This window comes from Microbacterium halotolerans, from assembly GCF_003569805.1.
In the GTDB taxonomy this organism is placed as follows: Bacteria; Actinomycetota; Actinomycetes; order Actinomycetales; family Microbacteriaceae; genus Microbacterium; species Microbacterium halotolerans.
The window spans coordinates 297126-353315 of the sequence record NZ_KZ984051.1; the positions used below are offsets into that span (position 1 = coordinate 297126).

55 protein-coding genes and 1 tRNA gene (2 of these 56 running past the window's edge) are annotated in these 56190 nt (G+C 68.4%); 20 read left to right on the forward strand and 36 right to left on the reverse strand.

Annotated features, from left to right (window positions below; all coding sequences use genetic code 11):
- Positions 1-958 carry the 5' portion of an NAD(P)-dependent oxidoreductase gene (locus DZG09_RS01310; protein ID WP_119695938.1) on the reverse strand. It extends 62 nt beyond the left edge of the window, so only the first 958 of its 1020 coding nucleotides appear in the window; it begins with the start codon at positions 956-958; its stop codon lies beyond the left edge, outside the window.
- Positions 955-1851 carry a GntR family transcriptional regulator gene (locus DZG09_RS01315; protein ID WP_162893092.1) on the reverse strand — a complete coding sequence of 299 codons (897 nt, stop codon included), beginning with the start codon at positions 1849-1851 and terminating at the stop codon, positions 955-957. Before DZG09_RS01315 ends, DZG09_RS01310 begins: the two co-directional genes overlap by 4 nt.
- Before the next feature lie 428 nt (positions 1852-2279).
- On the opposite strand from DZG09_RS01315, the gene DZG09_RS01320 reads away from it, so the two are divergent.
- Positions 2280-3320 (forward strand): LacI family DNA-binding transcriptional regulator, encoded by a 1041-nt coding sequence (locus tag DZG09_RS01320; protein WP_119695940.1) that lies wholly within the window; start codon positions 2280-2282, stop codon positions 3318-3320.
- A 68-nt stretch (positions 3321-3388) separates the two neighbouring features.
- Here the strand turns inward: DZG09_RS01320 and DZG09_RS01325 are convergent, their stop codons facing one another.
- The 6 genes from DZG09_RS01325 to DZG09_RS01350 all read right to left on the reverse strand — a co-directional run bounded on the left by DZG09_RS01325 (position 3389) and on the right by DZG09_RS01350 (position 10106).
- Complete coding sequence (locus DZG09_RS01325) at positions 3389-4486, reverse strand: 1-phosphofructokinase family hexose kinase (protein ID WP_119695941.1); 1098 nt, start codon at positions 4484-4486, stop codon at positions 3389-3391.
- A 73-nt stretch (positions 4487-4559) separates the two neighbouring features.
- Entirely contained in the window at positions 4560-5369 is an 810-nt protein-coding gene (locus DZG09_RS01330; protein ID WP_162893093.1) for a DeoR/GlpR family DNA-binding transcription regulator, read from the reverse strand.
- Complete coding sequence (locus tag DZG09_RS01335) at positions 5348-6832, reverse strand: FGGY-family carbohydrate kinase (protein WP_119695943.1); 1485 nt, start codon at positions 6830-6832, stop codon at positions 5348-5350. The genes DZG09_RS01330 and DZG09_RS01335 overlap by 22 nt, the downstream gene beginning before the upstream one ends.
- 5 nt (positions 6833-6837) lie before the next feature.
- On the reverse strand, positions 6838-7686 hold the full coding sequence (locus DZG09_RS01340; protein ID WP_119695944.1) for a carbohydrate ABC transporter permease: 849 nt from the start codon (positions 7684-7686) through the stop codon (positions 6838-6840).
- Entirely contained in the window at positions 7683-8654 is a 972-nt protein-coding gene (locus DZG09_RS01345; RefSeq protein ID WP_240423593.1) for a carbohydrate ABC transporter permease, read from the reverse strand. Before DZG09_RS01345 ends, DZG09_RS01340 begins: the two co-directional genes overlap by 4 nt.
- A 93-nt stretch (positions 8655-8747) precedes the next feature.
- A complete protein-coding gene (locus DZG09_RS01350; RefSeq protein WP_119695945.1) occupies positions 8748-10106 on the reverse strand; it encodes an ABC transporter substrate-binding protein in 1359 nt (452 codons plus the stop codon).
- 231 nt (positions 10107-10337) lie between these two features.
- Here DZG09_RS01350 and DZG09_RS01355 point away from each other — a divergent pair, with 231 nt between their 5' ends.
- From DZG09_RS01355 to DZG09_RS01370, 4 genes are read left to right on the forward strand one after another with little or no spacing between them, the layout of a single operon-like run.
- Entirely contained in the window at positions 10338-11096 is a 759-nt protein-coding gene (locus DZG09_RS01355) for a DeoR/GlpR family DNA-binding transcription regulator (protein WP_162893094.1), read from the forward strand.
- Between the two features lie 28 nt (positions 11097-11124).
- Positions 11125-11943 carry a class II fructose-bisphosphate aldolase gene (locus tag DZG09_RS01360; RefSeq protein ID WP_119695947.1) on the forward strand — a complete coding sequence of 273 codons (819 nt, stop codon included), beginning with the start codon at positions 11125-11127 and terminating at the stop codon, positions 11941-11943.
- Positions 11940-12932 (forward strand): zinc-dependent alcohol dehydrogenase family protein, encoded by a 993-nt coding sequence (locus DZG09_RS01365; protein WP_119695948.1) that lies wholly within the window; start codon positions 11940-11942, stop codon positions 12930-12932. The genes DZG09_RS01360 and DZG09_RS01365 overlap by 4 nt, the downstream gene beginning before the upstream one ends.
- The gene (locus DZG09_RS01370) at positions 12929-13621 is read left to right on the forward strand and encodes a nucleoside/nucleotide kinase family protein (RefSeq protein ID WP_119695949.1); all 693 of its coding nucleotides are present in this window, start codon (positions 12929-12931) and stop codon (positions 13619-13621) included. The genes DZG09_RS01365 and DZG09_RS01370 overlap by 4 nt, the downstream gene beginning before the upstream one ends.
- Positions 13622-13696: 75 nt before the next feature.
- Here DZG09_RS01370 and DZG09_RS16475 read toward each other — a convergent pair whose 3' ends face one another.
- The 17 genes from DZG09_RS16475 to dnaK form a co-directional block, all read right to left on the reverse strand.
- A complete protein-coding gene (locus DZG09_RS16475; RefSeq protein ID WP_162893095.1) occupies positions 13697-13870 on the reverse strand; it encodes a hypothetical protein in 174 nt (57 codons plus the stop codon).
- Positions 13871-14061: 191 nt separating this feature from the next.
- Entirely contained in the window at positions 14062-14856 is a 795-nt protein-coding gene (locus DZG09_RS01380) for an SDR family oxidoreductase (RefSeq protein ID WP_119695951.1), read from the reverse strand.
- Positions 14853-15713: a carbohydrate ABC transporter permease gene (locus DZG09_RS01385; RefSeq protein WP_162893096.1), complete on the reverse strand. Its 861-nt coding sequence runs from the start codon at positions 15711-15713 to the stop codon at positions 14853-14855. The genes DZG09_RS01380 and DZG09_RS01385 overlap by 4 nt, the downstream gene beginning before the upstream one ends.
- The gene (locus DZG09_RS01390) at positions 15710-16648 is read right to left on the reverse strand and encodes a carbohydrate ABC transporter permease (RefSeq protein ID WP_240423595.1); all 939 of its coding nucleotides are present in this window, start codon (positions 16646-16648) and stop codon (positions 15710-15712) included. The genes DZG09_RS01385 and DZG09_RS01390 overlap by 4 nt, the downstream gene beginning before the upstream one ends.
- Positions 16649-16698: 50 nt before the next feature.
- Positions 16699-17985 carry an ABC transporter substrate-binding protein gene (locus DZG09_RS01395; RefSeq protein ID WP_119695952.1) on the reverse strand — a complete coding sequence of 429 codons (1287 nt, stop codon included), beginning with the start codon at positions 17983-17985 and terminating at the stop codon, positions 16699-16701.
- 35 nt (positions 17986-18020) lie between these two features.
- A complete protein-coding gene (locus DZG09_RS01400; RefSeq protein ID WP_162893097.1) occupies positions 18021-19004 on the reverse strand; it encodes a phosphoglycerate dehydrogenase in 984 nt (327 codons plus the stop codon).
- Positions 19005-19323: 319 nt separating this feature from the next.
- Positions 19324-19980 carry a GntR family transcriptional regulator gene (locus DZG09_RS01405; protein ID WP_119695954.1) on the reverse strand — a complete coding sequence of 219 codons (657 nt, stop codon included), beginning with the start codon at positions 19978-19980 and terminating at the stop codon, positions 19324-19326.
- 106 nt (positions 19981-20086) lie between these two features.
- Entirely contained in the window at positions 20087-21718 is a 1632-nt protein-coding gene (locus DZG09_RS01410; RefSeq protein ID WP_119695955.1) for a fucose isomerase, read from the reverse strand.
- Between the two features lie 31 nt (positions 21719-21749).
- Positions 21750-22619 (reverse strand): dihydrodipicolinate synthase family protein, encoded by an 870-nt coding sequence (locus DZG09_RS01415; RefSeq protein ID WP_119695956.1) that lies wholly within the window; start codon positions 22617-22619, stop codon positions 21750-21752.
- Complete coding sequence (locus tag DZG09_RS01420; RefSeq protein ID WP_119695957.1) at positions 22616-24265, reverse strand: tripartite tricarboxylate transporter permease; 1650 nt, start codon at positions 24263-24265, stop codon at positions 22616-22618. The genes DZG09_RS01415 and DZG09_RS01420 overlap by 4 nt, the downstream gene beginning before the upstream one ends.
- Complete coding sequence (locus tag DZG09_RS01425; RefSeq protein ID WP_162893098.1) at positions 24262-24792, reverse strand: tripartite tricarboxylate transporter TctB family protein; 531 nt, start codon at positions 24790-24792, stop codon at positions 24262-24264. Before DZG09_RS01425 ends, DZG09_RS01420 begins: the two co-directional genes overlap by 4 nt.
- Positions 24789-25748, reverse strand: coding sequence for a Bug family tripartite tricarboxylate transporter substrate binding protein (locus DZG09_RS01430; RefSeq protein WP_119695959.1), 960 nt, complete (start codon positions 25746-25748; stop codon positions 24789-24791). The genes DZG09_RS01425 and DZG09_RS01430 overlap by 4 nt, the downstream gene beginning before the upstream one ends.
- A gap of 285 nt (positions 25749-26033) precedes the next feature.
- Complete coding sequence (locus DZG09_RS01440; protein ID WP_240423597.1) at positions 26034-26648, reverse strand: GntR family transcriptional regulator; 615 nt, start codon at positions 26646-26648, stop codon at positions 26034-26036.
- Positions 26649-26906: 258 nt separating this feature from the next.
- On the reverse strand, positions 26907-27338 hold the full coding sequence (locus tag DZG09_RS01445; protein WP_119695962.1) for a heat shock protein transcriptional repressor HspR: 432 nt from the start codon (positions 27336-27338) through the stop codon (positions 26907-26909).
- Positions 27339-27462: 124 nt separating this feature from the next.
- Positions 27463-28416 carry a DnaJ C-terminal domain-containing protein gene (locus DZG09_RS01450; RefSeq protein WP_119695963.1) on the reverse strand — a complete coding sequence of 318 codons (954 nt, stop codon included), beginning with the start codon at positions 28414-28416 and terminating at the stop codon, positions 27463-27465.
- A gap of 74 nt (positions 28417-28490) precedes the next feature.
- The gene (locus DZG09_RS01455) at positions 28491-29147 is read right to left on the reverse strand and encodes a nucleotide exchange factor GrpE (RefSeq protein WP_119695964.1); all 657 of its coding nucleotides are present in this window, start codon (positions 29145-29147) and stop codon (positions 28491-28493) included.
- Complete coding sequence (dnaK, locus tag DZG09_RS01460; RefSeq protein WP_119695965.1) at positions 29147-31012, reverse strand: molecular chaperone DnaK; 1866 nt, start codon at positions 31010-31012, stop codon at positions 29147-29149. The genes DZG09_RS01455 and dnaK overlap by 1 nt, the downstream gene beginning before the upstream one ends.
- 268 nt (positions 31013-31280) lie before the next feature.
- Between dnaK and DZG09_RS01465 the strand changes: the two genes are divergently transcribed.
- Positions 31281-31748 carry a hypothetical protein gene (locus DZG09_RS01465; RefSeq protein ID WP_162893099.1) on the forward strand — a complete coding sequence of 156 codons (468 nt, stop codon included), beginning with the start codon at positions 31281-31283 and terminating at the stop codon, positions 31746-31748.
- Between the two features lie 8 nt (positions 31749-31756).
- Here DZG09_RS01465 and DZG09_RS01470 read toward each other — a convergent pair whose 3' ends face one another.
- From DZG09_RS01470 to DZG09_RS01480, 3 genes are all read right to left on the reverse strand, one after another.
- Positions 31757-33034 (reverse strand): MFS transporter, encoded by a 1278-nt coding sequence (locus DZG09_RS01470; RefSeq protein ID WP_119695967.1) that lies wholly within the window; start codon positions 33032-33034, stop codon positions 31757-31759.
- 75 nt (positions 33035-33109) lie between these two features.
- Positions 33110-33550, reverse strand: coding sequence for an aconitase X swivel domain-containing protein (locus tag DZG09_RS01475; RefSeq protein ID WP_119695968.1), 441 nt, complete (start codon positions 33548-33550; stop codon positions 33110-33112).
- Entirely contained in the window at positions 33547-34830 is a 1284-nt protein-coding gene (locus DZG09_RS01480) for an aconitase X (RefSeq protein ID WP_119695969.1), read from the reverse strand. The genes DZG09_RS01475 and DZG09_RS01480 overlap by 4 nt, the downstream gene beginning before the upstream one ends.
- A gap of 614 nt (positions 34831-35444) precedes the next feature.
- Here DZG09_RS01480 and DZG09_RS01485 point away from each other — a divergent pair.
- Positions 35445-36857 carry an MFS transporter gene (locus tag DZG09_RS01485; RefSeq protein WP_240423599.1) on the forward strand — a complete coding sequence of 471 codons (1413 nt, stop codon included), beginning with the start codon at positions 35445-35447 and terminating at the stop codon, positions 36855-36857.
- Between the two features lie 27 nt (positions 36858-36884).
- On the opposite strand, the gene DZG09_RS01490 is transcribed toward DZG09_RS01485, so the two are convergent.
- Entirely contained in the window at positions 36885-37532 is a 648-nt protein-coding gene (locus DZG09_RS01490) for an ATP-binding cassette domain-containing protein (RefSeq protein ID WP_119695970.1), read from the reverse strand.
- Positions 37533-37583: 51 nt separating this feature from the next.
- On the opposite strand from DZG09_RS01490, the gene aztB reads away from it, so the two are divergent.
- The 6 genes from aztB to DZG09_RS01520 all read left to right on the forward strand — a co-directional run bounded on the left by aztB (position 37584) and on the right by DZG09_RS01520 (position 43095).
- Entirely contained in the window at positions 37584-38504 is a 921-nt protein-coding gene (gene aztB / locus DZG09_RS01495) for a zinc ABC transporter permease AztB (protein WP_119695971.1), read from the forward strand.
- Complete coding sequence (locus tag DZG09_RS01500; protein ID WP_119695972.1) at positions 38504-39694, forward strand: ABC transporter; 1191 nt, start codon at positions 38504-38506, stop codon at positions 39692-39694. Before aztB ends, DZG09_RS01500 begins: the two co-directional genes overlap by 1 nt.
- Positions 39691-40611 (forward strand): zinc ABC transporter substrate-binding protein AztC, encoded by a 921-nt coding sequence (aztC, locus tag DZG09_RS01505; protein ID WP_205529021.1) that lies wholly within the window; start codon positions 39691-39693, stop codon positions 40609-40611. Before DZG09_RS01500 ends, aztC begins: the two co-directional genes overlap by 4 nt.
- Before the next feature lie 26 nt (positions 40612-40637).
- Positions 40638-41852 carry a zinc metallochaperone AztD gene (gene aztD / locus DZG09_RS01510; RefSeq protein WP_119695973.1) on the forward strand — a complete coding sequence of 405 codons (1215 nt, stop codon included), beginning with the start codon at positions 40638-40640 and terminating at the stop codon, positions 41850-41852.
- Between the two features lie 214 nt (positions 41853-42066).
- Positions 42067-42372, forward strand: a complete 306-nt coding sequence (locus tag DZG09_RS01515) for a DUF2470 domain-containing protein (RefSeq protein WP_119695974.1) — start codon at positions 42067-42069, stop codon at positions 42370-42372.
- Positions 42373-42429: 57 nt separating this feature from the next.
- Positions 42430-43095, forward strand: a complete 666-nt coding sequence (locus DZG09_RS01520; RefSeq protein WP_119695975.1) for a biliverdin-producing heme oxygenase — start codon at positions 42430-42432, stop codon at positions 43093-43095.
- 106 nt (positions 43096-43201) lie between these two features.
- Here the strand turns inward: DZG09_RS01520 and dcd are convergent, their stop codons facing one another.
- Positions 43202-43807, reverse strand: a complete 606-nt coding sequence (dcd, locus tag DZG09_RS01525) for a dCTP deaminase (RefSeq protein ID WP_119695976.1) — start codon at positions 43805-43807, stop codon at positions 43202-43204.
- Positions 43808-43993: 186 nt separating this feature from the next.
- On the reverse strand, positions 43994-45199 hold the full coding sequence (locus tag DZG09_RS01530; RefSeq protein ID WP_119695977.1) for a hypothetical protein: 1206 nt from the start codon (positions 45197-45199) through the stop codon (positions 43994-43996).
- 47 nt (positions 45200-45246) lie between these two features.
- Between DZG09_RS01530 and DZG09_RS01535 the strand changes: the two genes are divergently transcribed.
- The gene (locus tag DZG09_RS01535; RefSeq protein ID WP_119695978.1) at positions 45247-45651 is read left to right on the forward strand and encodes a hypothetical protein; all 405 of its coding nucleotides are present in this window, start codon (positions 45247-45249) and stop codon (positions 45649-45651) included.
- A 66-nt stretch (positions 45652-45717) separates the two neighbouring features.
- Positions 45718-45791: transfer RNA gene (locus DZG09_RS01540), tRNA-Gly, on the forward strand.
- Positions 45792-45860: 69 nt separating this feature from the next.
- On the opposite strand, the gene DZG09_RS16480 is transcribed toward DZG09_RS01540, so the two are convergent.
- From DZG09_RS16480 to DZG09_RS16950, 5 genes are all read right to left on the reverse strand, one after another.
- Entirely contained in the window at positions 45861-46001 is a 141-nt protein-coding gene (locus tag DZG09_RS16480; RefSeq protein WP_162893100.1) for a hypothetical protein, read from the reverse strand.
- Between the two features lie 78 nt (positions 46002-46079).
- Entirely contained in the window at positions 46080-46865 is a 786-nt protein-coding gene (locus tag DZG09_RS01545; protein WP_420845899.1) for a heme ABC transporter ATP-binding protein, read from the reverse strand.
- Positions 46856-47935, reverse strand: coding sequence for a FecCD family ABC transporter permease (locus DZG09_RS01550; RefSeq protein WP_119695980.1), 1080 nt, complete (start codon positions 47933-47935; stop codon positions 46856-46858). The genes DZG09_RS01545 and DZG09_RS01550 overlap by 10 nt, the downstream gene beginning before the upstream one ends.
- A complete protein-coding gene (locus DZG09_RS01555) occupies positions 47932-49050 on the reverse strand; it encodes a heme/hemin ABC transporter substrate-binding protein (protein ID WP_119695981.1) in 1119 nt (372 codons plus the stop codon). Before DZG09_RS01555 ends, DZG09_RS01550 begins: the two co-directional genes overlap by 4 nt.
- Before the next feature lie 301 nt (positions 49051-49351).
- Positions 49352-49477, reverse strand: a complete 126-nt coding sequence (locus DZG09_RS16950) for a hypothetical protein (RefSeq protein ID WP_276116026.1) — start codon at positions 49475-49477, stop codon at positions 49352-49354.
- A 218-nt stretch (positions 49478-49695) separates the two neighbouring features.
- Between DZG09_RS16950 and DZG09_RS01560 the strand changes: the two genes are divergently transcribed.
- From DZG09_RS01560 to DZG09_RS01580, 5 genes are all read left to right on the forward strand, one after another.
- Positions 49696-50925, forward strand: coding sequence for a mechanosensitive ion channel (locus DZG09_RS01560; protein ID WP_240423601.1), 1230 nt, complete (start codon positions 49696-49698; stop codon positions 50923-50925).
- A gap of 114 nt (positions 50926-51039) precedes the next feature.
- Positions 51040-52080 (forward strand): Rv2578c family radical SAM protein, encoded by a 1041-nt coding sequence (locus DZG09_RS01565; RefSeq protein WP_119695983.1) that lies wholly within the window; start codon positions 51040-51042, stop codon positions 52078-52080.
- A 189-nt stretch (positions 52081-52269) separates the two neighbouring features.
- Positions 52270-53619 carry a type VII secretion integral membrane protein EccD gene (eccD, locus tag DZG09_RS01570; RefSeq protein WP_119695984.1) on the forward strand — a complete coding sequence of 450 codons (1350 nt, stop codon included), beginning with the start codon at positions 52270-52272 and terminating at the stop codon, positions 53617-53619.
- Positions 53620-53622: 3 nt separating this feature from the next.
- Positions 53623-54930, forward strand: a complete 1308-nt coding sequence (locus DZG09_RS01575) for a type VII secretion protein EccB (protein WP_119695985.1) — start codon at positions 53623-53625, stop codon at positions 54928-54930.
- Positions 54930-56190 carry the 5' portion of a S8 family serine peptidase gene (locus DZG09_RS01580; protein ID WP_162893101.1) on the forward strand. It continues 29 nt past the right edge of the window, so 1261 of the gene's 1290 nt are visible here — the first part of the coding sequence; it begins with the start codon at positions 54930-54932; the stop codon falls past the right edge of the window. The genes DZG09_RS01575 and DZG09_RS01580 overlap by 1 nt, the downstream gene beginning before the upstream one ends.

A 56190-nucleotide genomic window follows, 5' to 3' on the forward strand; every position in this document is an offset into this window, starting at 1 on the left:
CCGCGCCGCGCTGGAGAGTCTCGTAGGTCGCCCCCGCGAGATGCGGCGTCAGCACGAGGTTCGACTGCGCAACGAGCTCCCGCCATGGGCCGTCGGGCTCGTTCACGTCCAGTGCTGCTCCACCGAGATGCCCCGAGGTCAGCGCCTCGAGAAGGTCCTGCTCGTCGACGAGGGACTCACGAGCGGTGTTGATGAACAGGCTCCCCTGCCGCATCGCGCCGAACTGCTCGGCGCCCACCATGCCGCGGTTGTCCTCCGTTGCGCGAGCGTGCACGCTGACGACCTCGGAACGGGCGAACAGATCGTTCAGCTCGGCCACGACCTCGATCTCCGGCACGGAGGCCGGGTCGACGAACGGGTCGTATGCGATCACCCGGGTGCCAAGCGCACGTGCCCGCTGTGACACGAGGCGTGCGACGTTGCCGTAGCCGACGAGGCCGAGAGTGGTCGTGCTCAGCTCCCGGCCGAACCAACGGGCGCCTTCGAAAGTCGACTCGGCGAGCTGCCGCCCTGTCCTGACGCGATCGTCGACCTCCCGGAGCGAGGCGGGCACGTTGCGCAGGAGCGAGACGAGAAACCCGATCGTGAGGTCCGCGACGGCATCGGCGTTCTTGCCCGGCGTCGTCGTCACTCGAACGCCGCGGGCCTTCGCTGCCGCGATGTCGACGTTCACCGGGCCGCCACGGGCGCATCCGACCAGACGCAGCTCCGCGGCGGCATCGAGCACATCGGCGGTGATGGGAGCCGCATGCAGAGCGACGACCTCGTAACCGGCGATGAGTCGTGCCACCTGCGCCGGATCGCCCTCGAACTCACGAATCGCCGATACGTCGGTCGACGCCGCCTGCGGGCCGACCGTCTCGACGTCGGCGTCGAGCCCGCGCGCGTCGAATGCGACGCGGAACGTCTCAGCGTTCATATAGCTGTCGCCGATGATGAGGATCCGGTTCTTCGTCACGATTTCTGCTCCTTCGAGGGGTTCGCTGGGTTCGCTGAGGTCGGCTGCACGCGCCGCGGCCGACCTCGAGCCGATGCGCGTGCCGAGGGATAGTGACCGGCCGCATCCGCACCGGACATGCCGGTGGAGTCGAACCCCGTGTCGACGCTCACGCGCAGACGGTCTGTGCGCACGGAGGCGCGGGAGAAGTCGATGGGCGCGCCGTCGCTGTCGTACGCCACTGCTTCGACGACGACGATCGGATGCCCGATCTCCACTTCCAGGAGCGGTGCAAGCGTGCGATCGGCGATCGCCGCCTCGATCGTCCTGTGCATGCGAGCGATGCGCACCCCGGCGACACGGGTCACCACGTTGTACAGACTCGCTCGAGGCTCCCGCAGGTCGGGAACGAGCCCCGCGAAACGACGCGGCATGTAGTTGACCACGTGCACCGCCGTACGGGCGCCGATGGCGCGAACGCGCTCGAGGACGAAGCCGTATCCGTCCGGTTCTCCCGCATCCCCGCGGCCGACGACGGCAGCCGCCCACGATGGCAGCGGTTCGATGCCGGAGCGAAGAATCGTCGAGGTGAGGGCGCTCTTGCCGTCCTCGCTGTACTCCCCGAGCAGGCTGGGGGCGGAAGGCAGCGTCCACGCAGAGGGGCCGGGCAGGTGCGCGACAAAGGCGCCCTTGCCCTGTCTGCGCGTCACGATCCCCGCGGTCGTCAGGTGGGAGAGCGCCTCTCGCACAGTGGTTCGCGACACGTCGTAGTGCGCGCACAACGCGTGCTCGCTCGGCAGCTTATCGCCCTCATGCCATACGCCTTCGGCGATCGACCGCTCGATCGCACGCATGATCTGAAACCAGATCGGTGCGCCGGATGCACGGTCGAGCTCGGGAATCGGCAATGTCACAGCTTCGTCTCTCCATCGATACGAAACCGCCTGAGAATCTACGGACAGCGACTGTGCTGTCGGCGGCTTGTACCTATCGTGGCGGGCAACTTGTACCTGCAGTAGAGACAAGTGAGCAGAAATCCCTCGAATCTCAGATTCTCGGAGAAACCACTGATGAACTGGACATTTATGCGTTCGAGGGGCATTGACGCACCGTCATGGCCTCACAGGATTGTGCGCATCGACTGATGAACCAGACAAGTGAGGAATCCGGCGCCGTAGGTTGCGACGGCATCCAGATCGCAGAGAGCCCCAGACGACGCAGCCCGCAGACAGCAGCAAGGACGCATGCGTCGGCGAATGCGCTTCTCTCGACCGCCTGCACGACACGTTCCGGAGCGAGCGGTCCACGCGCGACACGAAGCGCCGGATAGGGTAAGCGCAATATGTCGACGATGCAGGATGTGGCCTCGCACGCGGGGGTGAGCGCGAAGACGGTGTCGCGCGTGTTCAACGCCGACCCGCACGTGCGGCCGGAGACCCGCGACCGCGTCGAGCGCGCCATGCGTGAGACCGGCTACGTGCCGAACGTGCTCGCGCGCACATTCCGGCACGGGCGGTCGCAGTCGGTCGGCGTGGCGATTCCGGATGTCGGCGACCCGTTCTTCGCCGCGATCGTGCGGGCGGTCGAGACCGTGTGCGCGCCGGCCGGCGTCACCACGCTGGTCGCCAGCATCGGCGACGATCCGGAGCGGGAGCGCGATGTGATCGAGGCTCTGCTGAAGGCGCAGCTGATGGGGCTGATCCTCGCGCCGGTCGCGCAGGACCAGTCGTGGCTTGAGCCGTGGCTGGAGCACACGCCGATCGAGTTCGTCGACCGCCCGGCGCAGGGCGTCGAGGCGGAGGAGCTGCGCGAGGACGACCTCGACGGTGCGCGACGGGCCGTCGAGCACCTGGTCTCACGCGGCCACCGGCGCATCGCGTTCCTGGCAGACAGTGTGCATCCGCCGAGCACCCAGCGCCGCCGAGACGGGTGGCGGCTCGGCCTGCGCGATGCGGGGATCGAGCCGACGGATGTCGCAGCGCACGCGACCGACGACTCCGATCATCCGCGGCACGAACTCGTCTCGATCGAGGCGACCGATCCCGAATCGGCCGCGGCGGCGATCGCGCGGATGCGGGCACTGCCCGATCCGCCGACCGCGGCGGTCACGGCGAACGCCCGCGTCACGATGAGGGCCTTCGAGTCGCTGAAGCACGGAGGGTGGGCATTCGTCGGCATCGGCGACTTCCCGATGGCGCACGCGCTGACCCCCGCGGTCACCGTGATGGCGCAGGACCCCGCCGAGCTCGGTCGCCGCGCCGCAGAGCGGGCGCTCGAGCGCTTCGAGTCCCCCGCCGAACCGGCCCGCGAACATCCGCTCATCCCGATGCACCTGACCGTGCGGGACAGCACACCCGCGCCGCGCAGGGCGTACCCGTTGTGACCGGTTATGCCCCTTGCGTCCGGTTCTGAGGCATACGCTCGATCACAACAGGTACGTTCGCGATTCGCCTACCCCGCCGGGTCGGCCAGCCGGATGTCGCCGTCGGGGTCTGCGATGACGGTGGCCTGCGGTGCCGAGGCCGGGTCGCGCAGCAGGGTTCCCGACTGAGACACGGAGAGCGCCCCGAAGCTGGCGGCGCCCGCGATAGCGGCCGCCACATCGATGCCTGCGCGCGGCGCATCCGGCTCATCCGGCTCGCGAGATGCGCACTTTTTCGACAGATCGGCGTCAATATCGGCGCATCTCGACGAAAGGTGCGCATCTCGCGAGCCTGGCGCGGCGGCGAGAGCGTGTACGAGGAAGCCGGCGAGCGAGGCATCGCCCGCGCCGGTGGAGTTGATGATCGCGGCGGGGGCGGCGCGGGCCCACCACGAGCCGTCGCGTGTGACGGCGAGTGCGCCGTCCTCGCCCATCGAGACGTACACGGTCTCGCAGCCGCGCTCGACCAACCGGAGCGCGGCGCTGCGCACCTCGCCGAGCGTGCGCAGCGGAAGACTCGTCGCCGCGGCGAGCTCGTGCGTGTTCGGCTTCACCAGCGCGACCCGTGCGAGAGAGCGCGCGAACACGCCCTCGAGCGCGCCACCGCTGGTATCGACCGCGATTCGCGCATCGGTCTCCGCAGAGAGCGCATCGATCAGACGGCACAGGTCGACAGAGCCGCCGCCCGGCGCGCCTTCTCCCTCCGCGGCGAGCGGGGGCACCGAGCCTGCCAGCACGATCCAGTCCGCGCCGATCGCCCGCACCCGGCTGACGGTCTCGGCGAGCACCGCCTCCACCTCGCCGTGCGTCAGCGGGCTCGTCGGAGCGTTCAGCTTCGTCGTCACGCCGTCGGCGGTGACCATCGTCACGTTCACGCGCGTGCGCTCACGGGCCGCGACCGGCCGCAGCCATTCCGCTTCCGCTTCACGCGCATCCGCCTCTGCCATCGGCAGCACGGCGACGGTGCGCGTGCCAGACAGCGCCACAGCGTGCGAGACGTTGACGCCCTTGCCGCTGAGTTCCCGGGTCCACGCGCTGGCGCGGTTCACGGCCCCGGGAACCACGGCGTCCGCCCGATACGTCAGGTCGATCGCCGGGGCGAGCGTCACGGTCACGATTCCGCTCATCCGGATGCCCTCTCCGCACGCTGCGCCGACGGATCATTTCGTCGAGTCGCGCAGGACGCGTCGCCTGGACCGCTCATGCCGCAGCCCCCGCCGCCTCCGGCACCACGACCCGGATATCGGCTTCGGCCGCCCGCGCTGCGAGATCGCGGGGAAGCTGCGCGACCGAGACGATGTCGTCGAAATCGGCCAGTCCCGCGGCGACTGCCAGACCCGGTTCACTGCCGCGGCCCGTCACCACGAGCACTCGCCGCTCCGCGATCTCGAGCGCCTGCTCCACCTGCTCCGCCTGCTGCGGCGTCTGCGCCAGCACCGCTCCGTCCTGGCCCATGGCACCGACCTCGATCACGGCGGTCCCGATCCGCAGCTCGGCGAGCAGTTCGTTCGTCCACGGACCGAACTGCGCGTCCCCCGAGCGCACGTCGCCGCGCACCCTCCCCCCGAGGTTGTAGACGACCGTCGCCGGCTTGATGGCGGCGAGCAGTGCGATCTCGATCGACGAGGTGATGAGCGTGCGGTCGGCGGCGTCGGGCAGCGCCTCCGCAACGGCGTGCGAGACCGGCCCCGAGGCGAGGTAGACGCTTCCTGATGCCGGCAGCAGCCCGAGCACGGCACCGACGACTCCGTCGTCATCGACCGCCGGTCTGATCTGTCCCGGCTCGACCGCCGCCGTCGGCACGATCGCGCCGCCGTGCACGCGCACAGCGTCGCCGCTGTGCTCGAGGGCGACCAGATCGCGCCGGATCGTCTCCTCCGAGACGTCGAAGCGCGCGGCCAGGTCCGACACGTGCACGCGCTGCTGCCGCGCCAGCTGGGCGAGGATGCCCTCGTGCCTCATCGCCGTTCCGCCCTGCTTCGCCGACATCAGGCGTTCTCGTTCCACCACGGAGCGAGGCTATCGTTCAGAGCGTCGAAGCGCGCGACGATACGCTGCCAGTGCCCGGCGAGTTCGACGCGGGGCACGACGGGATCTGCGAGTTCGACGAGTTCCTGCGCTTCGTCGATCGACGCGAAGTGCCCGACGCCGAGCGCCGCGACGGCGGCAGCTCCGAAAGCGCCCACCTCGTCTCCGCGCACGACGCTGACCGGCTGTCCCATCGCATCCGCCACCATCTGCACGTACAGCGGCGAGCGCGAGATGCCGCCGCCGAGCCGGATGGGTCCGCTCCAGTCGTAGCTCGTCGCCAGCGCGCGGGTGTGCCACACGTGCATGCAGACGATGCCCTCGAGCACGCCGCGGAACACGTGCCCGCGACCGTGCCCCGCGCCGATTCCTGCGAACGCCGCCGTCGGCGCATCACCCAGCGGTGATCCGAGCAGATACGGGAGCATCGCGGGGGTGTCGGCGTCGGGCTCGAGCGCCGCCGCCTCGGCGAACAGCGCATCGCGGGCGTCGTCCGCCTCGCCTCCGAATACCCGCACCGCCCATTCGAGAGCGGGCGACGCGGTCGGCGACGTCGACATCGCCACCCGCAGATCGGGCCGGATGGAGACGCGGCACTGCCAGCGGGGATCGACCTCATCGCCCGTCGTCGTCACACCGTTGGTGCTGAACGATCCGGCGATGAGCGAGAGCCGACCGGGCACGAGCGCCGCGGATCCGATCGCCGACGCCTGCACGTCGTGCAGCCCGACGACGACGGGAGTCCCCTCCGCCAGCCCGGTCGCTGCGACGGCATCCGCGGTGACGGCTCCCGCGATGTCGGCGGAGCGGCGCAGCGGCGGCAGCAGTCGCTCGGCCCACCCGAGGTCGTACGCCTCCAGCACCTCCCGGCTCCATTCACCGCGACGCATGTCGAGGAACGACGCCGTCGCGTCGGAGAGATCGGTCTCCGGCCGCCCTCCGATCAGGCGCAGCCGCAGCACGTCCTTGCACCAGATCAGATGCGCGGCGCGCTCCGTGGCATCCGGATCATTCTCCCGCATCCAGGCGAGCAGCGGTCCGGCACCGCCGAGCGGCGCCTGCTGCCCCGACACCTCGAGGATCGTCTTCGCTCTGTCGGCGACGCCGGTGATCCGCTGCCACTCGCGGAACGCGCGCCCGTCCATCGCCGTGATCGCGGGCGAGACGGGCCCGCCGTCATCGTCGACGAGGTGCAGCCCGTCTCCGTGGCCGCTGATGCCGATCGCGGCGATCCGGCTCGCATCCACCTGCGAGACGGCGTCGGCGATCGCTCCGGCCGCACTCGCCCAGAGCTCATCCTGCGTGCGCTCGGCGAACCGCGGCCGCGGGTGGTGCACGGGGCTCGATCGTCGCCCGGTCGCGACGGGGTGAAGGCGGTCGTCGTGTACGACCGCCTTCACCGTCGTCTGGCCTGCGTCGATGCCGAGGAAGAGAGGACCAGTCATATCGACTACTTGATGGCACCCATCGCGAGGCCGCGCACGAGGCGCTTCTGCGCCACCCACCCCGCGATGATCACCGGCAGCACGGCCACCGTCGCCGCGGCGCTCAGCACCGCGAGGAACTGCCCGCGACCCGAGACGAAGCTGCCCAGCGCCGGCGGGGCCGTACGGGCGACCGTGGACGTGAGCAGATTCGCCAGGAAGTACTCGTTCCAGGCGAAGATGAAGCAGATCAGCGCGGCCGCTGCGATGCCGGGTGCGACCAGCGGCAGCACGATCCGCAGCATCTCGGTGCTGAACTTGGCGCCGTCGACCTGTGCCGCCTCGATGATCTCGCGCGGCACCTCCATCAGGAACGAACGCATCATCCAGACCGCGAGCGGCAGGTTCATGCCGAGGTACAGAATCGTCAGGGCGCTGACGTTGTCGAGCATTCCGAAGTTCTGCAGCAGCAGATAGATCGGGATGATCGCCGCCGCCAGCGGCAGGAACTTCGTCGAGATGAAGAAGAACAGCGCGTCGGTGGATCTCACGATCGGCCGCACCGAGAGCCCGTAGGCGGCGGGGAACGCGAGCACCATCACGATGATCGTCGACATCACGGATGCCGAGAACGAGTTGATCAGGTACGCGGAGAACCCGGAGTCGAACACCCGCACGAAGTTGTCGAACGTGAGCTCGGTGATGAACGTCGGCGGGTTCGTCGACGCCGCGCGCTCCGGCTTGAACGCTGTGAACACCATCCACGCGACCGGGAAGAAGAACCCGAGTGTGACGACCCAGGTGACGACGGTGAGCACACCGCCGATGACGCGCTTGCGCGCGCGACCCCCAGGGGGGACGACTGCAGTGCTCATCTCAGGTCTCCTTCCACCTTGAACATCTTGAACAGCGTGCGCAGCGCGATCGTGGCCACGATGATCGTGACGATCACCGTCAGCACGCCGTACGCTGCGGCTTCCCCGATGTCGAGCCCGATGAACGCGCGCTCGTACAGCAGGTAGGCCATGGTCTTCGTGCCGCCGGTGCCCTTCGTCATGATCGCGATCGGGTCGAACACCTGCAGCATCAGGATGACGCCGAGCAGCACGGCGAGTTCGACGTACTGGCGCAGGTGCGGCAGCGTCATCGATACGAACGTGCGCAGGGGCCCGGCGCCGTCGACCGACGCTGCCTCGATCACATCCTGCGGCTGGCTCTGCAGCCCGGCCAGCAGGATCAGCATCATGAACGGCGTGTACTGCCATGCCAGCGCGATGATCACGGTGGCGACGGGGAAGCTGGTGTTCCACGCGACCGGATCGATGCCGATGAATCCGAGCGCCCAGTTCACGAACCCGGCATCGTTGTCGAGCATCGACCACTTCCAGATGAGCGCCGACGCGGCCGGCATCATCAGGAACGGCGTGATGAGCAGGGTGCGCGCAAGGCCCTGGCCGAAGAACTTCCGGTCGAGCAGCATCGCCAGCAGCATGCCGACGACGAGCGACACGATCGCGCTGACGCCGACGATGAGGACGGTCGCCCACAGCGAGCTGAAGAACTCGCCGTTCGCGAGCACCCTGGCGTAGTTGTCGAAACCCGCGAAGCCGCGGTCGCCCGGGCGCTGCAGGTTCCACGTCTGGAACGAGTAGTAGATCGTGATGAGGAACGGCACCTGCGTGATGACGATCGCGACGGCGAGCGCTGGCCACAGCAGAGCGCGGGCGAGACGGAGGTTCTTCCGCTCGCGCGGCGTCATCGGCACCTTAGGTGCCTTGCGCTTGCTGCGTGCTTTCGCTTCAGGGGCGGTCACCACGAGGCGAGTCGAATCGGCGATTGCCATTGCGGACTCCTCGGGAGGGGATGGTGGGTCGTATCCGTCGCTGTGACGGCGGGGTGCGGGCCGGGCCGTCTCCGGCCCGACCCGCGGAGGGCGCTACTTCTGCGCGTCTCCCGCGTCCTGCGCGATCTTCTGTCCTGCGGCGAGTGCGTCCTCGACGCTGGCCCGCCCGGCGAAGACCTCGGCGATCTCCTGCGAGACCTGGTTGCCGACGTCCTGGAACTCCGGAATCGTCACGTACTGGATGCCGGTCCACGGCTGCGGGTCGACGCCAGGCTGCGTCGGGTCGACTGCCGTCATGATGTCGTACGTGAGGTCGGCGAAGGCTCCCGCCTCCTCCTGGTACTCAGCGAGCTCGTACGTCGACTGGCGCGACCCCGGGGGCACGCGGCTCCAGCCGAGCTCGTTGCCGACCAGTTCGACGTACTCCTTGCTCGTGGCCCACTGCATGAACTCCCACGCGGCGTCCTTCTTCTCCGAGGACTCCGGGATCGCGAGGTTCCACGCCCACAGCCAGCCGGACTCATCCGTCTCGACCGTCGGCGCGTGTGCGTAGCCGATCTTGCCGGCGACATCGCTCAGTTCGGCTGACTCGACGGAGCCTGCCGCGCTCGTGGCGTCGTACCAGAACGCCGCGTCGCCCTGTGTGAACAGGTTCAGGCACTCGGTGAAGCCGTAGGAGACGGGGTCGGACTCACCGGCGTCCGAGACGAGGTCGGTGTAGAACTGCACGGCCTCGGTGAAGCCCTCGCCGTCGACCTGTGCGTTCCAGTCCTCGTCGTACCAGTTGCCGCCGAAGGTCTGCACGACTGTGGTCAGCGGCGCGAACAGCTCGCCCCATCCCGGCTTGCCGCGCAGGCAGATGCCCGTGGTGTCATCGTCGTCGACCTCGCGCGCCATGTCGGCGATCTCCTGCCAGGTCGGGTGCTCAGGCACCTCGAGGCCCGCCTCATCGAGGATCTCCTTGTTGTACATCAGGAACGACGACTCGGCGTAGAACGGCACGGCGTAGAGACTGTCGTCGACCGTCAGCGCATCGCGCACGGGCGGCATCAGGTCGTCGACGTCGTACTCCTCGGCCGACGAGTACTCGGTGAGGTCGGCGAGCCAGCCGTTCTCGGCCCAGATCGGCACCTCGTACGATCCGATCGTCATGATGTCGTACTGGCCACCGCCCGTCGAGATGTCGGTGGTGACCTTGTCGCGGAGGTCGTTCTCCTCCATCTGCACGAACTCGACCCTGATGTCCTCGTGCTCCTCGTGGAAGGCGTCCGCGAGCTCCTGCATGTCGACCATCTGGGGGTTGTTCACGGTCGCGAGGGTCAGCGTCGTGACGCCGTCCTCACCGCCGCCACCTCCGCCCCCGCCCGCGCCGGCGCAGCTGGCCAGCAGCGCGCCGCTTGCGAGAAGGCCGACCCCTGCGACGATGCGTCGGCGGCCTGTGTGCTGTGTCATGATGTGCCCTTTCGTCTTCGTTGACCCGATGGCACGGTCGGATGTGTGGTTCCGACCGCTGAGCGAACTAAACGATGCCCGATCGCGAGGAAAACCACAAGACCAGATGTGAGTTTGTGACGGAATCGCCACATCCGGATGTGTGTTTGTGTTGCGATTGCGGCCGCGGCGGGCCACAATTCAAGAGGGCGCCCGACATCGGGAGCCCGGCCCGCATCGCGAAGGAGCGACATGTACCCCGCCGAGCGCCAGAGCGAGATCGTCCGTCTCGCGCGCACAGGCGACGGCAGCGTGACGATCTCCTCGCTCACCGATCACCTCGACGTCACGGCGGAGACCATCCGACGCGACCTCTCCGTGCTCGAACGGCAGGGAATCCTGCACCGGCACCGCGGCGGCGCGGTGCTGCGCGAGCCCGAACCGTTCGAGGCGGCGATCGGCAGCCGCAACGAGCGCGAACGCGACGCGAAGCTGTCGATCGCCGCGCGCATCATCGAGCTGCTGCCGGACGACGGGGTCGTGATGATGGACTCCGGGTCGACGACGCACGTGCTCGCCGAGGTGTTCCCCGACAGGGATCTCACCGTCGTGACCAACAACATCCCGGCGATCTCGCTGCTGGCCGAACGGCCGCGGCTGTCGGTGTTCGCGCTGCCTGGGCGCGTCCGCCACGTCACTCACGGCGCCGTCGATCTGTGGGGTTGGCAGCGTCTCACCAAGCTGCGCGGCGACGTGGCGGTCGTCGGCGCCAACGGCGTGACGTCGCACGGCGCGACGACGACGGTGCCAGAGGAAGCGGCGCTGAAGTCGGCCCTGGTGAGGTCCGCACGTTTCAGGGTGCTGGCGGTGACGTCGTCGAAGCTCGGCCGCGAGTCGTTCTGCCGCTACGCCGATCTCGACGAGTTCGACGTCGTCGTCACCGATTCCGCCGCTCCCCCCGATATCGCCGACGAGATCAGGGCCGCAGGCCCCGAGCTGATCCTCGCCTGATTCCACACGACCACCTCAACGGAGAGACATGCCCCTCGTCACCACCGACCGCATCCTCGCTGGCCGCCGGGTCGTTCCGGCGTTCAACGTGATCCAGCTCGAGCATGCGGAGGCGATCGTCGTCGGCGCAGAGGGTGCGTCGTCACCCGTGGTGCTGCAGATCTCGGAGAACGCCGCGAAGTACCACGGGTCGCTTGCGCCCATCGCGCTCGCCAGTCGCCGCATCGCGGAGTCCGCACAGGTCGATGTCGCGCTGCACCTCGACCACGCCGAGCACGAGGCGCTCGTGAGGGAGGCGCTGCGACTCGGGTTCACGTCGGTGATGTTCGACGCGGCGACGTCGCCGTACGACGAGAACGTCTCGCGCACCGCACAGATCGTCGCAGAGGCGCACGAGCACGGGGCATGGGTCGAGGCGGAGCTCGGTGAGATCGGCGGCAAGGACGGCGCCCACGCTCCGGGCGTGCGCACCGACCCGGATGAGGCGGTCGCCTTCGTGGAGGCGACCGGAGTCGACGCGCTGGCCGTCGCCGTCGGCAGCTCCCACGCCATGACCTCGCGCGACGCCGCGCTCGATCTCGACCTGATCGCCGCGCTGCGCGAGGCCGTTCCCGTTCCGCTGGTGCTGCACGGCTCCAGCGGCGTCGCGGATGCCGACATCCGACGTGCGATCGACGCGGGCATGCGCAAGATCAACGTGTCCACGCACCTGAACTCGATCATGACCGCGGCCGTTCGCGAAGCCCTCGCCTCGGACGAGCGACTGGTCGACCCCCGAAGATATCTTGCGCCGGGGCGCGACGCCGTCGCCCGAGAGGTGACCAGACTCTGTGGGGTGATCTCATGAAGGCAGTCGTCTTCACCCAGCCAGGCGAGTTCGAGTACCAGACGATCCCCGACCCGACGCCGGGCCCGCGCGATGCGCTCATCGAGGTCGCGGCATCCGGAATCTGCGGCACCGACCTGCACATCCTGGAGGGCGAGTTCAGCGACACCTTCCCGGTGGTGCCCGGTCACGAGTTCGCCGGCACCGTGCTCGAGGTGGGCGGCGAGGTCACGCATGTGAGGCCGGGTGACCGCGTCGGGGTGAACCCGTCGAACATCTGCCACGAGTGCCGGTACTGCAAGAAGGGGCTGACGAACCTCTGCGAGGTCGCCGGCGGCTACGGCACGAGCTGGAACGGCGGCGCCGCCGAGTTCTGCGCCGTCGACCAGCGTCACCTGGTGAAGCTGCCCGACCACGTCGACGTGCGCGACGCGACCCTGATCGAACCGCTCTCGTGCGCCATCAGGGGCTATGACGTGCTGAAGACACAGATGGGCAACCGCGCGCTGATCTACGGTGCGGGCACGATGGGTCTGATGATGCTGCAGCTCGCCAAGCGCGCGGGCGTCGCGAGCGTCGAGGTCGTCGATCTCAACCCGGCCAAGCTCGAGGTGGCGCGGCAGCTCGGCTGCGACGCCGCGGTGACCAGCGCCGATGAGCTCGATCGGCCGTACGGCTGGGAGCTCGTCGTGGACGCGACGGGCAACCAGCACGCGATCCAGGACGGGCTGGGGCGCGTGGACCGCGGCGGCACGTTCCTGCAGTTCGGTGTGGCCTCGTATGACGCGCGCGCCACGATCGAGCCGTACCGGATCTTCAGGCACGAGATCACGATCACCGGGTCGATGGCGACGCTGAACTCGTACGACCGCGCCGCCGATCTGTTCGCGACAGGGGTGATTCCGCCCGAGGTGTTCATCAGCGACAGGGTGCCGCTGGCCCAGTACGGCGACGCGCTCGAGCTGTTCCGCGCGGGGCGCGGGCGCAAGGTGCAGGTGGTGCCGGCATGAGCGAGGCAGGACGGACGACGGCTGATGCCGGGGGTGCGTCAGACGCGGCTCCGGATGGCCCGGCAGCCGAGGTTGCGACGATCGATGATCTGCGCGCTCGGGTGCGCGATCTCGCGGCCACCGGCATCCGACGCATCATCGGGATCACCGGTGCGCCCGGGGCGGGGAAGTCCACGGTCGCCGAAGCGCTGGTCGCCGACGGCGTCTCGGTGCTCGTCGGGATGGACGGCTACCACTTCGCCGACCGACTGCTGCACGCGCGCGGCCTGCATGATCGCAAGGGCGCCCCGCACACCTTCGACGTCGACGGCTTCGTCTCACTGCTCGAGCGCATCAGGGCGCAGGGCCCGGATGACGGCGAGCTGTACGCGCCGTACTTCGACCGCGAGCTGGACGAGCCGATCGGCAGCTGCGTGCCGGTGCGCGCAGACGTTCCCGTCGTGATCGTGGAGGGGAACTACCTGCTGCACGATGCCGACGGCTGGGAGGGCGTGCGCGATCTGCTCGACGAGGCGTGGTTCCTCGACCCGGGCGACGACACCCGCGTCGAGCGTCTCATCGCCCGCCACGAGCGCTTCGGCCGCGGCCGCGCGGAAGCGCTGGAGCGCGCCACCGGCAGCGACGAGCTCAACGCACAGCTGATCCGCGCCACCCGCTCCCTTGCCGACCGAGTGTTCTCGGTGCGGTGAGAGCGGGACGGGCGCTGGAAGCGGCGGCGGACCGGCACATCAGCGAGAGCACCGCAGCGCCGGACACACGGCGCGTCACCGACGGTGTCGCGCGTCTGCGTCTCTCATCCGGCGCAGCCAGTACCCGCAGAACTCATGCCAGCGGAGCGAGCGCTCCCGCCGGAGCTCAGCCTGCATCGCGATCTCGTCGAGGAAGAGCTGTGTGTTCTTCGGGCCGTAGGTCGTGGCCCAGTGACCATTGCCGATCATGTCGCCTCCTCGATCGCCCGTGTCCTGCGACTGTACATCCGGCGTCTCTCGCGCGGAAGGGCACCCGTGCGACGTGCTGAGCACGGGACCCGCAGAAGCGGAGGGGCGACGATCGCACGCGAACAGCTCGAGCAGTACATCGCTGAGCATGCGGCGTAGGCACGTCGGAGGCGCCCTCATGTCGTCACCGATCAGGCGTAGGACGTGTTGGACGTCGGGGTGATGACCATCTCGTTGACGCAGACGCGAGCAGGCAGGTCGGCGATCCACCGGATCGCCTCGCCGACGTCCTCGGCGTTCAGCATGAGATCCCGCTCGGCCCGGCTCGGGGGATTCGGGCGTGTGTCCAGAATCTCGGTCGCGACCTCGCCCGGACAGAAGTGCGTTGCCCTGACGCCGTTCAGTCGTTCCTGGGCGTTGATCGTTTCGGCGAGGGCGCCCAATGCGGTCTTGCTCGTCGAGTAGGCAGCGCCAGCGGTGGGTGCGAACTTCCATCCGGCCCAGGAGGATACGAGCACTATCAGGCCGTCTCGACCGGAGCGCATCCCCGGCAGCACGGCGTGCACCGCCCGCACCGCGCCGGTCAGATTGACGTCGAGCACGCGCTCGTAGTCTTCCGGTGCGCCGTCGCTCCAGAACCGATTCGGGACATTCGTGCCGGCGCTGTAGACCAGCGTGCGCACCGCCCCATGCCGTCGGATGATCTCCTGCGCCGCCGCGACGACCAGACCTGCGTCGCCGACATCGAGAGCAAGCGCCGAAGCGCGCCCGCCGGCCTCTCGAATCGCCTGGACGGTCGACTCCAGCTCGCTCTCACGTCTGCCCGAGACGATCACGTGCTCGGCGGAAGCGGCCAACGCGATCGCGACGCCTCTTCCGATTCCCGAGCCGCCGCCGATCACCCAGGCCGCCCCTGTCGTCACAGCGGAGACCTCCCCCTCATCGTCGGAACCGGCTGCACCGTCACGGTCTTCATCCCGGATCATCCCTTCGTCGCGCCAGCGGTGAGGCCGCTGACGACGTACTTCTGCGCGATCAGCGCGATCACCATCACCGGCAGCGTGATCACGACAGCGGCCGCCATGAGACCGCCCCAGTCGACCGACGCGTAGCTGGTGAAGTTCACGATCGCCACCGGAAGCGTTCGTGTGTCCTGATTCGAGAGCACCAGCGCGAACAGGAAGTTGTTCCAGCTGAAGATGAACGCCAGGATCGTCGCCGTCGCGATTCCCGGAACGGAAAGCGGCAGCACGACCCGCAGGAACGCACCGATCCTGCTCGACCCGTCGATCTGGGCGGCTTCCTCGAGCTCCTCGGGAATGCCCTCGAAGAAGCTCGACATGATCGCCACCACCAGCGGCATCGTCACGAAGATGTGGGTGAGGATCAGAACCGTATAGGTGCCGACCAGCTGGATCTGGGAGAACAGGAAGTACCACGGCACCAGCAGGCTCACACCGGGAATGATGCGGGCCATCAGCAGGAACGTGGTGGCTCTCTTCACTCTGAACCGCGCGATACCGTACGCGGCGGGGATCCCGAGCACCAGAGCGATGAGCGTCGCCCCGGTGCCGACGACAACGCTGTTCAGGATGAAGGAGCCGAACGCCTGCGCGCCGAACACCGTGCCGAAGTTGTCGAGCGTGGGCGTGAAGTCGAACGTCTTGCTCGGGTCGACGATCTCGAGATTCGTCTTCAGGCTCGCAAGGAGCATCCAGAGCAGCGGCGCGATGAACGCGCACACGACGAGCACGATGCCGATCGCGCGTGCTGCTCCCCCGACGATCTGAACCGGGCGTCGGCGACTGCGACCGCGCGCGGAGCTTACGGTGACGGCGCTCACGAGGCGACCTCCTTCTTACGCATGATGGCGAGGACCGAGAGCACGATGACGATGAACATGAAGAACAGCATCAGCAGCGCCGACGCCCGCCCGTAGTTGGAGTACTCGAACGCGTCGCTGTAGGCGAGGATGTTCAACGTCTCGGCCTCATGGCTGGAACCGCCGCCTCGGCCTTTCGTCGCGTAGATGATGTCGAACGTCTTGAGCGCGTCGATTGCTCGAAGCAGCGCAGCCGCTGCGATGACGGGCGTCAGCAGCGGGAGGGTGATGTGCCAGAACCGCTGCCAGGCATTGGCACCGTCGACCCTCGCGGCCTCGTCCGGTTCGTTGGGAAGGGTGGAGAGCCCCGCCAGCAGAATCAGCACGATCATCGGGGTCCACTGCCACACTTCCACGAAGAGCACCGTGTTGAGCGCCATGTCCTTGTCGGACAGCCAGCCCTGACGCGGCAGCCCGATGGCATCCATGAGCACGTTCACGAATCCGATGGTCGGCTCGAACAGCAGCAGCCACATCATGCCGACCGCTACCGGTGTCGCAACGAGCGGCAAGAGGATGAGGACCCGGACGAGGCCCTGCCCGCGGAACGTCTTGCGCAGCAGCATCGCGATCGCGAGTCCGATCACGAGTTCGAGCAGCAGCGCCATGCCGGTGAAGTACGCGGTGCGCCACACCGCCGGCCAGAATCGGTTCGCATCCTGCAGCCAGTACGCGTAGTTGTCGAACCCGACGAAGTCGAATGGTCGTGTGACCGCGCCCTGCGCGTCCGTCAGCGAAAGGAAGATCGTGTACCCGATCGGAAAGGCGATCAGCAGCGTGATGAACACGACCGGGGGTGCGATCAGGATCCACTTGAGGTTCGCGTCGACCCAGTCGATCGGCTTTCGCCGATTCACCTTCGCCGTCGTGCGCGCGTAGCTCGTGTGAGACATCATTGTTCTCCTCGACGTCGGGCCCTCGGAAATTCATCCGAGGGCCCGACGCATCAGTCCTCGGAGTCCAGAAGTCCCTGGAACTCTTCGTCGGCCTGCTCCGCCGCCGACTCGACGTCTCCGCCCTCGATCGCCGTGATCGCAGGGCCGCCGACGATCTCACGGGCGGCCGCGACCTGCTCAAGAGCTGGACGGTCATGACCGACCGCGCCGTCACCGAGGTCGCGGACGATGTCTACCAACCCGGCGGGGAAACCCGATGTGGCGCTCTCATCCGCCCACGCCGACTCACGGGCGACCGGGACGGTCGCCTCGGAGAGCAGCCGCTTCGTGTTCTCCTCGTTCGACGCCCACTTGATGAACTCCCACGCGGCGTCCTTGTTCTCGGAGAACTCGTTGATCCCGACGGTCTGCGGAACGATGTTGTAGAAGTTCGAGCCGGCCGGCCCTTCAGGGAACCGCCCGAAGCCGACCGTGTCGACGACGGCCGAGTTGTCCTCATCGAGGAACGTATACGCCTGGCTGTCGGCGTCGAGGTAGAAGGCGGCGTTCCCCTGCGCGAAGATCGCGGACGCCTCGACCCACCCCATGTTCGTCGAGCCGGGAGGGCCGTAGTCGCGCAGCAGGTCACCATAGAACTCGTAGCCCGCAATCGCTTCGGGAGTGTCGATGGCGGCGTTGCCGTCCTCGTCTTGGAAGTCACCGCCGAAGCTGTAGATGAACGATGACAGCTGCGTCACCACCGGCACTCGGGCGCCCCTCATCGCGATCCCGTAGAAGCCGTTGTCCGGGTCGTTGAGCTCCGCTGCCGCGTCCTCGAGCTCGTCGAGCGTCTGCGGAACCTCGATTCCCGCCTCGTCGAGGAGGTCCGAACGGTAGTACATGATGTGACGCTCAGTCATCACGGGCACGCCGTACACGGTGCCGTCGAGCTGCACCGCGTCGCGAGCGGCCGACTGGAAGTCCTCCCAGTTCCAGTCGGCGTCCTCTTCGACGTAGTCGGTCATGTCCGCAAGCCAGCCGTTGCGCGAGAACTCGCGCATCACGTCCTGCACCTGGTAGGCCATGATGTCGAAGTCGGACGACTGTGCGTTCAGCTTCACCTTGAACGTGTCGTTGAGCTGCTCGTTGCCGTACGCCTCGATGTTGACTGTGACGCCGGTCTCGTCCTCGTACGTCGCTGCGAGTTCTTTGAGCCCCTCGACCCACGGGCTGTTCGCCGCGATGACGGTGAGCTCGTCGGAGTCGCCTTCGCCGCCGCACGCGGCGAGGCCGAGCACCAGTGCGCCGACGGCAGGGGCGACGACCGCAAGGCGCCGCTTGGGAGTGCTGATGAACATCGTTGTCCTATCTGTGTGGTGTTTCGTCGCTGGGTTCAGTTGGCGATGTTCTCGGGGCGTCTGCCCGAGAAGACATCGACGATCGCCTGGGCGGTTGCCCAGCCGATTCGCTCATAGGCTTCGAGCGTGTCGGCCGCCGCGTGCGGGGACGTGATGACGGATTCGTGTGAGAAGAGGGGGTTGCGAGAGTCCACCGGTTCCGTCTCGAACACGTCGAGCCCCGCACCCGCGATCCTTCCGGAGTCGAGGCCGCGCAGCAGCGCCGCCTCATCGACCGTTCCACCACGGCTGGTGTTGATGACGACGACGCCCGTTCGCATACTGGCGATGAGCGCGTCGTCGACCAGGTGATGGGTAGACGGCAGGTGCGGAACGTGAACGCTGACGATATCGGCCTCCGCAACGGCCGCGTGGAGAGACACCAGCTCGACGCCGAGGTCTGCCGCGATCCCGGCGTCGCCGTACGGGTCGTATGCGCGAATGGTGACGCCGAACCCGGAGAGACGGCGGGCGGTCACCTGCGCGGTCGCGCCGAATCCCAACAGACAGATCGTCTTGCCTGCGAGCTCTCTGCCGACGTAGCGATCCCATCGCCCGTCTCGCACGGCACGGTCCATCCGGGTGATGCTCCGCAGAGAGCTCAGCATCAGGCCGAGCGCGAGCTCAGCGACGGCCGCGGCGTTCCCACCGGGGACATTCACGACATCCACTCCGCGCTCACGGGCGAACTCCAGATCGATGTTGTCGAGCCCGACGCCCAGGCGAGAAAGGATGCGGAGCGAGTCCGCGCGACGCAGAGCCGCTTCGTCGAAGACCTCCACACCGACCACAGCGGCGTCGGCCGACCCGACCACGGCATTCAGCTGCTCGGCTTCCCAGGGAACGGTTGTTTCGTTCTCGATGAGAGTGAAGCCGTTGTCCAACAGCAGTCGGCGCCCTCGGCCGCACAGTTCCGCGTATCGCACCGGACCCACGATGACCGTTCGCCCCGATCCGATCGGTGCCGTCGTCCCGCTCATTCCGCTGCCTCTCTTGACAGCGCTGGAGTGGATCACGTCGCCGTCGACTAAAGGTGATTTGTTAACAATCAACATATGCCAAGTTAGCGAGGCCTGCAACTCGCAGCTCGCACCGCGGCACCGACGTGCGACCCGGTTGGCCTGCCGATCGCCGCGATCACGCGGCAGAACGCGCGTTCGCGGGCTTCACCGAGCTGAGCCGAGCCGATCTCGGCGTGCACAGCCTCCACCGCAGAAGGCGGGCGGCTTCACCGACCGAACACCGGAGGCGGCGCCGGGCACGCGACTCCGTCGAAGACCCGGTTGACCAGTCGGGCCGTCAGCCCTCCGCCGGCTCCTGTTCCCGCATGACGTCGCGGACGTGCCCCTTCGCGAGAGTGAGATGCAGGTGCAGCCGCTTCACTGCCGCATCAGCGTCGCCCGTGCGCACGACGTCGAGGAATCCCTGGTGATCGGCAGTTGCGGCCGGGATGTCGGGAGTGTCACTCAGTTCGAACAGGATCGAGAACGTCTGCTGATAGGGCCGCCATGCCTCACGCAGCCGCTTGTTCCGCGAGAGGTCGTAGAACGCCGTGTGGAAGTCCATGTCAGCGCTTGCGAACGCGTTGAAGTCGCCGACCTCACCGGCGGCGCGCATCTGGTCGACGATGACCTGAAGACCGTCCCATTCCTTAGAGCTCGCGCGGGCGATCGCAAGACGGATTGCGAGAGTCTCGAGCGCTTCCCTCAGCTCGTAGAGCTCCTCGATCCCTTCGATTCCCAGAGCACGGGCGTACAACCGCTTGCGTCGGCTCTCCAGCAGGCCCTCACTCTGCAGCTGCCGCAACGCGTCCCGGATCGGCCCACGACTGACGTCGAATCGCGTGGCGAGCGCGTCCTCGGTGAGGTGCGTCCCGTCTGCGATCGTTCCTGTGATGATGGCGACTCTCAGCTGATGCGCGATCTGCTCCCCCATAGCGAGCGGACGAAGACCCATCGAAGCCTCCCAGTCGGTATCACAGTTAACAATTCACCACTGACTTTAGTCCGTGCCGAGCGCACCCGCCAACACGCTCAGGAACGCGCGTGGCTCCGCGAACCGATCACACCGCGACGTCGCCGACCAGGTTCACCCTCACACCGAGCCGGTCGAACATCGCCGCCTTGGCCAGCAGCGCCTTGTCGGCCGTGGCCGCATCCGGTGCGTAGACGGTCTGCGCGTGGTTCGCCCTGTGGCGGGCCATGAACTGGTCGCGGGTCACGCCGTGCAGCACGACGTTCGCGATCGGCCACTCCGGGTTCGTGGCGTTCTTGCGTCGCTGGGTCTCCTCATCCGGCAGCTCGACCACCGTGCCTCGGAAGATGTCGACCTGCAGCACGCCGTCCTCGATGAACACCCGCGAGAGCACGACCTCGCCGGGCTTGGAGACGCCGTTGATCGTGGCACCGCCGGCGGGGAAGAACACGTGCCCCTGGCGCCAGCCCTCCGCCTTGTCCCAGCCGCCGAGGTGCGAGCCGGGCACAGAGCCGGAGATCTCATACACCCACACGTACTCGCCGTCGTGTTCCTCGCCCCAGCGCACGTCGTGCAGAGTGTTGTCCGGCACGAGCCCCATCGCGCGCCACACGCGGTCGGTGACCAGCGCGTCGACGGCGACGCCCTCGTCGACCTCGTTGAAGTGCGGCACGGCACGACCCGCGAACAGTTCGCGGGCGCCGTCGCGAGAGAAGGCGGGCGGGCGCTCGGTCGAGTTGAGCAGGCCTTCTGGCAGGTCGGAGGCGGGCGCGAGATCCTTCAGACCCTGCTGGTACTGGATGCCGATCGCGTCGAGGCCGAAGTCGTCGGCGATCCGAAGCGCGGCGATGTACATCCTGTACTGCTCGCGCAGCTGCCGCTCGGTGAGCTCGGTGGTCTCGTCCGTGCCGAGCCTGAAGGTCATGCCCTTCTCGATCAGCCACTGGCCGATCGCGTCGGCTTCGTCATCCGAGACCTGCTGCATCTCCGCGTACAGCGCCGACTGGCTCAGCCGCTCCTTGTAGATGCCGATCGGGTTGAGCAGCTCGTCGTCGATGATCGCGTTGTACATGCCCATGCAGCCCTCGTCGAGCACGCCGATGATGGCCTTCTCCTCGAGCAGCTGCTCGGCCAGGGCTCGTCCGAGCTCGCGCTCGTCGCCGGCAGGCAGCTCGGGAAGGGCGCGCACGTGCGAGGCGTCGTGCGTGATCGAGCCGGTCTCGATCCATTCCCGGATGCCGCTGGCGAACCACTCGTCGGTGAAGTCGACCGACCAGATGGTCGAGTGGGCGATGCCCGCCTTCGTCATGGAGCCGTTCAGCCCGAGCAGTCCGACCAACCCCGGCCAGTCGCCGGCGAAGTTCGCCACGGTGAGGATGGGGCCGCGGTGCGAGCGCAGCCCCGCGAGCACGTGGTGCGAGTACTGCCAGTTCGCGATCGCGACGATCAGCGGGGCGTCGGTCGGGATGCCTTTGAACACCTCGAGCCCCATGCGCTGGCTCGAGATGAAGCCGTGCCCGGTGGCGGGGTCGACGCCGAAGGCGCGCGTCACGCTCCAGCCGAGTTTCTCGACGGACGCGGTGACGCCGGCCTCGACGGCGCGCTGCGTCTCCCATCCTGCGGTGTTGGCGGATTCGCGCAGGTCGCCGCTCGCGATCAGGTAGGCGGTGTTCGGCGCGAGCGCGGGGCGCTCGACGGGTGCGGGGAATGCGTAGGTCATGTTCGGCTCCTCGTTGAGTGGCGGACGGGGCTCAGGCGTAGGCCTCGACGACCCGGACGATCTCGGCGACGGCCGTCTCATCCGGCTCGTCCAACGCCATACGGCTTCGGGCGTCGACGACGCCCATCCGGCGCAGAGCCTCCTTCATCCGGGGCATGTCGCCGCCGATGACCGAGACGAGGTCATCGACATCTGCCTGAGCTCGGGCGATGCGGTCCACCTCGCCCGAGTCGGCTGCCGCCGCCAGCGCGCGGAACGGCTTCGGCAGCACGGACGAGACGCCGGAGACGACACCGTCGGCGCCGCGCTCCCCCGCGGCGACGAGATCGCGGTCGGCACCGGTGTAGACGACGAAGCCTTCCGGCGTCGCCTCGCGGTAGGCCGCGATGTCGTCGAGGGTGAGCTCGCTGGCCTTGACTCCTACGACGTTCGGGAGCGCCGCGAGCCGCGCCAGCAGCTCGGGCGAGACCGCGTTCCCTGTGCGGTTCGGGAAGGCGTACACGTACAGCTGCCCGTCACCGACCGCGGCGGACAGCGCCTCGTAGTACGCATACATGCCCTCGTCAGAGGCGGGCAGGTAGTACGGCGTGACGGCGGCGAACTCGCGCGCACCGAGTTCGCGTGCCTTCTGCACGAGCCGCACGGCCTCGAAGGTGCTCGCCGCACCGACGTGCACGACCACGCGCATCGCGTCCGACAGCTCATCCAGCGCGGCCTCGACGATCTGCGCGAACTCGGCTTCGTCGACGGCGGGGAACTCGCCCGTCGTGCCCAGCACGAACGCTCCCTCGTTCCCCGACTTGGCGACGTGGCGGAAGATCGCGCGGCTGCCGTCGATGTCAAGCGAGCCGTCCTCCCGGAACGCCGTCGGAATGGCTGTGAGGATGTCGCGCCTGGTCACGTGTCTGACCCCTTCTTGTCGGTGCTGCGCCGCGATGTGCGCGGCTTGTCTTCGTTGCGGATGGTGGAGGTGAGCATGCCCGGCTCGTCGCGCATCGACTCGTGCGCCTGCTCGATCTCGGCGAACGTGTCGTCGCTCAGCACGGAGTCGGCCAACGACCCCCGCTTGTCCTTGGGCTTGCACGCATTCCGGATGGCCGGCAGCACAACGGATGCCACAGCGAGCGCGAGCAGGATCAGAGCGATCGGGCTGACGACGGAGAAGAACGGCTGGGTCGGAAGGATCTGCAGCGTGCGCGCGAGGTTCTCCTCGGCGAGCGGGCCCAGGATCAGCCCCAGCACGATCGGCCCCGCCGGGATCTCGAGGCGTTTGAGCGCGAGCCCGATCACGCCGAACACCAGCATCTGGATCACGGTGCTGACGCTGTTGGACGTGGCGTAGGTGCCGATGATGCAGAAGATGAGGATGCCGCCCCACAGGTACGGGCGAGGCAGATCGAGCAGCTTCACGATCCCCTTCATCCGGACGAGGCTGAGCACGAGGGCGAGCAGGGTCGCGACGATCATGATCGCGGTGATCGACACGACGAGATCCGGTCGATCGGTGAACAGCGTCGGGCCGGGTGCGATGCCCCAGATGATCATCGACCCGATCATCACGGCCATCACGGAGTCGCCGGGGATGCCCAGCGCCATCGTGGTCGTCAGCGATCCGCCGAGCGTGGCGCTGGATGCCGTGTCGCTCGCGGCGACGCCCTCGATCGAGCCCTTGCCGAACTCCTCCGGATGCTTCGAGACGCTGCGCGCCCTGTCCCATCCGATCAGTCCTGCGATGTCGCCGCCGGCCGCCGGGATGAGACCGACGCCGAGCCCGATGCCGCCGGAGACGGCGACCGCACGCCCCGACTGCTTGAACTCCTTGCGGTTCGGGAGCCAGCGCCCGAGCGACGAGATGGGTCGCGTCCGGTTCTGGCGGTGCGTCAGCAGCTGGTCGAGCAGCTCAGCGATGCCGAACAGCCCGATGATGACCGCGATGAAGTCGAGGCCGTCGACGAGTTCGAGCAGGCCGAAGGTGAAGCGCTCGTCGTTGGTCGCGCTGTACAGACCGACGGTTCCGAGCATCAGCCCGATCACGCCGGCGAGGATTCCCTTGAGCATCGACTTCGACGAGATGCCGATCATGATCGCGATGCCGAACACCACCAGGGCGAACAGCTCGGGCGACCGGAACCAGTCGCGCGCCAGGGTCGCCACCGGCACGGCGAGGACGGCGAACAGCACGACCGAGGCGAGGATTCCGACGGCGCTCACGATCGCGGAGAGCGTGAGCGCGAGGCCGGCCCTGCCCTGTTTCGCCATCGGGTATCCATCGAACGTCGTGGCCACCGACGCCGGTGTGCCCGGCGTGTTCACGAGGATCGCCGGAACGCGGTCGCCGAAGTTCGCCGCGACGTAGATCGTCAGCAGCACGGCGAGGCCCTGCACGGGCTCGAGGGTCATCGTGAACCCGGCGGCGAGCGCGACCGCCATTGTCGCGGTGATGCCGGGGAAGGCACCGACCAGGAAGCCGAGCGCGAGCCCGACGAGCATGTACAGCACGACGGACACTTCGAGCAGGGCGCCGAGGCCGTCGACGATGGCGTTCACAGCGGGATCCTCAGAACGATGCCGAACAGAATGTAGATGAAGGCCGTCAGGCCCACCGGATAGGCGATGAGGCCGATCCAGCGTCGGTGGCCGAACAGGAGCAGCAGCGACAGCAGGTAGAGCGCCGCGATGATCGGGAAAAGCTGGATCCGGTATCCGGCCAGGATCACCGACTGCACGCTCCACACCGCCACGAAGGCACCGGAGATCACGAGAGTCAGGACGACGCGGAGCGGACCGCCCTTTGCGACGCTCTCCAGGTCGTCGCGCCGGGGCGCGGGCCTCGCGACGGCGATGACGAGCAGCACGATCGAGACAGCGAGGCCGGCCGCGCCGAGCACGGTCGGCCAGGTGCGCGCGTCCATCGCGGCGACCGCTGACTCGTCGCGCAGCGCGATCTGCGTGGCCAGTCCGAGGTAGCCGGCCGTGAACGCGACGGCGACCACAGCCGCCGTGACCTCGAGCGCCCGTGACGGGCGAGGCCGTGTGACCTCGCCCGTCACGGCATGCTGTGCCGCCTCGCTCAACCGAGCAGCTCCGCGAAGCGGTCGAACTGCTCCTCGACGAATGCCTGGTGCTCGTCGGCGGAGCGGTAGACGACGAGGTTGCCTGCGTCGGCCTGGAACTGGGTGTACGAGTCGCTCTCGACGGCGTCCTTCACAGCGCTCTCGAGGGTGTCGTGCACCTCATCCGGCAGCCCCTCGGGTGCGTACATGCCGCCCCACCCGCCGAAGACGACGCCGTCGGTTCCGAGCGCCTCGTTCGCGGTCGGAACATCGGGAAGATCTGGGTGCGCTTCCTCATCCATGACGGCGAGGATCCGCACCGAGTCCTGCTGTGCCAGCGCCTCGCCGACGCCCGAGACCGAGGCGACGACCTCGCCGGAGGCCGCAGCGCTCACGGCGGGCGCGCCGCCGTCGTAGGGAACCGGCGTCACATCGATCCCCGCGGCATCGGCGAACCCGAGCGAAGCTGCCTCCCAGATCGATCCGGCGCCCGAGTTCGACACCGTGACTTCACCGTCCTCGGCCGCCGCGATCAGGTCATCGACGGACTCGATCCCGCTGTCGGCACCGACGGCGATGACGCCCGGCGCGTTCATGATCTGGCCGAGGAAGTCGTAGTTCTCTGGCAGCACATCGGCGTTCTGCGTCGTGTTCAGCATCGCGATCTCGACCGGAGCGAAGCCGATCGTGTACCCGTCCGGTTCCTGATCGGCGACGTACTCCATGGCCTTCGCGCCCGATGCGCCCGGCATGTTCTCCGGGATGACGCTGACGCCGAGGGTCTTCTCAAGCTCCGCGGCGAGCGCGCGCGATGAGAGGTCGCTGCCGCCGCCGGCGTCGGCCTGGATGATGAGCCGGATGTCGTCGCTCGGGTACTCGGCGGCACTCTCTTCGGAGACCGGTGTGCATGCGGCCAGCGCGGCAGCCACGAGGCCGATTCCCGCGACAGCGGCGGTGGTGCGAATGAAACGGGGCATCGTTGCTCCTCCTCGGTGCAGGGACCGACGGCTTCGCCGGCTGCACCGATCATGCCACGTTTACTGTTAACAGTCAACGGCCTCTATCCGCTCGCCCTTCGATGCCCGGGATCGGCCCCGGCTCGGTACGCAGCGGTCGATCTGCGACACCGGATCGAGCAACGACAGCGGATCGAGCAACGACAGCGGACGGTTGTGCGCCTGGGACGGGCGCTCGACGGTCGCAGGAACGACGCCGGCCCTGAGAACGAACACTGGTGCGGAGGAAACTGGCCGGGCGCGGCGTCAGCGAGCGTCGAGTTCCAGCCGCATCCGTTCCTCAGCGCGCGCAAGGTGGTCGGCCAGCTCGGCGGCGACGGGCTCGGCATCGCCTGCGCGGATCAGATCGAACAGCACGCGGTGCGAGTGCGCCGATTCGTGCAGATCCTCGTCGTGATTGATCGTGACCTCGAGCAGCGCCATGAACGTCGGCTCGTACTGCCGCCAGGTCGCCAGCAGTCGGGGATGGTCCGCCAGCTCGTAGAAGGACGAGTGGAAGTCGACGTCGGCGCGGTAGAAGTCTGCGTGATCGCGCGCGTCCGCTGCTCGTTCCATCCGCTGGACAAGCCGCTCGACGGGCTGCCATGTCTTCTCGTCACCACCCAGCGCGCGCCGCACGGCGAGCTGCTCGAGCGCGCCGCGCAGGCTGTACAGCTGCTCGATATCGTCGAGCGTGAGCCCCCGGATATAGATGCCGCGCGGACGGCGCGTCTCGACGAGCCCCTCGTAGACGAGCAGAGAGACGGCGTCGCGGACGGGCCCGCGGCTCACGCCGAACTCCTCGGCGACGCCTTCCTCTGTCAGCCGATCGCCCTGCGCGAGTTCGCCGCGCACGATCCGCCGACGGAGGATGTCCGCCACCTGCTCACCAAGTGACACCCCGCGTTCCACCGTGTCGCGCACAGCACCCCCTCACGTTTCGTTGACTGTCAACAGGGTACATCCGGAGACGGCCGGCTCTCACGACGCATCGTTCGGAGCCCGGCGCGCGCGACGCAAGGCCCCGCCCACCGGCGAGATGCGCCGACACTGCACAGGAGGGCGACCAGATCGGCGCATTTCGGCGAGAACGGTCCGGCTCGACGATCGGCGCGGGGCGCGCGGCAGCAGATCGCCGCACTACCGCCCCTGCGGCCGCCACAGCACCACGTCGGTGCGGCGGCGCACGCGGGTGCCGCTCGTCAGGGTGACGACGGCGCCCGATGCCTCAGCCGCGAACACCCGTGCGCCCGGGCGGTTCTCACGCTCGGCGCGGAGTTCGCTCCGCAGCTGCACGACGCAGCGACGCAGGTCGGTCACCTCGTCCTCGAGGTCGAGGATGCGGGCGATCGCCGGCAGGCTGATGCCGTCGTTCGACAGCTCCTGGACCTGGCGCAGCTGCCGAATGTTCCGCAGAGAATACCTGCGGGATCCGCCCTGGGTGCGGCCAGGGACGACGAGCCCGATCCGGTCGTACTGACGCAGGGTCTGCGGGTGCATCCCGGCGAGCTCGGCCGCGGGCCCGATCCGCAGAATCGGGTCGTCCTCGTCGACGTCGTCGAACTGCTGCATCCGGTGCACCTCCTCGCTGCTCTCCAGGCTACGTGCCCATCACCCCGTCAACTCTTCATTTCTGGCACATTTCCGATGCTGTGCACCCCATGAGATGTGCCAGAAATGAAGATTTGTGCCGGAGTCAGGACGACGCGCGGGCTCGGTGGAGCCACTCGTCGCGGGGGTTGTCATGCGGCTCTACGTCGCGGAAGTGCTCGAGGGCCTCGCGCTGGGCGTCGCTGAGGTGGCTTGGAACCACGATCTGCACCTCGGCGAGCAGGTCCCCCGTACCCTTCTTCGACGCGATGCCCCTGCCCTTCACTCGCAGCACGCGGCCGGACGGCGTTCCCGCGGCGACCTTCAGCCTCACAGTGTCACCGTCCAGTGTCGGCACCTCGACCGTCGCACCGAGCGTCGCCTCCGTGAACGTCACCGGCACCGTGACCCGCAGGTTGAGCCCGTCGCGACTGAACACCGGATGCGGGCGCACAGTCACGTCCACGACGATGTCGCCGTTCTCGCCTCCGTTCGGCGAGGGGCGGCCGCGCCCGCGCAATCGGATCTTCTGCCCGTCGGCGACGCCCGCCGGCACCTTGACCTTGAACGAGGTGCCGTCTTCGCTCTGCAGCGTGAGGGTGTCGCCGTTCGCCGCACGCAGGAAATCGAGCGTCGTCCTGGCGCGCAGGTCCTGACCTTTCGTCGGCATGCCGAACCCGGCACGGCGACCGCCGCCTGCGCCCTGGCCGAACATCGAGAAGATGTCCTCGAAGCCGCCGCCACCGGTGTTCGCTCCGCCGAAGTGGCTGAACACGTCGTCGAAACCGCCGCCGCCCGGCCCGCCGGCTGTGAAGCGCGCGCCGGACCCCATAGCGCGGATCTCGTCGTACTCACGGCGCTGATCCGGGTCGGAGAGCACCGAGTACGCCTCGCTGATCTCCTTGAACTTCGCCTCGGCCTTCTCATCGCCCGGGTTCGAATCCGGGTGATACGTGCGGGCGAGCTTGCGATAGACCTTCTTCAGCTCGGCGTCCGAGGTGTCCTTCGACACCCCGAGCGTCGCGTAGAAGTCCTTGTCGAACCAGTCCTGGCTAGCCAACTTATGACCCTTTTCGATCGACCGGATGGTGCTGCCGCATTCTCAGAGGATGCGGCAGCACCGTCCGGATGGGATTACTCAGCAGGAACCGCGACGACGACCTTCGCCGGCCGCAGCTCCACATCGCCCAGGCGATAGCCGACCTCGACGACCTCGAGGATCGTCGACTCGGTCTGGCCGGGAGTCGGCTGCTGGAAGACGGCCTCGTGCTGCTGCGGGTCGAATGCGTCTCCCGCCTCGCCGTACGACACGAGCCCGACGTTCTCCGCCACGGCGCGCATCTTCTCGGCGACGAGCGCGAACGCCGACCCCTCTTCGAGGTCGCCGTGCTTCTGCGCGCGATGCAGATCGTCGAGCACTGACAGCATGCTCTTCGCGACCGACCCCTTGGCGCGGTCGATCTCGATCTGGCGCTGCTCCTCGGTACGGCGACGGTAGTTCGCGTACTCCGCCTGCAGTCGCTTCAGGTCGTGCAGCAGCTGCGTCTCGTAGTCGCTGTGCTCCGCCTCTGACGCCTCGTCGGTCTGCTCGGTGTCGAGGATGTCGTCGATCGTCAGACCGGCGTCCTCGATCTGCTCGCCCGTGCCCGACTCGCCATCGCCGGAATCAGCGTGCCCTGCCTCATCCGGAGCCTGGTCGCCCGCCTGCGCTTCGGGGTCGGAAGCAGCTGCCTCCGACCCCTCGGCGTCAGGGCGGACCTCGTCGTTGTCGTCGAAGTCCTTGCCCGTCATTACTTCTTCTCGTCCTCGTCCTCGTCGTCGACGACCTCGGCGTCCACGACGTCCTCGTCCGACTCGGCCGAAGCGCCGTCGGCGCCCGCCTCACCGGCCGCGGCGCCGTCCGCCTGCGCCTGGCTGTAGATCGCCTCGCCGAGCTTCGTCTGCGACGCGTTCAGCTTGTCGAGCGCGGTCTTGACCGCATCCTCGTCCTCACCGGCGAGCGCCGTCTTGAGCGCGTCGACGTCGCCCTGCACCTCGGTCTTGACGTCTTCAGGCAGCTTGTCGTCGTTCTCCGAGATGAGCTTCTCGATCGAGTAGACGAGCGACTCCGCCTGGTTGCGCTGCTCGAGCGCCTCCGCGCGCTTCTTGTCCTCCGCGGCGTTCTCCTCGGCCTCGCGCACCATCCGGTCGATGTCCTCCTTGGGAAGCGAGGAGCCGCCCGTGATGGTCATCGACTGCTCGGTGCCCGTGCCCTTGTCCTTCGCCGAGACGTGCACGATGCCGTTCGCGTCGATGTCGAAGGTGACCTCCACCTGCGGCACGCCGCGCGGTGCGGGGGCGATGCCGGTCAGCTCGAAGGTGCCGAGCGGCTTGTTGTCGCGGGTGAACTCGCGCTCGCCCTGGAACACCTGGATCGCGACCGACGGCTGGTTGTCGTCCGCCGTCGTGAACGTCTCGCTGCGCTTGGTCGGGATGGCGGTGTTGCGCTCGATGAGCTTCGTCATCCGGCCGCCCTTGGTCTCGATGCCGAGCGACAGCGGGGTGACGTCGATGAGCAGAACGTCCTTGCGCTCGCCCTTCAGCACGCCGGCCTGCAGGGCTGCGCCCACGGCGACGACCTCGTCAGGGTTCACGCTCTTGTTCGCGTCCTTGCCCGTCTCGCCCTTGACGAACTCGGCGACTGCAGGCATGCGGGTCGAACCGCCGACGAGCACGACGTGCGCGATGTCGCTCATCTTGACGCCGGCCTCGGCCATCACGTCGTGGAACGGCTTCTTGGTGCGCTCGAGCAGATCACTGGTGAGCTCCTCGAACTTCGCGCGAGAGAGCGTCTCACTGAGCGAGACCGGGCCGTTCTCGGTGAGCGAGAGGTACGGCAGCGAGATCGACGTGGACGTCGAGCTCGACAGCTCCTTCTTCGCCTGCTCCGCGGCCTCCTTGAGGCGCTGCAGCGCGATCTTGTCGCCTGCGACGTCGACGCCCGTCTCGTTCTTGAACTGCTTGATCAGGTGATCGACGATGCGCTGATCCCAGTCGTCGCCGCCGAGACGGTTGTCACCGCTGGTCGCGCGCACCTGGATCGTCGAGAAGTCGTCGTCCTTGCCCACCTCGAGCAGCGAGACGTCGAACGTGCCGCCGCCGAGGTCGAAGACCAGGATGAGCTCGTCCTCCTGGCCCTTGTCGAGGCCGTAGGCGAGGGCTGCCGCTGTCGGCTCGTTGATGATGCGGAGCACGTTGAGGCCGGAGATCTCACCGGCCTCCTTCGTGGCCTGACGCTCAGCGTCGTTGAAGTAAGCAGGAACGGTGATGACCGCGTCGGTGACAGTGTCGCCGAGGTACTCCTCCGCGTCGCGCTTGAGCTTCTGCAGGATGCGCGCCGAGATCTCCTGCGGCGTGTACGCCTTGCCGTCGACCTCCTGCGTCTTCCAGTCGGTGCCCATGTGACGCTTGACCGACGCGAGGGTGCGGTCGACGTTGGTCACGGCCTGGCGCTTGGCGGTCTCGCCGACGAGCACTTCGCCGTCCTTCGTGAATGCGACCACCGACGGGGTGGTCCTGGCGCCCTCGGCGTTGGCGATGACCTTCGGTTCGCCGCCCTCGAGGACGGAGACGACCGAGTTGGTCGTTCCGAGGTCGATACCCACAGCACGTGCCATGTCTTGCTCCTTCTCGTCAGAGTGTCAGAAGTCTGCTCACGAAACCTCAGTCGTGATGACTCAAGTGTAGAACCTGAGTCTGAAGGAGTCAAATTTACTTGATACGAGTCGGCTCAAGTTTTGGATGTGCCATTCGCCGACGCGGCAGTCCGAGCACCGGGAACCGGTGTCGACGAACCGCACGTCGGCGCCGTGGCCTGCGTCACACGCCGCGGCCTCGCACACGAAAGAAACACGCCGCGGCCTCGCACACGAAAGAATGGGTGATGTGCACCCCTCACACAGAATCGCCCACCCGCCGACCGAGACCGTCGCGGCCATCGTCGCAGCGCTCGCCGAACACGGGTTCCCGGTCGCCGTCGGCGGCTCCGCGGTGCTCGCCTCGCTCGGCCTGGTCGACCGCGTGCGCGACTGGGATGTGACGTGCGAGGGCGATCCGGATGAGATCGCCCAGGCTCTCGATGTGCTCGGGCTGACCTGGACTGCGCCGCCGAGCGCCGGCCGCCCGTTCGCGACGGATGCGCGGTACGTCGTCGATGCCGGCGACCACGAGATCGACGTGCTGGTGGGCTTCGCGGCGTGGGACGGCGACCGCATCGAGCGTTTTCCCGTGCGCACGAGCACGACGTGGCTCGGCCTCCCCATCGCCGACCCGGATGTCTGGACGAACGCGTACCGTCTCATCGGCCGTCCGGAGCGCGCGGCGGTTCTCTCCTCGCGCGATCTTCGCCCCTGAGGCCCGCCTCACACTGTAGGGATGGTGTCCGTTCCGACGGTGCGATCCTGGAACTCCGGCTCCAGCTCGCGCAGGTGCCGGTCGGTTGCACGGCGCTCGGCGGTGAATGCGGTGAGTGCGATCGCTCCGCCGACGAGGGCCAGTGCCGCCGCCACCCACGCCGGGGCGACGTAGCCCCATCCGGTGGCGATCACGGCCCCACCGAGCGCGGCGCCCAGGCTGTTGCCGATGTTGAGCGCCGAGTGGTTCAGAGCCGCGCCGATCGAACGGTGGCCGCTGGCGACGTCGAGAAGTCGCAGCTGCACAGTCGGCACGGCGGTCGCCGAGGTCAGCGCGAACACGAACAGCGCGATGATCAGCGGCACGGTGTGGTGCGAGAGGATCCCGACCAGTGCGGCGGTGACCACCAGGCAGAACAGGCCGTAGACCAGGGTGCGGCGCACGCTGATGTCGGCGAGCGCACCGCCGAGGAAGTTGCCAGCGACCATGCCGGCCCCGACGACGACCAGCGTGACGGGCACCACCCATTCCGGCGATCCGGCCGCCTCTGTCACGAATGTCGCGATGTAGCTGTAGATGGCGAAGTACGCGCCGAATCCGACCCCGCCGATCGCCACGGTAAGCCACACCTGCGGCATCCGGAAGATGCCGAGCTCCTGACGGAAGGTGCGGCCTGGGTCGCCCGGCTGAGCGGGCACGAACCGGATGATCAGCACGAGCGCGACGACGAAGACGAAGGCGACGACGACATAGGCTGCACGCCACCCCAGCATCTGGCCGAGCAGAGTGCCGCCTGGCACACCGATGAGGTTGGCGACGGACAGCCCGCCCATCACGATCGCGATCGCGCTGCCGCGCTTGGCAGGCCCGAACAGCTCGGAGGCGACGATGGCGGAGATTCCGAAGTACGCGCCGTGCGGCAGGCCGGAGAGGAATCGTGATGCGGCGACGAGACCGAAGTTCGGCATCAGGAACGTGAGCGCGTTGAACACCAGCAGGGCGATGACGAGCCCCACGAGCACCCGATGGCGCGGGTATCGCGAGACGAACCCGGCGATCGTCGGGGCGCCGACCACGACGCCGAGTGCATACATGCTGATCAGGATGCCCGCCTGCGCGATCGCTTCTTCGGGCGAGGTCGCGTAGACACCGGGCAGCAGATCGGCCGCGAGGCCCGGCAGCAGGCCCATGGACACGAACTCGGTCATGCCGATGCCGAAGCTGCCGATGGCGAGAGAGAGGAGCGCCCTCATCGCCACACCCCTCGATTGCGTCGAGGAGGTCATGACACCAGACTAGGCGCACCCTGTGCCCAGGGGCGACCGGTTCAGCCCGGAATCGCCCCAGAGGTCACGCGGTGTTCATCTCGACACCGCTGCCGGACCGGCCGCCCGCTGCACGATCGTGGCCACGCCGCGATCACCGTCCACGCGCACGATGTCGCCCGTGGCGATCTCTCCGACAGGATCGACCTCGCCGAACTCTGACACCGTCGGAACGCGGGTGACGACGGCGCCGAGCACGGCCTTCGTCGTCATCGCGGTGAAGACCATCGCGAGCGGCGCGGTGCCCATCAGCCTGGTGCTCTGGAAGAACCCCGACCAGCCGGATGAGCCCTTCGCTCCGGGGAAGACGAGGATCTTCCCCGCGAAGCTCACGTCGAACAGCTCGTGCCTGCGCTCGATGATGACGCCGCGGGCGGGGTCGATACCGCCCCATCCGGAGATCGTCTCGTGCGAGACCAGCGCCTCTCCCTCGACGACGCCTGGCACCAGGCCGCGCCCGATCAGTTCCTTCGTCATCGCAGCTCTCCTCTCCAACGGCCCGTGACCGCCGCGTCGACGCAGTCCTCGAGCGTGCCGAACCAGCCCTCGATGCCGAGAATCGCCGGCAGGTAGTGCACCTGCTTGGCGGAATCGCTCGCGAACACGCGTGTTCCGTCAGGCGCGGCCTTCGACATCGCGGGACACGAGTCGGTCAGGATGTGGGCGCCGGCGCGCTCGATGACCTCGGTGCAGCCGGAGGCGTCGGCGATCGTGCGCAGCGCCCGCGGCGTCATGATCCACATCTCCGTATCGGCGTTCAGCCGCTTGCCGTCGAGCGCGGCGGCGATCCGCTGCAACTGGTCGAGCGACGCGTGCGGGCATCCGAGCAGGATGAAGTCCACCTCATCCGACTCGCCCTGGCTGTTCAGCGTCTCGTACGCCCAGCGCCTCTCACGCTCGCCGAAGTGAACCGCCTCGGGCACCGACTTTCCGCCGAAGGCAGCCTCGATGGTCGGCGCCTCCGGCGTCAGCCCCGGTATGTGGAAGAGCTCGACGCCGCCTGCCGTCGCCGTCGCCGCGCCGAAGTGCTTCAGGTCGGCCAGCTCCGGCAGGCCGATGCCATCGCCCGTGAGGACGGGCCGCCCCTCCTGCACCACGTCGCCGACGTAGTAGCCCAACAGCCCCCAGTCCTGGAACGACTCGACTGGCGCGTCAACCTGGAAGAGCGTGTCGCCGTACCGGTTCTCGTCCTTGTGGTTGCCCCAGCACGGGAGGCGTCCGGTGAGGCTGGCCGACCCGGTCGACGCCGTCCCTTCGCAGTTGGTGCGTGCTCCGAGGACCGAGTTGGCGTAGACGACCGCTGACGATTCCATCCACGCGACATGCTCGCCTCTCACCGGCAGGTTCCCGACTTGGTAGGGCGTGCAGGTGGACAGGATGTTGACGCCGTGCGCTCCGAAGAAGGACTCACCCGTCGTCTGCAGCTCGACGTTCTCCGACGGGTACGTCGCGATCCCGACGGAGTCGGGCCCGAACCCGCTCTGCAGCTGGCATGTGGGAACCTTCATCCGAGGAATGTCCACGTCCTCGTCGGTGTCGAGGTTGATCACCGCGAACGACTTCGCCCAGCCGCCCTCCTTCACCAGCTGGTGCTTGATCGGCGACGGCTGCGTCATGGTTCCCGCCACATTCCGCACCCGGCAGAGGTGCTCGGCGCCGAGCGCATCGCCGTACCGGATCAGCAGATCCATCGCCGCCGCAGTGGCTTCGCCCTCGCCACCGTCGCGCATGACCTTTTCCTCATCGGTGAGTTTCATCGTCCGCTCCTCCTGTCGTCATCGTTCGAGTGCGGGGACCGTCGGCTTCGGGCGGAGCGCTGCTCCCGCGACGACGACTCCGCCGAGTCGGCGCAGAGCCCGAGCCGTCCCGTGGTCTGCGCCGCGGCCGCGACTGCTGCTGCGACAATGACCATCCGGCGCACCGTGCGCGATGAACGAGAAGTCCTGCGGGCCATCTTCAGCTCCTTCGGATCACGACTCTCCCTCGAGGCGTCGGATCCGAGACTCGCGGACCCAGAGCCCCATCACCACTCGTTTTCCGAGGGCCGGAAGGAGTCGGTCCCCGACTACACGAACCGGGCGGAGCGCAGCGCGCACGAGATCGTCTCCGTCAGATCCTGCGTGTACGGGCGCGCAACGCTCTGCGGGCCGACTGTGCGAGGGGCGAGCGTGGCGACTGCATCATCCGATCCACCTGGGTGAGCCCGACCGCGGCCCGGCCTGTAGACGTATCCGCGCTGTACCCTCCCGCCACCGCTCCCGCACCGCTATGGTGAACCGGAACGACACGGCACCGTTCGTTAACCGGGGCCCCGTAGCGTCCAGGCGAAGCGTCGGCGGTGCCGGCGGAGCCTGCAGCAGGAAGAGATGACGTGACCGACACCCCGCGCCCGAAAGCCACCGCCGACAGCGCTGCTCTGCCGGTGATGGGCCTGGGCGACAAGCTCGGCGATAAGCCGGTCAAGCGCTCCAAGGTGATCGCGTGGGCGTTCTGGGACTGGGGGCTGCAGCCGTTCCACACGGTGCTGCTCACCTTCATCTTCACGCCGCTGTACCTCACGACCGACTTCTTTCTCACACCGGAGCAGCAGTCGCTCCCGGATGGCGCAGCCAGGGATGCCGCGATCGCCGAGCTCACCAGCGGGCTCGGCATCGGAACGACCATCGCCGGACTGCTGATCCTGCTGCTGGCGCCCGTGCTCGGGCAGCAGGCGGACGCCGCGGGCAAGCAGAAGCTGTGGCTCGGCATCGGCACCGCCGGCGTGATCGCCTGCTCCTTCGGACTCTGGTTCGTCGAGCCGGGCCCAGGGCTGTTCTGGCTCGGTGTCGCCCTGCTAGGTCTCGGCTCCGTCGCCAGCGAGATCGGCACGGTCAACTCCAACGCCATGCTGATCAGCATCGCAACGCCGAAGAACATCGGCCGCATCTCCGGCCTCGGCTGGGGCTTCGGCTATCTCGGCGGCGTCATCGCCCTCACCCTCGTCATCGTCTTCTACGCGATGAGCTGGTTCGGCCTCCCGGAGGACGCCGGTCTCCCGTTCCGCCTCGTCGCCGTCGGCTGCGCTGTCTGGGGCATCGCGTTCACGATCCCCGTGTTCCTCGCCGTGCCCGAACCCAAGCCGTTGGGACGCCCGGAGCGCCGGAGGAACTTCTTCGCCGCGTACGCCGTGCTCATCCGGGACGTCGTGGCGCTCTACCGCAACCGCGCGACCCGCAGCACGTTCTGGTTCCTCATCGCGAGCGCCGTGTTCCGCGACGGGCTGAGCGGCGTCTTCACCTTCGGAGCCATCATCGCCGGCACCGTGTTCGGCTTCGAGTTCCTCGAGCTGGCGGCCTTCGGCCTCGCGGCGAACCTCGTCGCAGGGCTCTCGACCGTGATCGTCGGCCGCTGGGACGACCGCTTCGGGCCCAAGGCAGTGATCATCGCCTCGCTGAGCGTGATGATCGTCGCAGGCGCCGCCACGTTCGCGCTGATCGATCAGGGCAAGCTCGTGTTCTGGATCTTCGGCCTCATGCTCACCGCCTGCGTCGGGCCCGCCCAGTCGGCGTCGCGATCGTTCCTCGCCCGCGTCACTCCCGCAGGCCACGAGGGCGAGATCTTCGGCCTCTACGCGACCACCGGCCGCGTCACGAGCTGGATGTCCTCCGCCGCGTGGACCATCCTCGTCGTGGCCTTCAGCTCGACGAGGTTCGGCATCCTCGGCATCGTGCTGGTGCTGGCCATCGGGCTGGTGCTCATCCTGCCGATCCGCTCGACGCACGCAGCGACGAGGGGCGCATCGTAGCGGAGCGACACGGCGACGGCGTTCGCATCACGCCGCTTCCGCGCCGCGGCGGCACTTCCGCGTGAGATCGATCACCTCATCCGCCCACGCGACATCCTCGTGGTCGTGCGTGACCCATCCGATCGCTCGGCCCTTCGCAGCTTCCTCCGCCAGGATCGCTCTGATGCCGTCCCGGCTGTCGGCATCGAGCCCCGCGCTGGGCTCGTCGAGCAGCAGAATGCCGCCCGGCCCTGAGAAGCGCGCAAGCGCCTGAGCGATAAGGGCTCGCTGACGCTGACCACCTGACACCTCGTGGATCGAACGACGTGCGAGTCGCGCGATTCCTACGCGTTCCAGCGCGTCGTCTACGGCGACGCGCAGCTCCCGCCTCGAGCGCCCGCGAGCCTCCCGCCCCCACGTGCCCATCGCCACGATGTCGCGGACCGAGAGCGGCAGCGTGTCGACGATCGCGGTGCGCTGCACGACGAGCGCGATCTCCTCCGAACGTTCGACACGCCCGGCCCGCGGCGTGCGCGTGCCCGCCATGATCTCCATCAGGGTCGACTTGCCTGTGCCGTTCGCTCCGACGATCGCGGTGATCGCGCAGGCGCGCAGTTCCGCGTCTATCTCGTGCAGCACGTCGACGTCGTCATAGGCGAAGCAGATGCCGATCGCCCGCAGTCCGGGTGGTCTCATGCCTCCATACTAGATGAGAATGATTACTGTTTGCTATAGGGTTGATCAGTCATGACGCTGCTTCTCCCCTTCACCTCCGAGTTCATGGTGCGCGCTCTCGTCGGCGGCACTCTCGTCGCCGCCGTCTGCGCCGTCGTCGGCACCTGGGTGGTCGTGCGCGGCATGGCCTTCCTCGGAGAGGCGATCAGCCACGGCATGCTGCCAGGCGTCGCCATCGCGACCCTGCTCGGCATTCCGCCCCTGTGGGGAGCCGCCGTCAGCGGCGCGGCGATGAGCGCGGCCATCGGTCTGCTGCAGCGGCGAGGCAGGCTCTCGTACGACACCAGCATCGGACTGCTGTTCGTCGGGATGCTCTCGCTCGGCGTCATCATCGTTTCGCACTCACGCAGCTTCGCCACCGATGCGACCACAATGCTCTTCGGAGACATCCTCGCCGTCGGATGGTCGGACGTCCTGATCCTCGCAACGACGCTCGCCGTCGTCGCGACGATCGCAGCCGTGTTCCACCGGTCCTTCGTCGCCGCCACGTTCGATCCGCGCATCGCGCACACCCTGGGTCTGCGCCCCCACCTCGCGCACACGCTGCTCACGACACTGGTCACCGTTGCGGTCATCGCCTCGTATCAGAGCGTCGGCACCCTGCTCGTGGTCGGAATGCTGCTCGCCCCGGCGGTCGCCGCCGGCCGCTGGACGAGGTCGATCCCCACGACCATGGCGCTGGCCGCAGCATTCGGCATCGCCGCCGTCGTGATCGGCCTGACCGTGTCATGGCACGCAGCCACCGCAGCCGGTCCCACGATCGCGTGCACGGCGATCGTCCTCGCCGCCGCCTCCGCGCTCACGTCGACCGCCGTCCACCGCACGCGGACGAGGAACGCCCGCCACGTTCCGGCTCATCCGGCCGCACCCGCACCCATCCCGCTGCCGGCAGAGGCCATCACCTCCGCCGCACCCCGCACGGAAAGCAATTGATGAAACGCCTCCACTCCCTCATCGCACCAGTCGCGCTCGCGCTCATCCTCGCCGGATGCGCCACCGCAGCCGAGGAGCCCGCGCAGGAATCCGAGTCGGGCCACGGCTCGGTCGCCGGAGCGGAGCAGGTCGCCGAAGCACAGCCGCTGCTCATCTCGATCGATGAGGCCGGCAGCGTCGGCCTGCACGACCTGCTCACGGATGAGACCACACAGCTCGGCGAGATCGCCGCGCCCGATGCCGTCGCCTCCGATGGCCGCTATGCGTTCGTGACGACGGCCGACGGTCTCACCATCGTCGACGGTGGGCGCTGGAGCTGGGATCACGGCGACCACTTCCACTACTACCGCGCCGACCCCGCCCTCCTCGGCGCGGTGCCGGGCGTCGGCCCCGCCGCCGTGACGGGCGCGCCGCTGGCGACGGCCGGCGGCACCGGTGTGTTCTTCTCCGGCTCGGGCGACGCCGTGCTTCTCGACAACGAGGCGCTCGGCGACGGCGAGATCGTCGAGTCGTTCCGGATCGCCACAGGCGCGGAGAGCGGCGTCGTCGCGCCCGTCGACACGGGTGCCATCGTGGCGACGACCGACGAGGCCGCTGTCTACGACGCGGCAGGCGAGCGGATCGGCGAAATCGAGTGCGAGGCACCGTCCGGTGCGATCACGACCCGCGTCGGCACCGTCGTCGGCTGCGCAGACGGTGCGATCCTCGCCACCGGTCGCATCGACGCGCTCGACATCGAGCAGATCCCCTACCCGGATGGAGCGGCCGAGCGCGCAAAGGAGTTCGACGGCCGGAAGAACCGGCCGACCGTGGCCGCGCTCTCCGGTGAGAGCGGCTTCTGGCTGCTCGACACGCGCGCCCGCGCCTGGACCCACGCATCGGTCGACGCCTCGCTCGTCGACGTCGTCGCCGCGGACGATGCGGACGGTCACGTCGTCGCGCTCGACGCCGACGGCCGCGTGCGGGTGTACGACTCGGAGGGCACGGAGCTCTCGGCCAGCGAGCCGCTCGTGGCGGAGAGCTTGAACTCCGGCGGCATCGTCGATCTCGTCGTCGACACGCAGCGCGCCTACCTGTCCGACCCCGCCGGCGGCGTGGTGCACGAGATCGACTACGCCGACGGCGCCCGTGTGGCACGCGAGCTCACCACACCCACCACGCCTTTCCTCGCCACGGAGCTGGGCCGATGACCCGCCCCATCCGTCGCACCGCGCTGCTCGCGTTCGTCGGTGCGACGGCTGCTGCAGCGCTGGTCGGCTGCGCACCGGCATCCGGAAACGGCGCGCACATCGTCGCGACCACGAACATCCTCGGCGACGTCGTCAGGCAGATCGCCGGCGACGAGGCCGGTGTGACCACCCTGATGAAGCCGAACGCCGACCCGCACTCGTTCGAGATCTCCGCCCAGGAGGCCGCCGGGCTCGCCGAGGCCGATCTTCTCGTGTCGAACGGGCTCGGGCTCGAGGAGAACGTCGAGCAGCATCTCGCCACGGCGGCCGGCTCCGGCGCGGCGCGCTTCGTCGCAGGCGATCACATCACCCCGCTGAGCTTCTCCTCGGGCGTCGGCGCTGGCGACGATCCCCACTTCTGGACGGACCCCGACAGAATGGCCGACGTCGTCATGGCACTCGGCGACGAGATCGCAGGGCTCCCCGGAGTCGACGTGTCCGCGATCGAAGAGCACACGAGCGCGTACCTCGAGGAGATCGACGCCCTCGAGGCGGAGATGACGGCCGCATTCGAGGCGATTCCGGATGATCGCAGGGCGCTCGTGACGAACCATCACGTGTTCGGCTACCTCGCCGACAGGTTCGGCTTCGACACAGTCGGCGCCGTGATCCCGAGCGGCACGACCCTCGCCTCGCCGTCGGCCGCAGACCTCGAATCACTCGCGACGGCCATCGAGAGCGCCGGTGTACCGGCGATCTTCGCGGAGTCGAGCCAGCCCGATCGCCTCGTCCAGGTGCTCGCCGACGAGGTCGGCATCGATGTCGCAGTCGTCGAGCTGTTCTCCGAATCGCTTACCGAGCCCGAGGGAGAAGCACCGACCTACCTCGACATGATGCGCGTCAACACCGACCGCATCGCCCAGGGCCTCACTCGATGAGGCCGCATCTGAAAGGAAACACTCACATGACGACGAACCCACGCTGGCGCACGAGCGCGACCCTCGCCTCGCTCGCGGCCGTCGCGGTGCTCGCCGCAGGCTGCGCATCCGGCGCCGCGGACGATCCAGCGAACACCTCAGGCTCCGGCGAGGCCGCGGCAGACGTCGCAGCAGGCGACCGCCTTGCCGTGTCGATCGCCGACAAGGTCCTCGTTCTCGATTCCGACACGCTCGAGGTCGTCGACGAGTTCGACAGCGAGGAGTTCACCCGTGTGAACCCTGTCGGCGACGCCCGCAATGTGCTGGTCACCACGAGCGAGGGCTTCCAGGTGCTCGACACCGCGGCACCCGAGCTGACGGACACCGTGTTCGATGCCGACGCCGCCGGGCACGTGGTGCGCCACCACGGCAAGACGGTCCTGTTCGCCGACGGAACCGGCGAGACGACGATCTTCGACACCGACGCGCTGGTCGATTCGGAGGGCGCTCTGCCCGAGGTCGAGACCTACCAGGCTCCTGACGCCCACCACGGCGTCTCGATCGTGCTGGCGGACGGAACCCTGCTCACCACCGTCGGCGACGATACGGCGCGTTCGAGCGCGCTCGCGCTTGAGCCGCACGACGACCACTACGACGAGATCGCCTCCAGCGACGAGTGCAATGACATCCACGGTGAGGGAACGGCGCAGGGCGAGGCCGTCGTCTTCGGATGCGCCGACGGCGCCCTGCTGTACAAGGACGGTGCGTTCTCGAAGTTCGACGCTCCGGACGAGTACGGCCGGATGGGCAACGCGTATGTCTCCGAGACGAGCCCCATCATCGTGGGCGACTACAAGAAGGATCCGGATGCCGAGGGCTACTTCCTGAACGACGTCGCGCTGATCGACACGGAGGCGGAGACCTACAAGGTGCAGAACCTCGGCGACGTGGAATACACCTGGCGCGGTGCCGTGCGCGGCCCGAACGATGACGCGTACGTCCTCGGCAGCGACGGCGCCATCCACGTGCTCGACCCTGGCACCGGCGAGCTGACCGCCTCCTACCCGGTGATCGACGAGTGGGAGAGCCCCGCCGAATGGCAGGACGAGCACCCCGCACTGGTCACCGATGGCGAGGTCGGGTACGTCGCCGACGTGGCGAACAGCCGCATCGTGTCGGTCGACCTCGCCACCGGCGAGATCCTCACGGAGGGCCCGGCCCTGCCCGCCGCACCCGGTGAGATCGCGTTGAACCTGGGCTGACCCGGGTCGACGCAGGACCGCGGGGCGCCGGAGAGAACTCCGGCGCCCCGCTTCTGTGCGCGTGAGAAGAACGTCGAGCTCCGACGCTGGATCGTTCGCAGCCGGGTACGGTTCGGTTCCACGGGTAGGCACGCGACCTCCGAGTGGTTAAGCTGAGAGGACGACACTTAGGCTCCCCTAAGCTCCACGAGGAAAGCAGAGGCAGGCCCACCCGATGACGCACCAGTTCCCGGATGACGTGGTCGCCGCCGTGCTCCGCCACATGAACGCCGATCACGTCGACGACAGCGCCCTGATCGCCCGCGCCTTCTGGGATCCGGACGCTGTCTCGGCTGTGATGACCGGCTTCAACGGCGACGGCGGCGACTGGGACGTCGTCTCCCCCGACGGCACCGTGCATCCGGTGCGCATCGCCTGGCCGGGCGGTTCGATCGCCGAACGCCCCGCCGTGCGCCGCGAGGTCGTCGCCCTGTACGACGACGCGTGCGCGAGACTCGGCATCGAACCTCGACCGCACTGACGCTCACGAATCGCAACGACGTGCCGCGCCCATCGCGGCGGTGAGGACACCGACACCATGCCCAGAAACACTCCCATCCCCCTGTCGACGAAGATCCGCGAGCGCTCTCAGGCGGCGCACTCGGACAGCGAGGGCTCGGGGTTCATGTCGTCCCTGCTGAAGGGTCAGCGCACGCGCGACGACTACATCGCCCTGGTGGCCCAGCACTACTTCATCTACCGGGCGCTCGAAGCGGCAACCGACCGGATGCGCCGTGATCCGGTCGCGTCGACGTTCATCAGCGACCGGCTCACCCGACTGCCGGCGCTCGAGGCCGACCTCGCTTTCCTGATCGGGCCCGACTGGCGGGAGCAGATCTCACCGCTGCCAGCGACTGCGCGCTACGCCGAGCGCATCGACCAGGTCGGCTCCACCTGGGCCGGAGGGTTCGTCGCGCACCACTACACCCGCTACCTGGGCGACCTGTCCGGCGGCATCCATATCGGCCGGGTCATCCGGCGCCAGTTCGGGTTCGACACCAACGGCTCGGGGTTCTACGTCTTCGAAGCAGTCGCCGACCCCGCGGAGTTCAAGAACGTCTACCGGTCTCAGCTCGACGCGGCCCCGTGGAGCGAGGACGAACACGAGCGCGTGATCGACGAGGTGCTGCTCGCGTATCGCTTCAACACCGAGGTGTTCGAGCAGCTCGACGCCGACCGCGGGGTCGAGACCAGCGTCGCCTGAGCCCCCGCGTCCCGTCGCTCAGGTGCGGCAGAACGCCGCTGTCGACGCAGGACAGCGGCACTTTGTCGCACCTGAGCGACGACGCGGGCGCCGTCGGCCGCCGGGCTCAGTTCCCGGCGGCTCCCGCGTCGGTGGAGGAGACGTCGGTGCGCTCGAAGTTCTTGGCTGAGCGGCTCGCCGTCGGGCCGCGCTGGCCCTGGTAGCGATTGCCGTAGGGACCGGAGCCGTAGGTGTTCTCGGCGGGCGAGGTGAGCCGGAAGAAGCACAGCTGGCCGATCTTCATCCCCGGCCACAGCTTGATCGGCAGCGTGGCGACGTTGGACAGTTCGAGGGTGACGTGGCCGGAGAATCCCGGATCGATGAACCCCGCCGTCGAGTGGGTCAGCAGCCCCAGACGTCCGAGCGACGACTTCCCCTCGAGTCGCGCGGCCACGTCAGCCGGCAGCGTCACGCGCTCGAACGTCGACCCGAGCACGAACTCGCCGGGGTGCAGGATGAACGGCTCGTCGGGATCGACCTCGACCAGGTGCGTGAGGTCGGGCTGGTTCTCCGAAGGGTCGATGAACGGGTACTTGTGGTTGTCGAACAGCCGGAAGTACCGGTCGAGCCGCACGTCGACGCTCGACGGTTGGATCATCGCCTCGTCGAGCGGGTCCAGCCCGATCCGGCCGTCATTCAGCTGGGCCTTGATGTCGCGATCCGAGAGCAGCACGACTACAGCCTAATGACTGCCCCGCGTCCCGCACGCCGCGCAGCCTCGCGAGCGGGCCCTTTCATACCGAGCGGGCGCCTTGGATCCGGTGCTGAAGGGTCCGCTCGATCACAAGAGACACGTTCGCGAGATGTCGAGCTCACGGACTGCGCATGTCTCGTCCGGATGGCGCGGAGACCGGGAGAATCAGAAGCGGTTGCCGTCGCCGATGGAGAACTCGAGGGGTCCATCGACGTCGGTCCCCATGTACTTCTCGTACTCTTCGACGATGCTCTCGCCTGGCTGGATCAGATCCGTCCAGAGGAAGTCGAAGCCCTCCGACGCGCTCTGAGCTTCCGAGGGGGTGATCGTGATCTCCGCCGAGTACGCCGCTTCCCGGTCGGACGTGTTGGTGATCGTCGCCTCGTACGTGACATACCCGTCGGCGAGCCCCGTCTCCTCTATGACGATGTCCTGCGCGAGGTCGTAGAACTCGATCTCGGACCAGTCCGTCGCCTCGAGCGTCGGGTAGTACGTGGTGTTGTCCTCAGCGACCGCGAACGTGCCCTGAATGAGCTGGCCGACCGCGACGGTCTCGCCGCCGGTCACGACGAGCTCGGCCGTGGCCTCGTAGTCGGTGTCGCCCGATGAGAACGGGTGGTAGCCCGCGAGCTCGACGTAGTAGGTGATGGCGCCGCCGTCTCTGGTCTGATCGACGATCACGGCGTACGCGGAGAACTCCTGCCCGATGAAGGCGTCGCGGTTGTTCAGCACACCGATGATGTCGTCGGTCGTCGGCTCGGCGGCCAGCTCGGCGGGCGGCTCGACCGGCTGGGAGGATCCACCGCCGTCGGTCGGGTTCGAGTCATCGGAGAAGTCGTCGATGAGGTCGGAGATGACGGGGCGCAGCACCGCCCCGGCGATGACGAGGAACACGATGATCGGCACGATCCGACCGAGCAGCGATGTCCTCTTCCTCTGATGACCGCCTGGGCCCTGCGACGCGGAGGCCGCGTACTGCTGTGCGCCGCCGGAACGCTGGGCGGAGACCGCGGAGCGCCGCTGCGGGCTGCCTGGCACAGCAGTCGTCCCCGCTTGTGCCTGCATCGGGGCGGAACCGCCGCGGCTCGCGGCAGCCCTGGTCCGTCGCCGTTCAGCGGATGCCGCAGCCGCGCTCTGCGCCCTGGCGGCCTGCGCCGCCCGACGCTCTGCTGCGCTGTTGCCCGCCGACATCTCCCGGGTGACGGCCGTGCGCCCCGCGACGCCGTCCACACTCGCCTGCTCACGCCGGCCGCTGCGCGCCCTGCGCCCGAGGAAGTGCGGATCGGTCTCGATGGGGGGAATCACGTACGGTCGCGTCAGGTGCTCGGGCGTCGAGCTGTACGTGCTGGTGTATCTCTCGACGCTGGCCACGCAGTGAGCCTATCCCGCGGGCGGAGCCGCCGTGATATGACGGAGTCATGCGGCATACGACAGCAGCGGCGATCGGGCTCGTGTGGCTCGGCGCAGCTCTGGTCGGCTGCTCGGGCACCGGAGGCTTCGCCGATCTGGAACGCGATCCGTCGCCGGCCGACGAGATCCCCCTGTCCGATTCCGAACTGCGCATCGTCGACAGAGACACCGCACGGTACATCGACGAACACGACGGCACCGACCTCTGGCTCGCCCGCTCGCTCGAGGACGGCATCTGCCTGATCACGTATGCGGATGAGTCGGCATGGGTGGTTGGCTGCGGCGGGTCCGATGGACCTGTCGGTGTGGGAGGCATGGCCGGACGTTTCGAGGCGGTTCCCGGCGGCGGCACGCCACCGGAGTCGGGAACACAGCTCTCCGAGAACGTGTGGGCCCTGCACTCCGAGGGCTGACGGGCGACCCGAGGGCGGCAAGAGCGCCGCCGGATGACTGTTAGGATCGTTCCTACGCGTACGCGCGGGGATGTAGTTCAATGGTAGAACTTCTGCTTCCCAAGCAGACAGCGCGGGTTCGATTCCCGTCATCCCCTCCACCGAGACAGAACCATCCGCGTTCAATGTGCTGCCTGGGCCCTTCTCGCGCTCACGAAGTCGACGGATCCTCAGCGCAGGCCCCGAACGGGCTCGCACTCCTCCGGATCAGCAGCCGTCGCTGCGAGCAGATAGATCCCCTCATGCATCGCCGGGGTCGCCGTATGCATGGACTCGTCGACCCAGGCGTGCAGGGTCGGCTTCGAGTTCATTCGCCCATCATGCCGACCGCCTCCGACACCGAGCGGTCAGAACGCAGAGCGCGGGGCCGTGCGCGTCCCTGGCCGCACTCATCCCTCGCGCCGCGGCAGCACGATCGGTCGGCCGGTGCCCGGGTCGGGGATGACGCGCACCGGAGTGCCGTAGACCGACTCGATCAGCGCGGCGTCGAGCACCTCATCCGGGACCCCGTGCGCGCGCAGCGTACCGCCGTCGAGCACGGCGACCTCGTCCGCATAGGCACCGGCGAGCGACAGATCGTGCAGCACGACGACCACGGCCCGGCCGCCGCGCGCCAATCGCCGCGCGAGCCGCATGACCTCCTCCTGATGGCGCAGGTCCAGCGCAGCCGTCGGCTCGTCGAGCAGCAGGATGTCGGTGTCCTGCGCGAGCACGCGCGCCAGCGACGTGCGCGCCCTCTCTCCGCCGGAGAGCGCGGGGAAGGACCGGGAAGCGAGAGGGATCACGTCCGCGCTGCGCATCGCTGCGACGATCGCCCGCTCGTCGTCTTCGGCATCTGCCGCGCCGATCCACGGCGCCCTGCCCATCTCCACCACCTGCCTGGCCGTGAACGAGAAGGCGACCGCGTTGTCCTGCAGCAGCACCGCCCTCGTGCGCGACAGCTCGCGCGGTTCCCAGGCGTCGAGCGGTCTGTCCGCCAGCAGCACCTCCCCCGCCGACGGACGGACGTCACCGGTCAGCACGCCCAGCAGCGTCGACTTCCCCGCCCCGTTCGGGCCGACCAGCGCGAGCACATTCGAGTATCGGATGTCGAGGGTGACGTCCGAGAGGATGGGGCGCCCGCCGAGCTCGCAGTCGACGCCGGCGAGGCGGAAGGCGACATCCGTCACGTCCAGCCTCCCGCCCTGCGCCGGTTGCGCCGGATGAGCCAGTAGAAGAACGGGCCGCCGATCAGCGAGGTGAGCAGACCGATCGGGAGATCTGCTGAGGGCACGATCGTGCGGGCTGCCAGATCCGCGTAGACCATCAGCGCCGCGCCGCCGAGGAGCGAGGCGAGGATCAGCGAGCGATGGGCAGGGCCCAGAATCATCCGCACCAGGTGCGGGATGACCAGCCCCACGAACGCGATGATGCCGACGAAGGCGACGGCGACGCCGGTGATCAGCGCCACGAGCACGACCGACACCAGGCGCAGTCGCTCCACCCGCACGCCGAGGTGCGCCGCGGTGCGGTCACCGAGGGCGAGCAGATCGTAGCGGCGCGCGAACAGCACGACCACCGCGACCGACGGCACCGCGACGACGGCGACGACGAGCACCTCGCGCCAGTTCGAGCCGTTCATCGACCCCAGCTGCCAGAACACGATCTGCTCACGACTGGCGGTGCTGCCGGTGAACATCAGCAGCGCGAGCCCCGCGCCGCCGAACGCGTTCACGGCGATACCGGTGAGCAGGAGCGTGACCAGCTCGGTGCGGCCCTGTGCGCGGGCCGTCGAATAGACGACGAGGACGGCCGCGAGACCGCCGATGAAGGCGGCGACGGCGGTCGTCCACGCGCCGAATGCCGTCAGCCCGAAGGTGATCGTGACCGCGGCGCCGAGAGCCGCGCCCGACGAGACGCCGACCACACCGGGCTCCGCGAGCGGGTTGCCGAAGATCGCCTGCATGACGGCGCCGGCGACGGCCAGCAGCGCGCCGACGAGCAGCGACATCGCCACGCGCGGGAAGCGGATCTGCCAGAGGGTCTTCTCCAGCAGATCGTCGGTCGGTGCCCATGGGTTGTCGACTCCGAGGCCGCGCAGCACCGATCCCGCGACCTCCGCCGGGCCGATCGGCAGCTGCCCCAGCCCCGCCGAGAGCACGACGCCGACGACGACCAACGCCGCGAGCGCGGCATACAGGACGATGCGTCTGGCTCCGAGTCGTGCGCGGGTCGCGTCGGTGGCGTGCGGACGGACCTGCGTCATCCGGCGTCGTCCTCCGGCGCGTAGATCGCGCGGGCGAGCGCGTCCAGCACCAGGGAGGACCGCGGTCCGAAGGACAGGATGGTGCCGTCATCCATGTCGACGAACCGCCGGTTCTCTCCTGCCGTGGTCAGCGCCACGGCAGGCTTCTCGGCGAGGAGGCCCTCGACCCCTCCGACGGATTCGATGCCATCGCTCATCACCAGGATGAGATCCGGATCCGCCGCGACGAGCGCTTCATCCGTCATCGGCTGCATGCCCTCCCAACCCAGCTCGCTGACGACGTCGATGCCGCCGAGAGCATCGATGAGCTGGTCCGCTCCGGACTCGGAGCCGAACAGGTAGTAGACCCCAGCCGATCCGCGCAGGTAGAGGAAGACGACCCGCAGCCGTTCGTCTCCGGAAGGGGCGATCTCGGCGATGTCGGCGATCGTCTCGTCGACGCCCGTGCGGATGCTCTCGGCGAGGAGATCGCCTGCCTCCGGCGCACCGAACACGGCGGCGACCTGTTCCGCGAGCGAAGCCGCACCGTCGAAGGACGGCTCGTTCTCGACGAACACGACGGTGATGCCAACGTCGCGCAGCTGTTCGACCACGTCGACGGGCCCCACCGTGCCATCCGTGATGACGACATCCGGCTCGAGAGCGATGACCGCCTCGGCGTTGACCGTGTGGCCTCCGCTGGTGACCTGCTCCAGGTCCTGGGTGCCGGGGAACGTCGTCGCCTGGTCTCGACCGACGAGCGTGTCGCCGAATCCGAGACCCCATACCGTCGCCGCGAGGGACCCGGCGAGATCGATTGCGACGACGCGGGAGGTGTCGGTGACCTCGACTGCGACCTCGCCGTTCGCGTCGTGCGAGGTCACGGTCGCCGGCAGGCTCTGCTGCGGGTCGTCGACCACCGGCGAGATCGCGACGTCCTGCAGTGCGGCAGTGGACTCCCCGACGTGATCACGAGGGTCGTCGAGAACGTCCAGCTCCGACAGCGGGGGCAGATCGGCCGGCGCCGCATCCGCGGACTGCTCGCCCGAACCTTCGGCATCCGGTCCGCACGCGGCGAGCGCGAAGACGCCGGCGAGCGCGATCGCGGCGATCGTCGCCCTGAGCCGTGCGCTCATCGCTCTGCCCGCTCTCCTCGACGAATTCGCCGGTGCTGCCGAAGCGTGCCGGTGCGGCGACGAGACCGGATGCGGTGAGGGCGAGCTGCCTGCGGCAGTGCGGCGGACGTGGGTGCGCATGGCATCGGGTTCCTACAGGTGAGGGGCGGTCGAGCACGGGCGTGCCGGCAGAGGGCGGCTGCTGCGCCCGATACCGGATCTGTCACTGCGTTCGACGGCTTCTGAGAACCACTCGCCCTCGAAGCGCAGATCACTCGTTTAGGTTAGGCAAGCCTACCCAATATAGCCCGACACCTCGACCTCAGAGACGAGACGAGCACGGCCACCCCCACAGCCACCAGATCGCCGCGCAGGTGATCAGCACCAGGATCAGGATGCCGACGAGGGCGGACTCGAACATGCCGAGCCGACGGCCGAGCTCCGGCACGTCCGCAAGCAGTGCGACGGCGAGAATCGATGCTCTAATACCATGCCATCCTGAGGTGATTCTCGCAGAACGAGCAGAATGCAATGGTCAATCGCGAATTGTTACCATTCTGCAACGGGTCACCTGCCCTATGATGACCAAGTCGCACACATTCGAGGAGCGGACCGAGAGAGTGTCCGCACCGAGACGCGCCGAGGAGGCAAGCAATGGACGGCTTTATGAGCAGTTTCAACTGGGGCGACATGTTGGTGAAGATCGGCCTCGCCATCGTCATCATCCTCGTCACCTGGCTGATCGCCTGGCTGGTGAAATGGGGGATCAGCAAACTCGTCGGCAGGATCGGGTTCCTGCAGAAGCAGGGCAGCGACGGCAAGCCCGTCGGTGATTCGATCGGACAGGTCGCATCGCTGCTCGTGTGGCTGTTCGGCCTCGTCGCCGTACTGCAGGTGTTCGCGCTGGAGCAGGTGCTCGCTCCGATTCAGAGCATGCTCGACGGCATCCTGCAGTACCTGCCGAACATCATCGGCGCCGGCTTCATCTTCTTCATCGGCTTCGTGATCGCGAAGATCGTCAGCCAGCTCGTGAGCGTGGCGCTGAACGCCGCGAACCTCGACCGCCTGATGCGCAAGGCGTCACCGCAGCGTGCCGCCGATACGATCACGGGCGAGGAAGCCGCTCCCCCGCCGCAGGAGGCATCACCCGACCAGCCGTCACAGCCGAGCGCGGGCACCCGCATCGCATCCATCGCCAGCAACCTCGTGTTCGCGGTCATCCTGATCGTGGTCGCCGTGGCTGCCCTGCAGATCCTCAACATCACGGCGATCTCCGAACCGGCCGTGCAGATGCTCAACCTGATCCTCGGGGCGATTCCCTCGATCATCGCGGCGCTGCTCATCCTGGGCCTCGGCTACCTGATCGCGAAGTTCGTCGGCGATCTCCTCGAAGGCACGCTGGTCGGAATCGGCACCGACAGGGCCATCGCGAGTGTGGGCGTCGTGCCGGAGGGCAGGAGCGCGTCGGCGATCATCACGGCGATCGCCAGGGTCGCGATCATGGTCTTCTTCGGCATCATGGCGGCACGCGCCCTGAACTTCCCGGAGATCACCGGCATCCTCAACGAGGTGCTCTCGCTCGGCGGACGAGTGCTGTTCGGCGGCGCGATCATCGCGGCCGGGTTCCTGGTCGCGAAGCTGCTCAGCAACGCCATCGGATCCGGCACGGCGAGCACCGTCATCCGCTACGCCACGCTGGTGCTGTTCGCGGCGATGGGCCTGCAGTACATGGGCATCGCCGATTCGATCATCACCCTCGCTTTCGGCTCCATCGTCGTCGGCGGTGCTCTGGCTGCCGCCCTCGCGTTCGGGCTCGGCGGCCGCGACGCCGCAGCGCGGTCACTCGACAGACTGGGCGAGAAGGCCGAGAAGAAGGATTCGACCCCGACCGCATAGCCGAGCGGTCGATCCACCGAGGGGCGCGTTCTGCGGGGCGCGCCCCTCGTCGCGCACTCCGAATGGCCGCGTGCCGATGTTGACCAGAATGGGAACATTTGTTCTAATGTATCCATGCGGTGGAGTGGACAGAGAATCGACCAGGCGTCGGCTGAGAAGCCGACGCTGCTCGGCATGCCGGGCCTCGTCCGCAGCGTGCAGACCCCGGATTTCGCCGGAGTCACGTTCCACGAGGTGACCGCCAGATCCGCCCTCAACCGCGTTCCGGCATCGAGCTCGATGCCGTTCGAGTGGACCGTCAACCCGTATCGGGGATGCGGTCATCAGTGCGTGTACTGTTTCGCCCGCAGCACCCACCGCTATCTGGAGCTCGACGCGGGCGACGACTTCGACCGGCAGATCATCGTCAAAGTGAATGCTCCGGATGTGCTGCGCGCGGAGGTCGGCCGGCGGTCGTGGCGTCGGGAGCTGGTGGCGCTCGGCACCAACACCGACCCGTATCAGCGGGCGGAGGGGCGCTACGAGCTGATGCCGGGCATCATCCGGGCGTTGGGAGAGAGCGGCACCCCGACGTCCATCCTCACCAAGGGCACGCTGCTGCGCCGGGACCTGCCGCTGCTGAGCCGGATGGCGGAGCACGTGCCCGTCGACATCGCGATGTCGATCGCGGTGTTCGACGATGATCTGCAGAAGGCGATCGAGCCGGGAACGCCCAGCACCCGTGCCCGGCTGGCCACGGTGAGAGCCGCCGCCGAGCTCGGGTTCCGCGTGACCGTGTTCCTGATGCCGATCATGCCGTGGCTCACCGATCATCCGGAGCATCTGGAGCACGCCGTCTCGCAGATCGCCGCGGTCGGCGCGCACCGCGTCGTCTTCGGCGCGCTGCACCTGCGGCCCGGTGCGAAGGAGTGGTTCCTCGAGTGGATCGCCAGGGAACATCCGGAGCTCGAAGCCGGCTACCGGCGCTTCTACGGGACGGCCTCATACGCGCCGAAGGCGTACCGTCAGCAGCTCTCGGCGAGGATGCGCCCGCTGCTGCGCCGCCACGGCCTCGATCCGCGCGAGGATGAGGATCAGCCTGAGGCGCGCCGCCTGGCCCGTTCGGCCGCACAGATGGTGTCGCTGGAACCCACGCCGCAGCCGACGCTGTTCTGATCAGCCGGACGGGCAGCGGCTCCATCGGAATGCGCACGCAGTGCCTGCGTCCGGCTCGGGCGCATGGCGGCGACCGAGCGTCACCCGACGTCGACGACGCGCACGTGCCGCGGTTCAGCGTGTGGCAGAGTTCCGGATGCGCCCGCAGGATAGTCTGAAAAGCGCGTGTTGAAGGAAAGCGGGGATTCCATGTCGCCTCAGACGACTGTCGCGCCGGCGCAGCTGCTGCGCCTCTCTGTGCAGTGGGAGTCCCAGCGCATCGATGTCAGTGTCCCTGGAGGCGTTCCGGTCGCCGAAGTGCTCCCGTCACTCGCCCGACGCCTCCGCATCCTCGACAACATCTCCGCGTCGTCCGGGTTCCGTCTGGTCCAGGCCGACGGAACCGTACTCGGCGGGGACCGCTCCCTCGCCTCTCAGAGCGTGGACGACGGCGATCTGCTCATCCTGGAGCAGGGGACGACTGCGGCATCCGCGAAGCGCTACGACGATCTCGTCGAAGCCGTCGCCGACGTGGTGGAGAAGGACGCTCCGGCATGGTCGGCGCAGAATTCGGTCACGACTGCGACCGTGGTGTCATCGGTCCTGCTGCTGCTCGGTCTGGCCCCTGCTGTGTGGTCGTGGGCCGGCACCGGAACGGTGGTCACCCCGGTCGGCGCCGGTGCGGCCGCAGTCGTTCTGATGACGTGCGCCATCGTGATGGACCGCACGCGCGCTCCGCAGCAGGCCGCCATGGCGCTCGCCGTGGTGTCATCGGTGTACGCGGGCGTCGCCGGATACACGGCGCTGCCCTCGGACGGCGCATGGGCGGCGCCGCTGCTCTTCGGTGCGGGGGCGATGCTCGTGTTCGGCGTCGTGACGATGCTGGCGCTGAAGCGGCTGCGCGAGTACGGACTCGTCCCCGTGGTCCTCGGCGGTGTGCTGCTCGCCGTCGGCGCCGTGACCATCTGGCCGGCCGTACCCGTTGCCGGGACTCTGGCGGCGGTGATGGCGCTCGCCGGCATCGCGGGACTCGCAACGCCATGGATCGCCCTGGCTTCTGTGCCGCTGCGCGTGGTCTCCGCCCGCGACGACTCCGAGGTCTACGACGCCCCGACTCGCATCGCGCCGGAGCAGGTCGCGAAGCTCTACGCCCGGGCGCACCGCTACCAGGTCTCCCTGCGGATCGCCGTCTGCATCGTCGTGCTGATCGCGACCCCGCCCGTCGTCGCTTCCGGAATATGGGGGCTGGTGCTGTCCGCGATGACGTACGGCGGCATGTTCCTCGGCGCCAGACAGGTGTACTCACGGTTCGACATCGTCGCAGTCTCCTCCGGCGTGCTCTCAGGAGTGCTGCTCGGCGTCGTCACGGCCATCATCACCCACCCGGAGTGGATCACCGGGCTCGTCATCGGCCTGTCCGCTGCCGCGGTGTGCGTGATCGTCGTGGTGCTGCTCAGCAGCAGATCGCGGATCGGCCTGACGCGCTTCGCCGATTTCGCCGAATGGGCGACGATCGCCCTGCTGCTGCCGCTGGCCATCATCGCCGGAGGCTGGTTCTGACCCATGGCGTCCAAAGCCGAGCTTCTTCAGGCACAGGCGTTCAATCGTCGGCGGCTGCGGACCGCGTTCACGAGCGGAGCACCTGGCGGACGCGAGCTGCCCCCTGGCAAGCCGCTGCGCGGTGTGGTCGTCAGCGTCGCACTCGGGATCCTGACGGTGATCGTATCGCTGCTGATCGGCACGTTCACCGGCACCCTGCCCAAGGACTGGGGCGATGGCTCGATCATCGTGGTCAGCGGCGAGGGCACCCGGTACGTCGCACTGGGCGACACACTGTATCCCGTCAAGAACCTCGCCAGCGCACATCTGCTGGTGGAGACGACCGAGGTCACGTCGGTGCCTGCGTCGAAGCTCGACGGCATCGAGCGCAATCCGTCGCCGGTGGGAATCGACGGCGCCCCTGATCAGCTCCCCGCCCCCGACCGGCAGTACACCGGAGCCTGGCTGAGCTGCATCGACGCTTCCCGCCCGCTCGAGCTCTCCACGCGCATGCTGGGCGATTCGTCCGGCCCGGAGGATCGAGCGGCACTCGTGAAAGACGGCGACGGCGGGTACTGGTTCATCCAAGGCGCATACCGCTACGCCCTGCACCCCGACAACGTCGCCGTCGTGGCCAGCGTCTTCCTGGGGATCGACGACATCGACGCAGTGCCCACCGCCTCGGCCCTCTGGCTGAACCTCGTCACGCCTGGCACACCGCTCGCAATGGACCTCGGCGGCGATCTGGGATCGGATGCGGGGGCCGCAGGTCTGGTCGTGGGGCAGACCGTGCGCACGCAGTCGAACGGACAGACCGTCGCCGAGTACGTCGTCGATGGGAAGGGCGCGCTCGTTCCGGCCACGCCCTTCGCGCGCACGCTGCTGACCGCGTACGTCGGCGTCGAGCCCGTCACCATGACCGTCGCCGAGGCGACGGACCTGCGGAACGTGAACTCGGACGCCGTCCCAGGCGACTGGCCCTCCGATGTCCCCGTCGACGCCGAGGACGCCGGCGCGACGTGCCTGCAGATGATCCCGGACGGCGGCGTCTCCGTTGCAGCGGCGCCGAGTGATGTCGAGCCAGGGACGCAGGTCACGCCGGGAACGGGCGCGGCCGTGACGACGCACGGCTCGGGTGAGGGCAGCACGTACGGCTTCGTCTCGGAAGCCGGTGTGCACTTCCCGGTCGAGACGGCCGCAGATCTCGAGCGCCTCGGGTACGAGCCCGACCAGGCGGTGCCCGTCCCTGCGGCATGGACCCAGCTGCTCGAGCAAGGACCGGCCCTCAGCCGGGAGATCGCGCAGAGGACGGCGCAGGGACTGGGCGAGTGATGGGGCGCGGCGGCCTGCGCGGTGCGGTGACGGCGATCGGGCTGCTCGCACTGCTCGGCGCGGGAGGTGCGAACAGCGTTCCTCCTTCTGCCCCGCAGGCGGACACGACCGCCTCCGCGCAGTCGCCTGCGATCGACGCGACCGCACAGCAGTGCACGCCGGACCAGCGCGTCCTCGCCCCCGGCCCCAGCTATCTGGTAGAACGCCTCGGGCTCGAGGAGGCCTGGACGCTCAGCCGCGGCAACGGTGTGACGGTGGCGGTCGTCGACTCCGGAGTGGAAGCGGGCAACGTGCACCTCGACGGTGCGCTGGCGCAGGGCCGCAGCACCTTCGGCGACGGGAGCGCCCCGGCCGACGACGACCGCTTCGGTCACGGCACGGCCATCGCCGGCCTCATCGCCGGACGACAGGTGGACGGCTCGGGGGTCGTCGGCGTCGCCCCTGAGGCGAAGGTCATGCCGGTGCGCGCCTTCGAAGCAGCACCGGAGGACGGACAGTCGTCGAGTGATCTCGCTCCGCCCTCCGCGGGCTCCGTCTCTGAGGGGATCCGGTGGGCGGCCGAGCACGGTGCGCAGATCATCAACGTCTCGCTCTCCGACGACGGCTCGCTCGAGCAGTACCGCAGCGCCGTCGCCCGCGCCCGTGAACTCGGCGCGCTCGTCATCGCCAGCGCAGGCAACCGCAACACGGCCGACCCGAACGGTCCGGATCCGGTGCACTTCTATCCGGGCGAGCTCGACGGCGCTCTCGCCGTGGCGGGGGTGCTGCGCGACGGCTCCTGGGATCCGGACTCCTCGTATGCCGGTGAGCACGTCGATCTCGCGGCTCCCGGCCAGTCGATGCCGTCGGCCTACATCTCTGGCGGCGACTGCGTCTTCAACAGCGACTCCGCGTCATCGAGCTACGCCACGGCCGTGGTGTCGGGTGCCGCGGCACTCGTCGCCGCCCGCTTTCCCGATGAGTCGCCCGACCAGTGGGCCTTCCGGCTGATGCAGTCGGCGATGCGCGTCTCGCCTGCGGAGCGCAGCGACACCGTCGGGTGGGGCGAAGTCCGACCCGCCGCTGCGCTCGCTCTGGCCGACGACGGCACCCTCCCCGGCCCCGAGTCACCGGCGCATCCGGCCCCGACGCCCGCACCCGCCGAGGAGCGGATCATCTCGACCGAGCCGGTGCCCGACCCGCTGGAACCGGCGCGCACAGCAGTCGGCTGGATGCTGGGCGCCGGCGCGACGATCTCGACGATCGTTCTCCTGCTGGCAC

What these genes read in the sequence shown, in the direction of transcription:
- DZG09_RS01320 (WP_119695940.1), top strand. Translation starts at nt 2,280, where the DNA reads ATGTCGACGATGCAGGATGTGGCCTCGCACGCGGGGGTGAGCGCGAAG.
- DZG09_RS01325 (WP_119695941.1), bottom strand. Translation starts at nt 4,486, where the DNA reads ATGAGCGGAATCGTGACCGTGACGCTCGCCCCGGCGATCGACCTGACG.
- DZG09_RS01335 (WP_119695943.1), bottom strand. Translation starts at nt 6,832, where the DNA reads ATGACTGGTCCTCTCTTCCTCGGCATCGACGCAGGCCAGACGACGGTG.
- DZG09_RS01340 (WP_119695944.1), bottom strand. Translation starts at nt 7,686, where the DNA reads ATGAGCACTGCAGTCGTCCCCCCTGGGGGTCGCGCGCGCAAGCGCGTC.
- DZG09_RS01345 (WP_240423593.1), bottom strand. Translation starts at nt 8,654, where the DNA reads ATGGCAATCGCCGATTCGACTCGCCTCGTGGTGACCGCCCCTGAAGCG.
- DZG09_RS01350 (WP_119695945.1), bottom strand. Translation starts at nt 10,106, where the DNA reads ATGACACAGCACACAGGCCGCCGACGCATCGTCGCAGGGGTCGGCCTT.
- DZG09_RS01355 (WP_162893094.1), top strand. Translation starts at nt 10,338, where the DNA reads ATGTACCCCGCCGAGCGCCAGAGCGAGATCGTCCGTCTCGCGCGCACA.
- DZG09_RS01360 (WP_119695947.1), top strand. Translation starts at nt 11,125, where the DNA reads ATGCCCCTCGTCACCACCGACCGCATCCTCGCTGGCCGCCGGGTCGTT.
- DZG09_RS01365 (WP_119695948.1), top strand. Translation starts at nt 11,940, where the DNA reads ATGAAGGCAGTCGTCTTCACCCAGCCAGGCGAGTTCGAGTACCAGACG.
- DZG09_RS01370 (WP_119695949.1), top strand. Translation starts at nt 12,929, where the DNA reads ATGAGCGAGGCAGGACGGACGACGGCTGATGCCGGGGGTGCGTCAGAC.
- DZG09_RS16475 (WP_162893095.1), bottom strand. Translation starts at nt 13,870, where the DNA reads ATGATCGGCAATGGTCACTGGGCCACGACCTACGGCCCGAAGAACACA.
- DZG09_RS01380 (WP_119695951.1), bottom strand. Translation starts at nt 14,856, where the DNA reads ATGATCCGGGATGAAGACCGTGACGGTGCAGCCGGTTCCGACGATGAG.
- DZG09_RS01390 (WP_240423595.1), bottom strand. Translation starts at nt 16,648, where the DNA reads ATGATGTCTCACACGAGCTACGCGCGCACGACGGCGAAGGTGAATCGG.
- DZG09_RS01395 (WP_119695952.1), bottom strand. Translation starts at nt 17,985, where the DNA reads ATGTTCATCAGCACTCCCAAGCGGCGCCTTGCGGTCGTCGCCCCTGCC.
- DZG09_RS01400 (WP_162893097.1), bottom strand. Translation starts at nt 19,004, where the DNA reads ATGAGCGGGACGACGGCACCGATCGGATCGGGGCGAACGGTCATCGTG.
- DZG09_RS01405 (WP_119695954.1), bottom strand. Translation starts at nt 19,980, where the DNA reads ATGGGTCTTCGTCCGCTCGCTATGGGGGAGCAGATCGCGCATCAGCTG.
- DZG09_RS01410 (WP_119695955.1), bottom strand. Translation starts at nt 21,718, where the DNA reads ATGACCTACGCATTCCCCGCACCCGTCGAGCGCCCCGCGCTCGCGCCG.
- DZG09_RS01430 (WP_119695959.1), bottom strand. Translation starts at nt 25,748, where the DNA reads ATGCCCCGTTTCATTCGCACCACCGCCGCTGTCGCGGGAATCGGCCTC.
- DZG09_RS01445 (WP_119695962.1), bottom strand. Translation starts at nt 27,338, where the DNA reads ATGCAGCAGTTCGACGACGTCGACGAGGACGACCCGATTCTGCGGATC.
- DZG09_RS01455 (WP_119695964.1), bottom strand. Translation starts at nt 29,147, where the DNA reads ATGACGGGCAAGGACTTCGACGACAACGACGAGGTCCGCCCTGACGCC.
- dnaK (WP_119695965.1), bottom strand. Translation starts at nt 31,012, where the DNA reads ATGGCACGTGCTGTGGGTATCGACCTCGGAACGACCAACTCGGTCGTC.
- DZG09_RS01470 (WP_119695967.1), bottom strand. Translation starts at nt 33,034, where the DNA reads ATGACCTCCTCGACGCAATCGAGGGGTGTGGCGATGAGGGCGCTCCTC.
- DZG09_RS01475 (WP_119695968.1), bottom strand. Translation starts at nt 33,550, where the DNA reads ATGACGAAGGAACTGATCGGGCGCGGCCTGGTGCCAGGCGTCGTCGAG.
- DZG09_RS01480 (WP_119695969.1), bottom strand. Translation starts at nt 34,830, where the DNA reads ATGAAACTCACCGATGAGGAAAAGGTCATGCGCGACGGTGGCGAGGGC.
- DZG09_RS01490 (WP_119695970.1), bottom strand. Translation starts at nt 37,532, where the DNA reads ATGAGACCACCCGGACTGCGGGCGATCGGCATCTGCTTCGCCTATGAC.
- aztB (WP_119695971.1), top strand. Translation starts at nt 37,584, where the DNA reads ATGACGCTGCTTCTCCCCTTCACCTCCGAGTTCATGGTGCGCGCTCTC.
- DZG09_RS01500 (WP_119695972.1), top strand. Translation starts at nt 38,504, where the DNA reads ATGAAACGCCTCCACTCCCTCATCGCACCAGTCGCGCTCGCGCTCATC.
- aztC (WP_205529021.1), top strand. Translation starts at nt 39,691, where the DNA reads ATGACCCGCCCCATCCGTCGCACCGCGCTGCTCGCGTTCGTCGGTGCG.
- aztD (WP_119695973.1), top strand. Translation starts at nt 40,638, where the DNA reads ATGACGACGAACCCACGCTGGCGCACGAGCGCGACCCTCGCCTCGCTC.
- DZG09_RS01515 (WP_119695974.1), top strand. Translation starts at nt 42,067, where the DNA reads ATGACGCACCAGTTCCCGGATGACGTGGTCGCCGCCGTGCTCCGCCAC.
- DZG09_RS01520 (WP_119695975.1), top strand. Translation starts at nt 42,430, where the DNA reads ATGCCCAGAAACACTCCCATCCCCCTGTCGACGAAGATCCGCGAGCGC.
- DZG09_RS01535 (WP_119695978.1), top strand. Translation starts at nt 45,247, where the DNA reads ATGCGGCATACGACAGCAGCGGCGATCGGGCTCGTGTGGCTCGGCGCA.
- DZG09_RS16480 (WP_162893100.1), bottom strand. Translation starts at nt 46,001, where the DNA reads ATGAACTCGAAGCCGACCCTGCACGCCTGGGTCGACGAGTCCATGCAT.
- DZG09_RS01550 (WP_119695980.1), bottom strand. Translation starts at nt 47,935, where the DNA reads ATGACGCAGGTCCGTCCGCACGCCACCGACGCGACCCGCGCACGACTC.
- DZG09_RS01555 (WP_119695981.1), bottom strand. Translation starts at nt 49,050, where the DNA reads ATGAGCGCACGGCTCAGGGCGACGATCGCCGCGATCGCGCTCGCCGGC.
- DZG09_RS01560 (WP_240423601.1), top strand. Translation starts at nt 49,696, where the DNA reads ATGAGCAGTTTCAACTGGGGCGACATGTTGGTGAAGATCGGCCTCGCC.
- DZG09_RS01565 (WP_119695983.1), top strand. Translation starts at nt 51,040, where the DNA reads ATGCGGTGGAGTGGACAGAGAATCGACCAGGCGTCGGCTGAGAAGCCG.
- eccD (WP_119695984.1), top strand. Translation starts at nt 52,270, where the DNA reads ATGTCGCCTCAGACGACTGTCGCGCCGGCGCAGCTGCTGCGCCTCTCT.
- DZG09_RS01575 (WP_119695985.1), top strand. Translation starts at nt 53,623, where the DNA reads ATGGCGTCCAAAGCCGAGCTTCTTCAGGCACAGGCGTTCAATCGTCGG.